This is a genomic window from Piscibacillus salipiscarius JCM 13188 (assembly GCF_001311865.1).
Taxonomy (GTDB): Bacteria; Bacillota; Bacilli; order Bacillales; family Alkalibacillaceae; genus Piscibacillus; species Piscibacillus salipiscarius.
The window spans coordinates 172339-230009 of record NZ_BBCD01000001.1 but is presented as its reverse complement, the minus strand read 5'-3'; the positions used below and the strand labels follow the sequence as shown (position 1 = coordinate 230009).

The window sequence follows — 57671 nt, the reverse complement described above, 5'->3', positions numbered from 1 at the left end:
GATGTTTTATGTCCAGTAGATGAAAAAGGTGTATTTACAGAAGAAGCTCCTGGTTTTAAGGGGCAGTTCTATGATAAAGCTAATAAGGAAATCACTCAGAAGTTAGAAGAAGTAGGTGCATTATTAAAACTTGAATTCATGACGCACTCTTACCCACATGATTGGCGTACGAAGAAGCCAACTATTTTCCGTGCAACGTCTCAGTGGTTTGCATCTGTTAAAGATTTCAGAGAGCAGCTTCTTCAAGCTGTTAAAGATGTAAATTGGCACCCTCACTGGGGTGAAATTCGTATGCATAACATGGTTAAAGACCGTGAAGATTGGTGTATTTCTCGTCAACGTGTATGGGGGGGTTCCAATACCAGTATTTTATGGTGAAAATGGAGAGCCAATTATTACTGAAGAAACCATTGACCATGTAAGCAGTTTATTTAATGAACACGGTTCAAAATGTTTGGTTTGAACGTGAGGCTAAAGATTTATTACCTGAAGGGTTTACACACCCATCAAGTCCAATGGTGAGTTCACGAAAGAAACAGATATTATGGATGTTTGGTTCGATTCAGGTTCTACCCATCAAGGGGTATTAGTTGAGCGTGACGATTTAGACCGTCCTGCAGACCTTTATTTAGAAGGTTCTGACCAATATCGTGGTTGGTTTAACTCATCTATAACAACGTCTGTTGCTGTGACAGGTAAAGCTCCTTATAAAGGAATTTTAAGCCACGGCTTTACGCTAGATGGCGAAGGCCGTAAGATGAGTAAATCACTTGGTAACGTCATGGTTCCATCTAAGATCATGAAACAGCTTGGTGCTGACATTCTTCGTTTATGGGTAGCCAGTACTGACTATTCCGGAGACGTACGAGTATCAGATAACATTTTAAAACAAGTTGCTGAAGTTTATCGTAAGATTCGTAATACGTTCCGTTTCTTACTTGGAAACTTACATGATTTTGAACCTGCGAAAGACAAAGTAGATGAAGCAAACCTAGAAGAAGTGGATCGCTACATGCTCATTCGTCTGCAGGAAACGATTCGTAAAGTTCGTAAAGCTTATGATGAGTATGAATATTCAACGATCTATCATACGATTAACAATTTCTGTACAGTAGATTTAAGTTCATTCTATCTAGACTTTGCGAAAGATATTTTATATATCGAAAATGCAGATAATCATCGTCGTCGCAGCATCCAAACAGTGTACTATGAAATGATCGTCTCATTAACTAAGTTAATGTCACCAATCTTATCTCACACAACTGAAGAGGCTTATCAGTACATTCCTGGGGTTGAAGAAGATAGTGTTCAACTAACAGATATGCCTGAACCTCGCGCAGTTGAACAAGAAGCAACTATTAAAGAAAAATGGGAACAATTCATGGAAGTACGTGAGGATGTTCTAAAAGCATTAGAAGAAGCACGTGCGGATAAAATTATCGGTAAATCATTAGAAGCTAAAGTAACGATTGTGCCAAAAGACGAGTCAACCATGGATTTGTTAGAGTCAATGCAATATTTACATCAGTATCTAATCGTTTCCGAAGTCAAACTAGCTCAAAGTAACGATTTAGCAAAATCTTATGATCGTGTGTCAGTTGCAGTTGAAAAACACGACGGAGAAAAATGTCAACGCTGCTGGGTGTCATCCCACACAGTTGGAAAAGATGTCCAACACCCAGATTTATGTGAACGCTGTGCAGGCATTGTAGGTTAAATTATAAGTTTAAAAGAAGGGTCTTAATAGTCATGAACTTGACTGTTAAGGCCCTTTTAATTAATTTTATAGGAACCTTGATGATTAATAATCAATCGTTAATTTTTCATTTTGTGGTAAAATGCAATAGGATAGCAATTTATGGAGGTAGCAACGTGAGATACTATGTCATTACACTACTAATTGTTTTATTTGATCAAGCAACAAAGTGGATGGTTGCATTAAACATGAATCTATATGATTCTTACGAAGTTATACCAGGTTTTTTCTGGATTACGTCACACCGAAATACCGGAGCGGCTTGGGGAATCTTAGAAGGACAAATGTGGTTATTTTATATTGTCACTGTCATTGTGATAGGTATTCTTATTTATTACATGCAACTATATAAAAACAGCTACCCATGGTTAATGATTGGATTTGCCTTTATATTAGGTGGTGCGATTGGTAACTTTATTGATCGTATTTTTCTTCAAGAAGTGATTGATTTTATTGATTTAAATATTTTTGGATATGATTTTCCAATCTTTAATTTAGCTGACTCAGCACTAACTGTAGGGGTTATTTTAGTGATTATCATGATGTTAATTGATGAAATGAAGAATAAAGGGAAGAAAGTAGATGAGTAAACAGAAGGTTATTGTAAATGAGACATACCAAAATAAGCGAATTGATAAGGTGTTAACTGATTTAAACAAGGGTGCATCAAGGAGTCAAATTCAATCCTGGATTAAAGATGGCTACGTTTTAGTTAACGGTGAGAAAGTTAAAAGCAATTACAAATGCCAATTAAATGACGAAATTGTATGGGAAGAGCCTGAAGTTCAAGAACTAGAAATTGAACCAGAAAATATCCCGCTTGATATTCATTATGAAGATGAACATCTTTTAGTCGTTAATAAAGCGAAAGGAATGGTTGTTCATCCGTCTCATGGTCACCGTACAGGAACTTTAGTTCATGCTCTTCTATATCATTGTCAAGATCTTTCGGGAATTAATGGTGTTTATAGACCGGGAATCGTGCATCGAATCGATAAGGATACAAGTGGTTTACTAGTCGTGGCCAAGCATGATCGAGCTCATGAGATTTTATCGTCACAGTTACAAGATAAAAAAGTAAAACGCTCCTATGAGGCCATCGTGCATGGTGTTATTGAACATGACAAAGCAACGATTGATGCACCTATCGGAAGAGATCCTGATGATCGTCAGAAAATGGCAGTTGTTGAAAGTGGAAAACCAGCTGTTACACATTTTTCAGTTGCCCGTCGTTTTGAAAACTTTTCACATGTTTATTGTGATTTAGAAACAGGCCGTACACATCAAATTAGAGTTCATTTCCAATATATCGATCATCCGTTAGTCGGTGACCCTAAATACGGAAGACGTAAAAACGTTAGACGTTCAAGGTCAGGCTTTACATGCAAGAAAGTTATCATTTACACATCCTATAACAGAGGAAGAATTAAGCTTCACCTGTGAAGCTCCAGATATTTTCAAGAAACGTTAGAAAAAGTTGCGAAAATGTATTGACTTTAAATCAGAATCGGTTAAAATAAACAATTAGAATATAAAACCTTTAAGCATAGTCCAGAGAGGCTATCAAGGTGACGGAACTTAAGTAGGGATTAGTGTAACTATAACCTCTTTTGTCACCTTGTGTGCCAAAAGAGGTTTTTATATAATGAAGAGGAGGGATGTCATGAAGGAAAAAACACAACTTCTAGACCAAGCAGCGATTGCAAGAGCTATTAAGCGGATATCCCATGAAATTATTGAACGTAACAAAGGAACAGATGATTTAATTTTAGTTGGGATTAAAACTAGAGGGTTGCCACTTGCTAAGCGAATTCAAAAGAACATCGAACAAATTGAAAACGTAACAGTGGAAACAGGGGAATTAGACATTTCGTTATATCGAGACGATTTATCAAATCGAGACGATGTTGATGAAGCAACCGTCAACCAGCGAAACATCCCGCAAGATATTATCGGTAAAACGATTATATTAGTCGATGATGTATTATACACTGGACGTACAGTTCGAGCTGCCATGGATGCAATAATGGATCTTGGAAGACCGAAAATTATCCAGTTGGCTGTACTAGTCGATCGAGGCCATCGTGAGCTCCCGATTCGAGCTGATTATGTCGGTAAAAACATCCCAACTTCTCAAGAAGAAGTTATAAAGGTTCAATTAGAAGAATCTGATGAAATGGATCAAGTAAGCATTTATGAATAATTAAATACAAACCTTTAAATGTAGTCCAGAGAGGCTAAAAAGGTTGTGAACGTAGACTTGTCATATCCTACTCGAGGAGTAGTATGTACAGGTATACCTCTTTTGCGACCTTCGCAAAGAGGTTTTTTTATGAAAAAGTTTTAAATTCATATCAATGAAGGTCAATCCTTCTAAGGAGGAAGAAAGATGAACGAAAATGAGAAAGTATTAGATATTAGAGACGTACCGAACTTAAGCAAATGGTTAATTTTAAGCCTTCAACATTTATTTGCCATGTTTGGGGCTACAATTTTAGTACCATTTTTAACAGAGATGTCACCAAGTGTTGCGTTAATTACAAGTGGACTTGGTACTTTGAGCTATTTAATGATTACTAGAGGACGTATACCTGCTTACTTAGGGTCGAGTTTTGCTTTTATTACACCTATTATAGTAGCAACCCAAGTGGAAAGCTTGGCAGGAGCTATGGTTGGGGCATTTTTAGTAGGTGTCGTTTATGGAATAGTTGCTTTATTGATTCGAATGGCTGGGGTGGATTGGTTACTAAACCTATTACCTCCAGTAGTTGTTGGGCCGGTCATTATGGTTATCGGATTAGGGCTAGCACCAACTGCAATCGACATGGCTATGAATGATGCGGACGGAAATTATAGCTTAACATTGATTGGAATTGCACTTGCGACGTTAACGATTACCATTATAGCCTCGATCTTCTTTAAAGGGTTTTGGAAAATCATCCCGATTTTATTAGGTATACTTGGCGGGTATTTGGTTGCCCTCTTTGCTGGAGTAGTCAATACACAAGAGATTAAATCTAGTTGGAGTGAGCTAACGAGCGCAGGTTCCATCACGGAATTCTTCTCAGCTGTTTTTACAAAACCTGAGTTTCTAATTCCGTTTGTTGATTTCTCACCTTTCGATGTCATTAGTTGGTCCATTGTAGGAATCATGGTTCCAATCGCGCTTGTCACAATCACAGAGCACATTGGTGATCAGATGGTGTTATCAAAAGTGACAGGGCAAAATTTCATAAAAAACCAGGACTTCATCGTTCAATCTTAGGAGATGGGTTGGCAACAGTCATTGCTTCAATGTTAGGTGGACCGCCAAACACGACGTATGGCGAAAATATTGGAGTATTAGCGATTACTAGAGTATTTAGTGTGTTCGTCATAGGGGGAGCAGCAGTACTTGCGATTTTCTTCGGGTTTATCGATATCATCGCAGTATTAATTGAATCGATTCCTACAGCAGTTATGGGCGGAGTTTCGATTCTATTATTCGGGATTATCGCTTCTAGTGGACTTAGAATGCTGATTGATAACAATGTAGATTTAGGACAGAACAGAAACTTAATTATCGCATCGGTAATCCTAGTGATAGGTATTGGAGGCCTGTATATTGAACTGCAGCTTCCGAATTTTGATCTACAAGTTTCAGGCATGGCACTTTCTGCGATCGTGGGTGTGATTTTAAACCTCATATTACCTGGAAGAGAAAAAGCATCCCGAAACCAAGATCAAATGTTTAAAGCAGATTCGAAAGAAAAGAAAGCAAGCTAACAAAGGGGTGTGTCGATTGAATCTACTTTCTATTCAAGATTTATCGAATGAACAGATTTATAGAATTTTAGATGATGCTCATGCTATACAACATAATCGAGAATTGGCTTTAAATGCAACTGGTGCCCTACTTTTCTATGAACCTTCCACCAGAACTAAAATGAGTTTCGAAATGGCTTGTATGAATTCAGGAGTAAATCTATTATCTTTCACTCCTGAGACATCAAGTGTTATAAAAGGTGAATCCCTCTACGACACAGTTAAAACAATGGAAGCACTTGGGGCTAATTTTGTTGTCATTAGACATAAGCAAGAGAAATATTTTGAGAAGTTAAGAAATCTCTCTATTCCGATTATCAATGCAGGTGATGGGACTGGGGAACACCCGACCCAGAGTTTGCTAGATTTACATACGATTAGACAAGAGTTTGGATCGTTTCATAATTTAAATGTTGTCATCAGCGGAGATATTATTCATAGCAGAGTCGCGCGGTCGAACGCGTATGCATTAGATCGCCTTGGGGCTAACGTATTATTAGTTTCAAAACCAGAATGGCGAGATTCAAGTTTACCATTTGACTACATAGAGATGGATGAAGCGTGTAAAGTAGCGGACGTCTTAATGTTATTAAGGGTACAGAAAGAAAGACATAGCTTAGGGAATCAAGATGAAAATTACTTAGAAAATTACGGTCTTACACTTCAAAGGGAAAAGCTTATGAAACCAAGCAGTATCATCATGCACCCTGCCCCTGTTAATCGAGGCGTTGAAATTGATTCATCACTTGTAGAATGTGAAAGGTCGAGGATTTTTAAACAGATGAAAAATGGTGTAGCGATTCGCCAAGCAGTTATACAAGTGTGTTTACAAAAAGGAGGCATAATTTATGACATTACTCATTAAAAACGCAAATGTCTTAGAACAAGGATTGGTTGATGTATTGATTGAGGAAGACAAGATCAAAGCTATTGGAACAGAATTAGATTCAACAAATATGGAAGTGGTTGATGCAAAGGGCCAATTCTTATTTCCAGGTTTGTTGATATTCATGTTCATTTACGTGAACCAGGTGGTGAATCAAAGGAGACAATTGAGTCTGGTTCAATAGCTGCAGCTAAAGGCGGGTTTACAACTGTATGTTCCATGCCTAATACAAACCCAGTACCAGATTCAATGGAACAGCTTCAGAATGTATTAGATCGAATAAATAAAACTTCACACGTTCGAGTGTTACCTTATGCATCAATTACTAAAGAACAAGAAGGGCAAGAACTAGTAGATATTAATATATTAAAAGCTCAAGGTGCTTTTGCCTTTACAGATGATGGAGTCGGCGTTCAGTCAGCACATATGATGTATGAAGCAATGAAAAAGGCTAAACAAGCAAATGCATCCATTGTTGCGCATTGTGAAGAGAACACTTTAGTTTATGGTGGAGTCATGCAAAGTGGAGAGAAAAGCTTAGAGCTTGACTTACCCGGCATCCCTTCGATTAGTGAATCGACTCAAATTGCAAGGGACGTATTGTTATCAGAAGCAACAGGTTGCCATTATCATGTTTGTCATGTTAGCACGAAAGAATCTGTTAGAGTAATTCGTGATGCCAAACGAGCAGGTATCCCTGTAACTGCAGAAGTCTCACCTCATCACATAATTCTAACTGAAGATGATATTCCTTCTAATGATGCGAATTATAAGATGAACCCTCCGCTAAGATCAAAGGCTGATCGACAAGCATTAATTGATGGCTTGAAAGACGGTACGATTGATTGTATCGCTACCGATCATGCTCCTCATACCGAACAAGAAAAATCGAATGGATTCCTCAATTCGCCATTCGGAATCGTCGGTTTAGAAACCGCATTTCCATTACTATATACACATACTGTAAAAAGAATATGTTTTCATTGAAACAATTAGTTGATTGGATAACGATTAAACCTTCACGCATTTTCGGACTACCTTACGGTCAATTAAACATCGGTTCTACAGCTGATCTTGTGTTAGTTAATTTAGAAGAATCGCAAACTATTGAACCGGATCAATTTGCATCAAAAGGTCGGAATACCCCGTTTGTTAATTGGGAGGTTCAAGGTATTCCAGTTATGACGATCTTAGAAGGTGAAATTGTATGGAGAAAGGATGAACTATATGTCTAATCGTTACTTAATATTAGAAGATGGCTCTGTGTTTCAAGGTAAAGCTTTTGGTGCACCAGTTCAAGAGAAGTTTGGTGAAGTTGTCTTTAATACAGGTATGACTGGGTATCAGGAAACACTTTCAGACCCATCCTACTGCGATCAATTTGTAGTGATGACCTATCCTTTAATAGGAAATTACGGTATAAATCGTGATGATTTTGAAACCATTACGCCATCAATATCTGGCCTTATCGTGAAACAGGCTACGGAATATCCTTCTAACTTCAGAAAGGAATGGTCATTGAATGATTATTTTAAACAAAAGAACATTCCTGGATTGTCAGACATTGATACAAGACGATTGGTCAAAACAATTCGAGAAAGAGGAACGATGAAAGGTGTTATGGTTGATTCAATTGAGAATTTATCTGAGATCGAGTCCAATCTAAACGATTTCACCTATCGAAACGATCAAGTTAAACGAGTTTCTACGGTCAAACCATATGTGGTCCCGGGTAAAGGCGAACGAATCGTGTTAGTAGATTTCGGCATGAAGCATGGCATATTAAAAGAATTTACTGAGCGTCATTGTCATGTCACAGTGGTTCCGTATAATACCTCTTCTGATGAAATTCTGCAGCTCAAGCCTGATGGAGTCATGTTATCAAATGGACCTGGAAACCCTAAAGATGTTCAAGAAGGTATTGATCTAGTAAAAGGTCTCATGGGTAAAGTACCGGTTTTTGGAATCTGCTTGGGTCATCAATTAATTGCTCTTGCTTGTGGAGCCGATACACATAAGATGAAATTCGGTCACAGAGGCGGCAATCATCCAGTTAAAGATTTACGAACAAAGGAGGTATGGATGACATCTCAAAATCATGGATATGCCGTGACACCGGAATCATTAGGTCAAACTAGCCTAACAATTACGCAAACAGCGCTAAACGATGGCACGATTGAAGGTTTAGAACATGAACAATATGACATGTTTTCAGTTCAGTATCACCCAGAAGCATCACCTGGACCACAAGATTCCAATCAATTATTCGATCTTTTCTTATCAAGAATAAATGGAGGGATTATCCATGCCTAAACGTACAGATATTAACAAAATATTAGTGATCGGTTCCGGGCCAATTATTATCGGGCAAGCAGCCGAATTTGATTATGCAGGAACGCAAGCTTGTCAAGCTCTTAAGGAAGAAGGTTATCAAGTCGTACTGGCGAATTCTAACCCTGCGACGATTATGACAGATGAAACGATGGCAGATGAAATTTATATGGAGCCATTAACCCCTGAATTTTTAACAAAAATTATACGTAAAGAACAACCTGATGCTATTTTACCTACACTGGGAGGTCAAACAGGGCTTAATATGGCCATGGAATTAGATCGCAGGGGTATTTTAGAAGAGTATCAAGTTGAAATACTAGGTACAAAGCTAAGCGCAATTGAGCAAGCAGAAGACCGTGATTCATTCAGAAGCTTGATGTATGAACTTAACGAACCTGTTCCAGAAAGCGAAATTGTTCAATCTATTGATGAAGCGTTAGATTTTGCAAATTCCATTGGCTATCCAGTCATTATACGACCAGCTTATACGATGGGCGGAACTGGGGGAGGTATTTGTGAAACGGAACAAGAATTAATTGAAATTGTACGTAATGGACTCGATGCTTCCCCAGTCAATCAATGTTTAATTGAAAAAAGTATCGCAGGTTTCAAAGAAATCGAATATGAAGTGATGCGCGATGGTGAGGATCATGCGATAGTTGTTTGTAATATGGAAAATATTGATCCAGTTGGCATACATACAGGTGACTCAATCGTTGTAGCACCTTCGCAGACGTTAAGCGATCGTGAATACCAAATGCTTCGAAATGTGTCACTTAGAATTATTAAAGCTCTTCAAATAGAAGGTGGATGTAACGTTCAGTTAGCTCTCGACCCATATAGCTTTGATTATTATGTCATTGAAGTTAACCCGCGAGTAAGCAGATCATCTGCATTAGCTTCAAAAGCAACGGGTTACCCGATTGCAAGAATTGCTGCAAAAATAGCTGTTGGGTTAACACTTGATGAAATGATTAACCCAGTGACTGGTTCTACTTATTCGCATTTTGAACCTGCACTTGATTATGTGGTCACGAAAATCCCGCGTTGGCCATTTGATAAGTTTCATGCTGCCAATCGTAAGTTGGGCACACAAATGAAAGCGACTGGTGAAGTAATGGGGATTGGACGTACGTTTGAAGAATCACTGCTCAAATCAGTACGTTCTTTGGAGATTTGTACAAATGATCTCTATTTACCTAATGTTGAAAGCATTTCAATGGAAACTTTGATGATACGGTTAAAAACAGCTGACGATGAAAGGTTATTCCTAATTGCCGAGGCATTTAGACGAGGGTTTACGTTGGAAGATGTTCATCAATACACTGAAATTGACTTATTCTTTTGTATAAATTAAAAGGACTATTAGATTTAGAGAAACAATTACAAAAGAGTGCGTGGAATCTTATTCTACTAAAAGAAGCGAAAGAAAAAGGTTTTATGGATGAGACAATTGCTAGATTATGGGGAGTTTCAGAAGAAGAGGTTCGCTCGTTTAGACTAACGAATGAGCTAGCACCAGTCTATAAAATGGTTGATACCTGCGCAGCTGAATTCACTTCAGAAACGCCGTACTTTTATAGCTCTTATGAAGAAGAGAATGAATCGTTTGTGACGGACCGTAAGAAGGTTTTAGTCATAGGGTCAGGTCCAATTCGAATTGGGCAAGGAATAGAGTTCGATTATGCAACGGTACACTCGGTATTAGCTCTTAAAGATGCTGGTTATGAGGCGATTATTATGAACAATAATCCTGAAACCGTATCAACTGACTTTCAAATTTCCGATAAATTATATTTTGAGCCATTAACTTTAGAAGATGTGTTAAATGTCATTGATTTAGAAAAACCTGACGGTGTCATCGTTCAATTTGGTGGTCAAACGGCCATTTCCTTAGTCGATGGTTTAGAACAATATGGTGTACCGATTTTAGGTACATCTAAGCAATCAATCGATCAGGCTGAAGATCGTGATCAATTTGAACAATTGCTAGAAAGTTTATCCGTTCCAAGACCTGATGCAAGAATTGCTACTAGTGAAGAGCAAGCGATTGACCAAGCTAAACAACTAGGTTTCCCAGTATTAGTGAGACCATCATACGTTCTTGGCGGGAGAGCAATGGAAATTGTTTATGACGAAAGTGATTTAAAACACTACATGAAATATGCAGTTGAAGTCCATCAAGATAAACCTGTATTAATCGACCGTTATTTAACAGGGGTTGAACTAGAAGTAGATGCCATATGTGATGGGGAAACAGTTGTGATTCCAGGATTAATGGAGCATATTGAACGCGCAGGAGTTCACTCGGGTGACTCGATTGCTGTTTATCCTACACAGAACATTTCAAAAGATATTAAAGAACGCTGCGTTGACATTACTAAGAAAATTGCTAATGAACTGCAGGTTATTGGTCTTATCAACATTCAATTTGTTTACCACGAAGGTGAAATTTATGTGCTTGAGGTGAATCCGAGATCAAGCAGAACGGTTCCGTTTTTAAGTAAAATTACTGGGGTGACGATGGCTAACATAGCTACCCAAGTTATGTTAGGAAAAAGTCTAACAGAACTAGGATATGCTGATGGCGTCATTCCAGAGAAAGATTTAATCTCTGTAAAGGTACCTGTTTTTTCTTTTGAAAAATTAAGAAGTGTCGACATCACCCTAGGACCTGAGATGAAGTCGACAGGAGAAGTCATTGGAAGGGATTATCAACTAGAGAAAGCTTTATATAAAGGTATTACTGCTTCCGGTCTTAATATTCCGACTGAAGGAGCCGTTTTATTAACGGTTGCAGACCCTGACAAATTAGAAATGCAGGCTATTGCAAATCGATTTCATGCTATTGGTTTTGAACTTTATGCAACAGATGGATCGGCAAGAGCGATCGAATCGATGGGGTTACCTGTCCAAACGGTTAATAAAATTGGTGCGAATAATAACCTGTTAGATTTAATTGAGTCCGGGAAAGTTCAGTTTGTCATCAACACATTATCTAGAGGAAAACAGCCTCACACAGATGGATTTAGGATACGACGTGAAGCCGTTGAACATGGTGTGGCGTGCTTAACATCATTAGATACAGCTAGGGCAATTTTAAGTGTGATTGAATCAATGACTTTTACTGCTCAGCCTATGCCAAAACAAGAAGTGGCGGTGCTGACTTAATGTTTCGTAAGGAGATGAAAATAGAGTCTAATAGATTAATTGCCTTAGACACTTATGAGATGGTACTTGAAGGAGACCTAGTTCAGTATATTAAAACCCGGGACATTTCATTCATATACAAATTGGAGAAGGAACAGCGCATATGCTGCGTCGTCCAATCTCCATTGCAGACTACGACAAACAAATAAATCAATTAACGATCATCTATAAAGTATTTGGAGAAGGAACGGATTGGTTAGCTCGGCAATTACCTGGGGGACAAATCAATGTATTAGGTCCCCTTGGAAATGGTTTTGATTTGAGTGGTATCCAGGGTCAGACAGTCATAGTTATTGGCGGAGGAGTAGGAGTTCCGCCCTTATATAATCTAGTCAAACAGTTGAACAGTCAGTTTAACGACGTTACAGCCATTTTAGGTTATCAGTCAAAGGTATCAATCTTTTATGAAAAAGAATTTAAAGATTTAACTCAAACTTACATAGCAACTGATGATGGTACTTACGGTTATGATGGACTCGTCACGGATGTTATTAGAGAGTTAAGATTTTCATACGACCATTATTTCAGCTGTGGACCGACGGGGATGTTAAAAGCTGTGCAGCACCAATTATCAGATATTGATGGCTATATATCTATTGAAGAACGGATGGGCTGCGGGGTAGGGGCGTGTTTTGCATGCGTCTGTCAAGCAGATAATGACAAAGGTTACGTTAAAATCTGTCAGGACGGTCCTGTGTTTCATGCTAAAGAGGTGACATTATGAATCTATCAGTACAATTAGGAGGATTAACATTAAAAAATCCAGTAATGCCAGCTTCAGGATGCTTTGGTTTTGGCCAAGAATTTAGTCAATTTTATGATCTAAACACTCTTGGTGCCATCGTGATTAAAGCTGCAACAGGGGAAGCCCGGTTTGGAAATCCGACTCCTCGCGTAGCGGAAACGTCTTCAGGAATGCTAAATGCGATTGGTTTGCAAAATCCAGGTGTTGATCAAATTATCAAACAAGAATTACCATTCTTAGAGCAATTTGATACACCAGTCATCGCAAACGTAGCTGGTAGTTCAGAGGAGGAGTACGTGATAGTTGCAGAGAAACTATCGAAGGCAAGTACGGTTAAAGCTCTTGAATTAAATATTTCATGTCCAAATGTTAAAGAAGGCGGTATACAATTCGGTACAGATCCTGAACTAGCCTATCAGTTAACGAATAAGGTGAAAAATGTATCGAGTAAACCGTTATTCGTTAAGCTTTCTCCTAATGTCACGAATATCGTATCGATGGCAAAAGCAGTAGAAGAAGCGGGGGCAGATGGACTATCGATGATTAACACATTAACTGGCATGAAGATCGATTTAAAGACAAGAAAGCCACTCATCGCCAATGAAACGGGTGGTCTATCGGGACCAGCTATTAAACCAATTGCCATAAGAATGATTCACCAGGTCCGTCAAGTATCTAATATTCCCATTATCGGGATGGGAGGTATAACCACTTCAGAAGATGTGCTTGAATTTTATTGGCAGGGGCCGACGCAGTAGCAGTTGGGACAGCCAATTTTCAAAATCCATATGCTTGTAAGGACATCATAGATGAACTGCCACGTGCTTTCGAAAAATTTGGTTATAATTCTTTAAATGAGCTTAAGGGAGTTGTATCCACATGAAATCTTCCATCTATATCGCGTTAGATTTTCACACTAAAAAAGAGGCATTAGATTTCCTCGATGTGCATCAATTAAATGAAGCTCCTGTTAAAGTTGGTATGCAGCTATTCTATCGTGAGGGGCCACTACTTATACAAGAATTAAAGAAGCGTGGTCATTCTATTTTTCTAGACTTAAAATTACACGATATACCGAATACAGTTTATCATGCCATGAAAAGTTTAGCTCACCTTGATGTTGATATAGTTAATATACACGCATCAGGCGGATTAGACATGATGAAAGCAGCTAAAAAGGTCTGGAGAAAGGGAGCGCGACGAAAATTCCATTGTTATTGGCAGTCACGCAACTAACCTCGACGGATGATCTCATGTTGTCTAACGAACTATTAATTAAAGAGCCTATGGAACAGGTCGTTCTTTCTTATGCAGAATTAGCTAAGCGTGCTGGCGTAAATGGAGTCGTATGCTCCGTAGCGGAATCTAAGTTTATTAAACAGTTGTGCGGGACTGAATTTGTAACGGTTACCCCTGGTATTCGCCTTAAACATGATCACGCAGATGATCAGAAGCGAATCGCAACCCCATCTCAAGCTAGGTTTTCAGATCATCTCGTTATGGGCAGGAGTATTACACAATCAAAGAACCCAAAAGCTGCGTATAAGCGGGCATTAAAGGAGTGGAATCATGAGTATAGCGAAACAACTAATTAATATTGGTGCCATAAAGTTAGACCCAGAGAATTATTTTACTTGGACATCCGGAATCAAGTCACCGATCTATTGTGATAATCGAATAATTATTTCATTCCCAAAAGTCAGGAAATCTGTTATAGAAGCCATGTTACAAGAGATTAAGACAAATTTTAAAGAGGTTGAAGTCATCGCCGGTTGTGCAACAGCAGGAATTCCACACGCAGCTTGGATTGCTGATCAGTTAGATCTTCCAATGGTCTATGTTCGCGACAAAGCTAAAAGCCACGGGTTAAACAACCAGATTGAAGGTCAAATAGGCAATGGTGAGCGAGTACTTGTTATTGAAGATTTAATCTCAACTGGAGGAAGTTCCATTAAAGCAGCTAATGCGGTTGAAGAAGCCGGAGGAGAGGTATTAGGTATTTTATCTATTTTTCATATAACTTGATGAAGAGTCAAAAAAATATGAAAGAACATGGATATGAATCTTATAGTTTATTAACATTTGATACGTTACTCCATGAGCTTGTAGAGAGCGGCGATTTTGATACAAACCAGATGAACACCTTAATAGAATGGCGTAATAATCTTTAAGTGTTTTAGGTAGTTCAAGTTTCTAGTTTGAACTACTTTTTTAATTAACATACCGATCACACAATCTTTATTTAGGGCAATTTCAAGAATTATATTATTTTCATAATCAATATAGCCCATGATAAAACTCCCGGATTCTGTTTTTTTATAATAATTGTTACCATAAATGTCAATAACATGTTCTTTAGAATCTCCAACCTTAATTCCATGCTGAGTAGTATAATTATCGGTAATAATATAACGAAATACCTGTTGGTTATTGATACCTATTTCCAACCCGGCATACTTATAATAACTAGAGATTGGATTCTTTGTTTTATGGATTTTTTCGGGCTTGCCAAAAATCCTCAGCACATCACTCTCGGTCGAATATAGTGTAATAGATTCAACGTTTTCACTAGAAAGGACAGTAGTACTAACCTCTTGTAGGTAATCGTTTTGAGTAATACTCGGAAATAATAAGAAACCAAGTAATGTTGAAATTAATATTATATTTCGTTTCCTAACCTTCATCTTTAACCTCTAAGTTAATTTCTTTTGATTGATTAAAGTTTATATTGTAATTTCGCTGATCTACTATTTGTTTATCATTATAAAGTGTTAACTCAATTTTTGTTTCAGCGTTAAATTTAATTGGGTCTTCTTCAAAATATTCAAACCTTAATGTATCACCGTTACTGATAATAGAACCATCCGCATACATACCATTTTGACCAGCTACAAAGTGATCTTCTTGATACAGTTTCATTTCGACTCGGTTAAATTGTAATGTAGAATCATTTTGCACTTGAATAGTGGCCTCAGGTTCAGGTAATGACTCAGCTTGGTTAGAGCATCCTTGTGTAATTAAAAGTAGAGTGATGATCGTCATTATGGATAAGCATTTCATTTAATTATCCCCCTTTTTTATATTTTACTATAAATTTATTGTTTTTCAATAAAAATAATTGTTTTGCAGTATTAATTGCTGCTGTTGACGCTTTTCTTGGAAACAGTCTCAACTTTCTTAAACTACTTCTATTCGCTAGGCGTGATTTTCATCAAGCGCTAATCCTATAGGAGTGGCCATCTTTCGCAAAATTTTTAATATAGGTATATAATCTGATCTTCTATGGGCGTAAGTTTGATTTCTATAGGTGTAAATTTAAATAAATAAGCGTAAAAAAGAACCTGAACACCGCGTTCAGGTTCCTAATCTAATCTTTCTTTAATTGTTTAACAAACTGCTCATCTGGCGTAACGTATATGGTTTGCTGATTGTCATAAATAACATAGCCAGGTTTAGCACCGTTTGGTTTTTTAACGTGTTTAACTAGGGTATAATCAACTGGTACTGAGGATGATAGTTTGGCTTTACTGTAAAAGGCGGCTATATTAGCTGCTTCCATAATCGTTTCTTCACTTGGGTCATTTGAACGAATGATGACATGGGAGCCTGGAATATCTTTGGTGTGTAACCAAAGATCATTTTATTCGCCAGTCTGTTTGTTACATACTCGTTTTGTTTGTTATTACGCCCAACAACAATGTCAGTACCATCATTTGCATGATAATAATCAGGTTGTAACATCTTTTTCTTCTTCTTTTTAGAAGATGATTTTCGTTTCAGGTAGCCTTGCTCCTGAAGCTCTTCACGAATGTCTTCGATATCCTCTTCTCGTGCTTGTTCTAACTGCTGAATAAGGCGTGAAAAATAATCAATTTCTTCTTTGGCTTTTTCTATTTCAACTAATACAATTTCTTTTGATTTTTTTAAGCTTTTGATAGTTTTTAAAATAATGCTGAGCATTTTGACTCGGTGTTTTATTTGGATTAAGTTCGATCGTCATTTCATTTTGTTCAGGGTCATAATAATCAACAACGGTAACTGATTCATCACCCGGTTTCACCATGTGCATGTGAGCCGTTAAAAGCTCACCTTTCTTTTGGTAGTCATCAGCTTTCTCAGCTTTCTTCAATGTTTTTTCGTGTTTTTTGATTTTACGTTCATTTTTATCGCGCTCATTTTTTATAAAACGCATAAGGTCATGCGTCATTCCTTTTACGCGGTCACGCTCAGCTTTCCCTTTATAAAACTCATTAAGCATGTCGCTAGTACGTTCAAAATATGTTTTAAATTTTGATGAACCAATTAAATCGAGAACATGAAAATCATCCTTTGGGCCGTTTAAGATAAACGGTTGATATTCATGATCCTCAAGGTTTGTTTTGAAATCATTAAAGATCTGTTCATACTGTTCATTGCGTCCTAAATAAGTCTTTTCCTCTAAAGCCTTAGAAACTGCTGGAGATAAGCCCATAAGTAAATTAAGTATTTGTCTGTCCATACGGCCTTGGTTAAAGTCTAATTTTCTTACAAATGCATTACTATCTAAATCAAGAGGATTTAACTTCCCTTGTTCAGGAGGCGCAACATATGTCTGTCCAGGTAATATTGAACGGTGTCGATTTTGAAGTGAACTAATATGTTTAAAGCTATCTAAAATCATGTTTCTTTCTGGATCTATTAGAATCACGTTCGAATGCTTACCCATTATTTCAATAATTAATTTCTTTTTCTTTTCATCACCGATTTCATCCTTACTTCGAACAGTAATATGAATAATTCTCTCAAGTTCAACCTGTTCTATGGATTCAATAAAGCCAGCACCTAGATGTTTTCTAAGCACCATACAATACATTGGGGGTTCTTTAGGGTTATTAAATTTTTCATCAGTCAAATGGACTCTTGCATAATTCGGATGTATGGATATTAATAGTTGCTTATTCTGTCCGTTTTGACGTATGGTAAGAATTAATTCTGTATCTGTAGGCTGATAAATTTTTGTAATTCGTCCGCTCGACAGTTCTTGGTTTAATTCATGGGAGACTGCTCGAGTAACAATTCCGTCAAATGCCATAATAATCACCTCTATACGAAGAATAGTATAGCACGAAACAGATTTAAATCGTTAGGCATTACGGAAAACTATTGAAAAATCCTTTCATTTCATGAAACAATAATGATGTAGCTGATTTGCTAATATCGTGAAGTAGGTGAAGAAATTGGTTAATAGTATGACTGGTTTTGGACAGGTTCAAGAAAAAATAGACCAAACAACCATTTCTATGGAAGTAAAGACAGTTAACCATCGCTTTTTAGATTGTGCATTTAAAATGCTCGTGATTTTTAGTGCTTGAAGATGAAATGAAGAAAAAGGTACGCCAATATCTTAGCCGAGGTCGGGCTGAAATTTTTATTAATATGACAGGTGAAGGAATTAGTTCCAAGTCTATTCAAGTTAATTGGGAATTACTTGATCAATATTTAAACGCTTTAGATTGCATTAAAAAGAATCGACCTGTTTCGGGTGATATTGAAATTGAGGAACTCTTGCAGTTAGAAGGAATTTTTATAGAAAATGAAGAAGTGGATCTAGATGAAAACTTAAAAGAAAAAGTTCTTTCTGTGTTAGAAAAATGTTTTACAAAAAGTACATTTAATGAGACAAGAAGAAGGAAAAACTCTAAAAAAAAGACGTATTAAATAGAATAGATGAAGTTAAACGCCTTACGTTACAGTTAAAAGAGCAAATTAATACGATTCAAAATGAATATCGAGTTAAAATAAAGGAAAGAATTGAAGAACACTTAACTGATGTACATTTCGACGAATCAAGAATTGTTCAAGAAGTGGCTATTTTAGCCGATAAAGCTGATATAACTGAAGAAATAACACGTTTATTATCACATATTGAACAAGTTGAAGATGCCATGAGACTCTCTCAACCTATTGGTAGAAGACTCGATTTTATTGCACAAGAATTACTGAGAGAAACGAACACTATCGGATCAAAATCTAACAATGTACAAATTAGTAAGATTGTCGTAGCATTGAAAAGTGAAATAGAGAAAATTAAAGAACAAGTACAAAATATTGAATAATATTTGAGATTTTCATGATATTTAGACTATAATAGTAATTATGGAAATAACATAAGAATAAAAACATGGTAAAATTTATAGTTAGGGGAGTAGAGGAATGAATTTAAAATTAATTAATATCGGGTTCGGAAATGTCGTATCAGCCAATCGTATTATTTCGATTGTATCACCCGAGTCAGCCCCGATAAAACGTATTATTACAGTTGCAAGAGATAATAATAAGTTAGTTGATGCTACATATGGAAGACGTACAAGAGCTGTCATTATTACTGATAGCGATCACGTTATTTTATCTGCTGTACAACCTGAGACAGTTGGACAACGTGTGGTAAATGAAGATATGAACATTGACAACTAGGAGGACTAGTTTTGAAAGACGAGCAAGGTATTCTATTTATTTTATCGGGCCCTTCTGGAGTCGGAAAAGGGACTGTCAGAAAGCGTTTGTTTGAAGAAGACTCCGATCTTCAATATTCCATTTCCGTTACAACGCGCAATCCACGTGATGGAGAGGAAAATGGTGTAGATTATTTCTTTAAATCACGAGAACAGTTTGAACAAATGATTGAACAAGACGAGTTAATCGAATACGCTGAATACGTAGGTAATTATTATGGGACACCTAACAATACGTTGAAGATACCCTTAAACAAGGTAAAGATGTTTTTCTAGAAATTGAAGTACAGGGTGCGATGAAAGTTAGAGAAAGTTTTCCTCAAGGTGTATATATTTTCTTATTCCCACCTAGTTTAGATGAGCTGAAAAACCGGATTATTAACCGCGGGACGGAATCAGAAGATTTAATTCGAAATCGATTATTAGAAGCGAAGAAAGAAATTGACATGATGGATGCTTATGATTATGTTGTTGTAAATGATGAAATTGAAAATGCCGTCCATCGTATCCAATCGATTGTTATTAGTGAGCACTGTAAACGTGAACGCGTTTCTAAACAGTATAAAAAAGCGTTAGGGAGTGAAGCGTAGTGATTTTAGAACCTTCAGTTGATAACTTATTAACGAAGATTAATTCTAAATATGCCTTAGTCATTGTCTCGGCAAAACGAGCAAGAGAACTGCAAGAAGACGGTGGTCATGCGTTAGTAGAAGATACTAAATCTTCAAAAATGTTGGTGTAGCACTTGAAGAGATTATGGATGAAAAATTAACGCTTGATGAAGAAGTTGTCTAAATTAAAATAAGGTAAGATGAACAACCTGATTGACTCAGGTTGTTTTTCTTTTTTATAACGGTTCATGTTAAAATGTAATTAATATTACCGTATTATTGGAGGACCATATTATGTTAAACGGGAAAAAAGTATTGCTAGGAGTTTCAGGAGGGATTGCTGCATATAAAGCTTGTGCATTGACGAGTAAACTTGTACAAAGTGGAGCAGATGTCAGAGTGATCATGACAGAAGGCGCAACCGAATTTGTACAGCCTTTAACATTCCAAGCGCTATCTCGAAACCCAGTCTATACCGATGCTTTTGATGAAAAAGAACCCTGAAAAAATAGCCCATATTGATTTAGCAGACTGGGCAGATTTTGTCATTTTAGCACCAGCAACAGCCCATTTACTTGGTCGCCTAGCAAATGGACTAGCAGATGATATGCTCACCACGACTCTTTTAGCAACAACTGCACCAGTATATATTGCACCAGCAATGAATGTACATATGTATGCACACCCAGCTGTTAAAAATAACTTGTTAACGCTAGAAAAGTACGGTTACCGTTTTATAGAACCTGGAGACGGTTACTTAGCATGCGGTTATGTTGGAAAAGGCCGTCTAGAAGAACCTGAGAAAATTATTGAAGTGATTGAACGAAATGAGACAAGAGCGCAACCTTTAAAAGGTAAAACGTCTTAATTACAGGAGGACCTACTCAGGAAACGATTGATCCTGTTCGTTTTTTTACTAACCATTCTTCCGGGAAATGGGGTATGCTCTTGCTGAAGTGGCAAAAGAATTAGGAGCTAATGTTACGCTTGTTTCAGGACCTGTACAATTGGATACGACTTCGGGAATTGAGCTTATTGAAGTGACGACATCTGAAGAAATGTTCGAGGCGGTGACAACTAGATTTCAGAATCAAGACATCGTGATTAAGTCAGCAGCTGTTGCAGATTATCGCCCAAAACATGTATCTAAACAAAAACTTAAAAAACAAGATGGACCACTTGTTTTAGAGCTTGAAAGAACGAAAGATATCCTAAAATATTTAGGTGAACATAAAGAACAACAGTATTTAGTTGGATTCGCCGCTGAGACGGAGAATCTAAAAGAGTATGGTAAGCAAAAATTAAATAAAAGAATCTAGATGCCATCGTCATTAATGATGTTGGCAATAAAATATAGGATTTAAATCTGATCAAAATGAAGTACATGTTATGACTAAAAATGGTTTAGAAAAAGACATTCCTTTGGATTCTAAAGTAGAAGTTGCAAGAAATTTATTTGAAATCTTTATAAAAGATATGGCGGGGGGAAACACATTGAAAATCGCTAAAGTTGTAGTGGATGTAGCTGCATCACCAATCGATTCTGCATTAGATTACGAAATTCCAGAACATTTTCAAGATATTGTACAAGCAGGTATCCGCGTGATCGTACCTCTGGGACCTAGAAAGGTCATGGGATTTGTAGTAGGTTTAACAAATCACAGTGAATTTGATCAATTAAAACCCATTCAAGAGGTCATGGATTACACGCCTATTTTAACTAAGGAATTAATAACTTATCTTCTTGGCTAAGACAGGAAACGTTATGCTTTAGAATTTCTGCACTTCAAGCTATGCTTCCTGCTGTTTTCAAAGCGTCGTATGATAAAGAAGTATGGCTGTTGGACGAGATGGATTCCCTGCCAGCTTCTTTGCAGAAAGCAGCCGGGGGTAGAGAAGTATTCCCTTTTAATGATTTATCAGAAGCAGGCCTTACGGATTCACAAGTAAAACAATACATAAAGGGTCAACTTATAGATATTAAGTACGTTGTTAAAGGGAAAAATCGTGTTAAAACGTATACAGCAGTCAAAAAAGCAGTTGATGATGTAAACATATTAGAGGAACTTGAACATTTGAGTTTAAACGCTAAAAAACAGCGGGAAGTCTTAACCTATATGCTTCACCAAGATGAACCTATTTTGTTAAAAGAATTAACAGAGGAGCTTAATACCACAAAAGGTCCAATAGATTCACTAGTGAAAAAAGGGTTACTGACAATGGTGAAGCAGGAGGTATACCGGGATCCTTTTGAGACAAAAGAGCATCAATCGACTAAGCCATTATCATTAACCGAGTTACAACAAAAGGCTATTGAACCTATATTAGATTCGATAAACGAAACATATTATCAGACCTTCTTACTTCATGGAGTAACAGGTAGTGGTAAAACAGAGATTTACCTGCAGTCCATTCAGCGTGTTTTAGATCTAGGTAAAGAAGCCATTGTTTTAGTTCCAGAAATTGCTCTTACCCCACAAATGGTATCAAGGTTTAAAGCTAGATTTGGATCTGATGTTGCCGTATTACATAGTGGGTTATCTCAAGGTGAAAAATATGATGAATGGAGAAAGATTCACCGAAAAGAAGTACGCGTAGTTGTTGGTGCAAGGTCTGCGATCTTTGCACCTTTTGAACACTTAGGTATTATCATTATAGATGAAGAGCATGAACAAACCTATAAACAAGAAGATTACCCAAAATATCACGCTCGTGAAGTAGCTAAAAAAACGTGCTTCAGATCACCATTGTCCAGTCGTTTTAGGTAGTGCAACACCTACTTTGGAGTCGTATGCTAGGGCATTAAAGGGTGTCTATCACTTGCTTGAGCTAACTGAACGAGTAAATGAGCAGGCTATGCCAGAAGTTGAAATTGTAGATATGAGACAAGAGCTATTGCAAGGTAATCGGTCAATGTTTTCAGAAACATTAACTGATAAAATCAATGAACGAATAGAACGTAAAGAACAAGTAGTATTAATGTTAAACAGACGTGGGTATTCAACGTTTGTTATGTGCCGTGAGTGTGGAGAAACAATATCATGTGATCACTGTGATATTTCTATGACCTATCATAGTAAACAGCATAAGCTTAAGTGCCACTATTGTAATGATGAAAGACCGATGCCACAGATTTGTCCAAACTGCGAAAGTGATGCCATTCGCTTTTTTGGAACGGGAACTCAAAAGGTTGAAGAAGCTTTAAATTTACATTTTCCTAATGCCGGCATTATTCGGATGGATGTGGATACGACAAGCCGAAAAGGTGCTCATGAAAAATTACTCGAGAAGTTTGGTAATGGTGAGGCCGACATCTTACTTGGGACTCAAATGATTGCTAAAGGGTTAGACTTTGAAAATGTCACCTTAGTTGGTGTTATTGCAGCTGATTCTATGCTCCACTTACCAGATTTTAGAGCATCTGAAAAATCTTTTCAGCTACTTACTCAAGTAAGTGGAAGAGCAGGAAGGCATCAACTGCCTGGGGAAGTTGTCATTCAAACCTATACACCAGAACACTACAGCGTTGAGCTTGCAAGTCAATATGATTATGAAGCGTTTTTTTAATAAAGAAATGCAAGTTCGCAGACAATTTCAGTATCCACCATATTATTATTTAGCACTTATTAATATTTCACATGATAATCATGTAGAAGCTGTAAAAGTGGCGAATGAAGCGGCTAATATTATCGCAACCCATACCACTGGTAACTGTCAGTTAATGGGTCCAACGCCTTCGCCTATGCTGCGTATTAAAGATCGTTACAGGTATCAATGCATGTTAAAATATAAAAGGCGTGAAGATGTTGATCAGGCCTTAGAATCTGTATTAAATCATTTTCAAAAACAAATAAATAAAAGTCAATTACAATTAACGATTGATTTAGAACCATATCATTTTATGTAAGAAGAAGGGATTAAGATGACAAAACGAATTGTATTTATGGGGACGCCTGATTTTAGTGTTCCTGTTCTAGAAGCACTTATTAAATCAGAATATGAAGTTGTGGCGGTTGTCACTCAACCAGACCGTCCAAAAGGTAGAAAAAGAAAACTAACACCGCCTCCTGTGAAGGAAACGGCATTAATGTATCACCTACCTGTTTTACAGCCAGAAAAGATACGAAAAATTATGATGACATTTTAGAATATGAACCAGATTTAATTGTTACTGCTGCATACGGGCAAATACTTCCGAAAGAAATATTAGACACCAAAATATGGCTGTATCAATGTTCACGCTTCGTTATTACCAGAGTTAAGAGGCGGAGCCCCGATTCATTACGCTATTATGCAAGGAAAGAAAGAAACTGGAATTACTATTATGTATATGGCAGAAGCTCTAGATGCAGGTGATATTATATCGACGGCGAAGCTTGAAATCGATGATGAAGATCATGTTGGTTCATTACATGATAAACTCTCTGCTTTAGGTTCTGAACTATTGATGGATACTCTTCCCGATTTATTTAACAATCGTATTACACCTCAAAAACAAAATGATGAAGAAGCAACCTATGCATATAATATTAAACGAGAACAAGAAAAATAGACTGGAATCAAAACGCACAAGAGATTTATAACCACGTTAGAGGATTACATCCTTGGCCAGTTGCTTACACTGTTTATGAAGATCAAAATATAAAGGTTTGGTGGGCTAAAAAGGTAGACAAGTCTACTGACCAGCCTGCCGGGACGATTATTGGATTAGATCAAGATGGTATATTAGTTTCTACTGGGGATTTAAAGGTTTTAAAAATTACAGAATTACAAGTGCCAGGTAAGAAACGTGTGAAGGCTGAGGATTTCTTGCGCGGTTCAAGTGACTATTTTCAAACGGGCTCACAGTTAGGATGATCTCATGTCAAACAAAAGCGTCAGAGAAATAGCATTAAAATTACTAAATCAAGTTGGAGAAAGTGGCGGATTTAGCCATATATTAATCAATCAAGCAATCAATAATAATAATTTATCAAATCAAGATAAGGGACTTTTAACTGAGATAGTTTATGGAACCTTACAGAGGAAGTTAACGTTAGAATACTACGTTAAACATTTTGTTAATAAGAAGACGGATACATGGGTTAAATGGCTACTTTATATGTCAGTTTATCAAATGGCATTTCTAGAAAGAGTTCCTGACCATGCCGTCATTAATGAAGCCGTCACTATAGCTAAGAAGAGGGGACATAAAGGAATTAGTGGTTTTATTAATGGAGTGCTTCGGAATGTACAACGTCAAGGTGTTCCTGATACGAGTCAAATAAAGGACCCTATTGAGAAAATTTCAGTTGAAACTAGCCATCCATATTGGTTAGTTAAACGTTGGATTGATCAATATGGCCGGGCCACAACAAAAGCAATGTGTGAATCTAACTTAGAAACAAAAAAATTGTCTGTACGTGTTCAGCCTCTTAAAAATACGGTTGAACATGTTCAGAATTTGTTAAATAAAGAAGGAATAGAGACTAAACATTCCGAATTAAGCCAACAAGGCTTAAATATTATTAAAGGGAACCCGCTTAACAGTAAATTATTTCCTAAAGAGATAACTATACAAGATGAAACATCGATGCTTGTTTCTGAAATGTTAGATGTTGAGCCTGGCATGAAGGTATTAGATGCTTGTAGTGCACCAGGAGGAAAAACGACACATATTGCTGAGAAGATGAATAATGAAGGAACTGTTATTGCATATGATTTACATGACAAGAAGGTTAAACTGGTAAAGGACAAAGCAGAAACGTTAGATTTAGATATTATTCATACGTCTGCTCAAGATAGTCGAATGCTAAACGAAATACACCAAGAAGAATCTTTTGACAGAATTTTATTAGACGCACCATGCTCTGGCCTTGGAGTTTTAAGAAGTAAGCCAGACATTAAATATCATAAAACAGAACAAGACATCTATGATTTAACTAAAATTCAAAGAGAGTTACTAGAATCAGTTTTTCCTCTACTCAAATCTAATGGTAGTTTAATTTACAGTACGTGCACGGTTGATCAAAACGAAAATGAAGATCAGATCAAAGCGTTTTTAGATGATCACCCAGATGTACAAGTGGATCCAAACTTTTTTCAAGGAATTACCTAAACGATGTCAATCATTAGGTGGAATTTCTGATTACGGGATTCAAATATTTCCGCAAGATTTTAATGCAGACGGATTTTTCTTAACTAGATTAATTAAGAAATCGTTCGTCTGAAATGAGGTGAACTTTGAATGAATGTTTGTTTTGTATCTGATGTTGGGAAGGTAAGGAAAGTGAATGAAGACGCTGGTGGAGTGTTTTATAATCGTGCTAACCAAATGTTAACGATTATTGCCGATGGAATGGGCGGACATAAAGCCGGAGATATTGCGAGCGACCTCACTTCTAATCACCTAAAAGATTCATGGGAAGAAACAGATGCATTTGAATCAACTGATGAAGCTGAAAAATGGTTAATAGATTCAATACAGCAAACAAACCAGCATGTTTACGAATATGCTCAGGGTAACCAAGAATGTGTTGGAATGGGTACCACCGTTGTTGCGACGGTGTATTTTGATGATAATGTCGTTGTTGCCCATGTGGGGGATAGCCGTTTATACCATGTGAAAAAAGATGAGGTTATCCAAATTACTGAAGACCATTCGTTTGTTCAGCAGTTAGTTAATAATGGTGAATTAACAGAAGAGGAAGCTGAGGCGCATCCAAAGAAAAATGTTTTATTACAAGCTATAGGAACAGATCAAAATATACGTATTGACGTCAATAAATTCGAATGGTCTAATTCAGATTATGTTTTGTCTTGCTCTGATGGGTTGTCTAATAAACTTTCAACACAAGATATTTTAGATGTGTTAAATATGGATATCTCTGTTGAGGAAAAAGTGTCAAATTTGGTGTCAATTGCGAATGAGAACGGGGGGAGAGGACAATATTTCTGTCGTACTTGTTCAACGTAAAGCAGGTGAATCAAAATGATGGTAGGTCGTATCATCAACGAACGTTATAAATTAATTCGCCCCATAGGCGGGGGTGGAATGGCGAGAGTCTATCTCGCTCGAGATCTCATACTTCAGCGAAATGTAGCTATGAAGATTTTAAGACTAGAATATTCTAATGATCGTGAGTTTATCGAACGCTTTAGACGAGAAGCGGAATCGACTATTAGTTTATCACATAATCATATCGTTAACTTATATGATGTTGGGCAAGAAGAAGATGTTTATTATATTGTCATGGAATATGTTGAAGGAATGACATTAAAGCAGAAAATACAGCAAAATGGCCCTGTTTCGGTGGATGAGGCTGTACATATTATGAATCAATTAACGTCAGCAATTGCTCATGCGCATGAAAATGGAATTATTCATAGAGATATTAAACCACAAAACATATTGGTTAACCAAGATGGTCAAGTTAAGATTACGGATTTTGGAATAGCAATGGCTTTAAGTTCGACCTCACTGACACAAACAAATAATGTACTAGGTTCAGTTCATTACCTTTCACCTGAACAAGCTAGAGGTGGAACGGCAACGAAAAAGTCGGATATTTATTCACTTGGTATTGTCTTGTACGAGTTATTAACAGGACAACTGCCTTTTTCGGGTGAGTCAGCTGTCTCCATTGCTTTAAAACATATGCAAGAGAGCACGCCATCTATAAAAACTTTTAATACATTAGTGCCTCAAAGTGTTGAAAATGTTGTGTTAAAGGCAACAGCAAAAGATCCATTACAAAGGTATCAAACAATTGAGGAAATGCAGCATGATTTAGAAACGGTGCTAAACCCTGAACGAGAAAATGAGGAACCTTTCGTTGTTCCTTTTGAAGATGGTGAAGAGACAAAAGCTATACCAGCCATCAAAGATGATCAAGCTTCTCCAGTAAATTCAACTAGTCATGACGAAACAAAGGTCATGTCCACAACAGAGCCAGAGAAAAAGCCTAAAAAGAAGAAGTGGATTGCCATTATATTAACCTCTGTAGCTGTTTTGCTAGCAGCAGTTGTTATTACATTGTTCTTTTTACCTAAATGGTTGGCACCTGAGGATGTGGTTATTCCTGAAGTGTCCGAACAACGATATGATGAAGCATTAAAACAGTTAACAGAATTAGGTTTAGAAGTGGAACGTGAGTCCATTTATTCTGATGAAATAGAAGAAGATTATGTTATACGTTCTACACCAAGTGGTGGTTCCACAGTTAAAGAAGGCTCTAGTGTAACTTTATATACGAGTATGGGGAAAGAACAGATAGAATTTGATGACTATGTAGGAAAATCTTTTGAACAAACGAAGCGATACTTAGAATCACACGGATATCAGGAGGTCATCGCCTATCATGAGGAATCCGAACTACCTGAGGGCGAAATCACTGCACAAGTACAGCCTGAACCAGGTGAAAAGGTAATACCAGAAGATACCAAAGTCATCTTTAACGTAAGTTCCGGCCCTCCAACAGTTGCACTGTCATCCTTAAGTGGTTGGACACTTGAGGAAGTAGAGCAATATATAAAAGATCAAGAGCTCACTCTTACTACAGAAGAGGAGCATTCAGAAACCGTTCCAGAAGGTCAGGTAACTAGACAGGAGCCGGGAGCTAATACTGAACTTGAAAAAGGTGATGAGGTTAAAGTTTTCATTTCTAAAGGGCCTGAGCCAAAACCTGTGACATATGACGAACAAGTTGAGGTTAAATATGAGCCTCAGAATAACGGAAATGGTAATGGAAACGGGAACGGAAATGGCAATGGAAACGGTAATAAACAAGAACAAAAAGTTGAAATTTTTGTGAGTGATGCTAACTTTGACGACGAATTATATGCCGAATCTAATATAACAAGTGATGAAATCTTTAATATTAGGTTAACAATTGAGCCTAATGGGGAAGGATCTTATAAAATATATAGGGATGGAGAATTATATGATGAAAGAGTGATTACTTATGAAGAAGCAGGAGAGAATCAATAAATGATTCAAGGAATAATAATTAAAGCGCTTAGTGGATTCTATGATGTATTGGCAGATGACCAAATATACACCTGTAAAGGGAGAGGTCTATTCAGAAAGAAAAAAGTGACCCCTCTTGTCGGAGATTATGTCGAGGTTGAGCCTCAATCTGATTCAACAGGAACGATAGTATCTATAGAAGATAGGCGGAATGCTTTAATTCGTCCACCTATAGCAAATATTGACCAGGCTATCATAGTAAGTTCAGTTGTTGAACCAGATTTTAATCCTTTATTGTTAGACAGGTTTTTGGTTTTAATAGAATATAAAGATATTGAACCACTAATCGTTCTAACAAAAGAAGATCTAACAACTGAACAGCAACTAGAACAATTGAATGATTACGCTAATATTTATCGGGGTATTGGTTATCAAGTTTTAATAGTTTCAAAAATAATGGATGATTTAGATGAGAAAATCTATCCACATTTAGCCAATAAGCTGTCTGTGATTGCTGGACAATCAGGAGTTGGAAAATCAACATTGTTAAATAAATTAGACGATGATTTAGATATTGAAACTGCCAATATTTCTAAGAGCTTAGGCAGGGGTAAACATACAACAAGACATGTGGAATTATATGAAATTGGTAATGGCTATGTTGCTGATACTCCTGGCTTTAGTTCACTTGATTTTAATGAAATCGAATTAGAGGATTTACGATTTTGTTTTAGGGAATTTTTAGAATATCAGGATATGTGCAAATTTAGAGGGTGTCTTCACATAAATGAGCCTAAATGCGCTGTGAAAGAAGCAGTTCAAAATGAAGAGATCGCAAGTTTTAGATATGAACACTACGAAAACTTTTATGAAGAAATTAAACAAAGAAAGCCGAGGTATTAGAGTATGATTAAAATTGCACCATCCATTTTATCCGCTGACTTTTCAAAATTAGCAGATGAGATTAAAGATGTAGAAGCAGATTCAGACTATATACATGTTGATGTGATGGATGGCCATTTTGTACCCAACATTACAATAGGTCCTTTAATTGTCGAATCAATTAGACCTATTACAACATTGCCGCTAGATGTTCATTTAATGATTGAAAATCCGGACAATTATATTGGTCAATTTGCTAAGGCTGGAGCAAATCTAATTTCAGTACATCAAGAGGCTTGTCCACATTTACATCGTGTCATTCAGCAGATTAAAAGCGAAGGAATTAAGGCTGGGGTCGTTGTTAATCCTGCTACCCCAGTTGAATCGATCAAACCAGTGTTACAGGATGTTGACTTAGTACTTGTGATGACGGTTAATCCAGGATTTGGAGGACAATCTTTTATTGATTCTGCCTTATCTAAGATAAAAGAATTAAAAACACTAAAAGAAAATCACAACTATCATTTCGAAATTGAAGTTGATGGTGGCGTGAAGCCTGAAACTGCAAAGAAATGCGTAGAAGCAGGAGCTGAAGTGTTGGTTGCTGGAAGTGCTATTTATAACCAAGAAGACCGTTCTAATGCGATAAAAGCCATTAGAGATTCAGTGAAATAGGTGATATGATGACCAAAGTAGGGATCGTTGCAGCGGGCCCTGTTGCAGAAATACCAGATTTAACTGCCTATCCCCATATTGATTATTGGATCGGTGTCGATGAAGGTGCAAAACATTTTATACGATCTTGGAATAAAAACAGACTTGGTAATGGGAGATTTTGATTCATTAGATTCTAATCTTATTGAAAAATTAAATCTAATGCACGAAACGTAATTGAGTTTCCGGCAATTAAAGATGAAACAGATCTTGAGCTTGCCTTTATAGAAGCTATCAATGAAAAGCCTGAGCAAGTATTAGTATTTGGAGCTACAGGTGGTAGATTAGATCATGCATGGATAAATGTTCAACTGATGAAGCTATTTTCAGAACATCATATTGACGCATGGTTAATTAACAAACAAAATGAAATGTCGTTAAAATTACCTGGAACATACGATATGATACAAGACTCATTATTCCCTTACGTATCCTTTCTAGCTTACTCTGAAAAAGTAGAAAATCTATCATTAAAAGGTTTTAAGTATCCCCTTAATGAAACAACAATTGTTCAAGGGTCTTCTTTAACCATTTCAAATGAATGGTCAGAAAAAAGGTACTTATTTTTTACCTCAGGCATACTATTAGTTATAAAGAGTCGTGATTAATCTTATAACACCGTAAGCAGTAGTATAGGAGGGGGAAGATGAGATTTTATACAGTTAAGCTTCCTAGATTTATAGGTGGGCTAATCCGTGGCATTATGAATCTTTTTAAAAAATAACAAAAAAGCTACCTGAACATCATCAGGTAGCTTTTTTGTATATATAACTTTTATTAAACACGCTCTACTTTACCAGATTTAAGTGCGCGAGCTGATACGTAAACTTTTTTTAGGTTTTCCGTCAACCATAATGCGTACTTTCTGAACGTTTGATTTCCATTTACGCTTTGAAGCGTTCATAGCGTGAGAACGGTGGTTACCAGTTCTAGTTTTACGACCAGTTACTTGACATTTACGTGCCACAATAATTCCCTCCTAGCTAAAACAAAATCTCAATAATCATTACTTAACTAATTTACCATATGGATAAAATGTTTTCAATAATTCTTCTTATTCTTATCAAGTTTTTTAACTTGACAGGGCTGTATACCTTTTCATTTTAGCACGCTTATAGTAAAATAACCGTAGTCATGAACCGAGGAGGATGGATATGTCGATTGAAGTACGTAATGAATATGGAACGGTTTCGATCTCGAAGGAAGTCATTACGACCATCGCAGGTGGTGCTGCTGTAGAATGTTATGGTATTGTAGGTATGGCATCACGCAAACAATTAAAAGATGGATTATCTGAAATACTAGGTAAAGAAAACTTCTCGAAAGGTGTTGTCGTTCGAGGTGAAGATGGCGACATCGATATTGATATGTACATTATAGTTGGGTACGGAACAAAGGTTTCAGAAGTTGCACATAACGTGCAAAACCAAGTGAAGTATTCATTAAAGAAAATGATTGGACTAGATGTTAATACAATCAATATTTACATTCATGGAGTGCGAGTTACTTCTTAGGGGAACATCGTTTTTGTTGAAGGAGGAAAAAGAGAGTGTCTAATCGAACGTTAAATGGTGAACAATTTGCGCAGATGATTTTATTAGGTGCGCACCATTTGTCAAATCAGGCAAATATGATTGATTCTTTAAATGTATTTCCGGTTCCTGATGGTGATACCGGTACGAATATGAATTTAACCATGACTTCAGGTGCAAAAGAAGTTGAACAATTAAATTCAAAGCACGTTGGAGAAATTTCGAATGCATTTGCTAAAGGATTATTAATGGGAGCTAGAGGTAACTCTGGAGTCATTTTATCTCAACTTTTTAGAGGTTTTTCAAAAAGTGTCCAAGATAAAGAAACATTAGAACTGCAGGATTTAGCAGATGCCCTTCAGTCTGGTGTTGACACGGCTTATAAAGCTGTCATGAAACCAGTAGAAGGTACAGTCCTAACCGTATCAAAAGATGCCGCTAAAGCAGGCGTTGAAGCAGTTAATTCGGTTGAAACAGTCATAGACTGGTTTGATATTGTATTAAAAGAGGCAAAAGCATCTCTAAATCGTACACCAGATTTACTTCCTGTACTAAAGGAAGTAGGTGTTGTTGATAGTGGTGGACAAGGTCTAGTAACCGTTTATGAAGGTTTTCTGGCTTCATTGAAGGGTGAAGAATTACCTGAACATGCATCTCAGCCTTCACTAGATGAATTAGTCAATGCTGAACACCATAAAATGCACCAGGATTTCATGGAAACAGAAGAAATTGAGTTTGGTTATTGTACTGAATTTATGGTTAAATTCGAAGAGGAAAAATTAGCGAAAAATTCGTTTGATGAGCAGCAATACCGTGAAGAACTTAGTGAGCATGGCGATTCACTACTCGTTGTTGCCGATGATGAAGTTGTAAAAGTTCACATACACGCAGAGTATCCTGGTGAAGTGATGTCCATTGGGCAAAGATATGGAAGTTTAATCAATATTAAGATTGAAAACATGCGTGAACAGCATTCAGCGATCGTAGATGAAAAGCCTGTTAATACGAATGCTGAGCTTAAAAAGAAGAATCACGTTCAAAAATGGCTGTTGTAACCGTTGCAATGGGTGAAGGAATTAAAACAATGTTTGAAAGCCTTAATGCGAGCATCGTGATTGAAGGTGGCCAAACGATGAACCCAAGTACACAAGACATTGTTGAAGCAATTAACCAGGCTAACGCTGATTATGTACTGGTGCTACCAAATAATAAAAATATCATAATGGCTGCTGAGCAAGCTCACGATTTAGTTGATTGTGAGGTTAAAGTTGTGCCAACTAAAACCGTTCCTCAAGGATGGCAGCTATGCTTTCATATAATCCAGAAGCAGATTTAAATGAAAACCATGAAGCTATGAGTGAAGCCATTGAGTTTGTTAAAACCGGTCAAATTACGTATGCCGTTAGAGATACGCAAATAGATGGCAAAACGATTGAAGAAGGAAACTTCATGGGAATTCTAGAAGGCAGCATAGAATCTGTTCATACAGATAAAATGAAAACCATCTTTGAATTATTAAAGCAAATGATTGATGATGATGAAGATGAGATTATTACCATTCTTCAAGGAGAAGATGGTACAAATGATGAAGTTGAACAAATAGAACAGTTTATAGATGAAAATTTTGAAGACATTGAAGTTGAAGTGGTAGAGGGAAAACAGCCGATTTACTCATTTATCTTTTCTGTGGAATAATACATGCTTAATATACTTTATGCCGTTTAAGTGAATATCGCTTAAACGGTTTTTTATATATTTTGTAAAACTATTAGGATAATTATGGTAAAATTAAAGGGAATTTTCATTGTAGGTGATTTTAATGGAGTTTATAACAAGCGATGGTGAGAAAGTCTTCTATGAAGTTAGTGGCAGTGGGGTTCCAGCTGTTTATATACATGGTGGACCTGGATACTGGAGTAAGTCATTTCAGTATTCCATGCATAATCTGTTGGAGAATCAACTTAGAATGATTTATGTAGACCAACGAGGTTGTGGACGGTCTGAAGAATGTTCTAATACTGATTTCTCTTTAAATAGAATAACTGATGATTTTGAAGAATTAAGAGATCATTTGGGGTTGCAAGACTGGTATTTAATAGCACACTCTTTTGGTGGAATTTTGGCACTAAATTATGCGAAAAAATACCCAAACAGAGTAAAAGGGATCATATTATCTAATGCGACACTAAATATGGTTAATTCTTTTGAATATCAAATCAGATACTCTAGAAAGCTGTTAGGCTTAAAAAAGCAACAATTACATACAGGTAATAAAGAATCTCTATTGAATACTTATTATACAACTATTTCAAAACTAGCTGAACATAATTTGCATAATCAATTACAGTTTAAAGATCCTTGTAATAAACAAATCTTAGATGAAATAGATAAGGATTTATTTTTGGAAAATCTTTTCAACAATACGTGTTTAACACAGGTGAATATTTTACGACTTTACTACCAACACAAGATCAATTGAGCAACCAGTACTAGTAATATCTGGTGGACATGATTATGCTGTTGACCCAAATCATCATGAACAGTTCAAATTTTGTAATGCCGCGTTAAAAGTTTTAGATAGTGGTCATCATCCATACGTAGAAAAACAAAGAGAATTTAGTGAAATCATTTTAGATTTTGTGAGTGAATCATAATTGAAAACAGGGGGAATGTGAATGAAAGATTGGTGGAAAAGAAGAAAAGCAAGATGAGAAAAAATAACAAATCGAAAGAAGCATATAATTTCGGGGATTTCATGTTAGATATGCTTTTGTGGTTGCCTGAGTTAATCGTTTTTCCAATCCGAGTCATCTATTGGGTACTTAGAGCACTATCAAAGAACATTTTTGATACATTTTAATAAGTTTTCAGGGAGATAAAAACATTGAGCTTAAAACGTATCGAATTATGAGGGAAACTTGGATTATCACAAGGTCGTTAATAGCCATAGCCTAGTTAACTTAAACTAAAGTCTAAAAAAAGCACCGCTTAAAATTGCGGTGCTTTAATCATATCTATAATAATGCTTTTATAATGAACTCAATTAAAAATAAACTTGATACTACAATTAATAATGGCGATAACTGATCTTTTTGTTTTGTAACAAGTTTAATAATTGGATAAGCAATAAATCCAAATGCCATTCCATCTGCAATGCTATATGTGAATGGGATCATAAACATAATTAGAAAAGTAGGAAACGCTTCAGTTATATCATCAATCTTAATATATTTGATATTTTGCATCATGAGCACACCGACAATAATTAAAATTGGACTAATGGCACTTGATGGAATCATGGATATATAAGGAATAAAGAAAAACGTCAGTAAGAATAAAACCCCTGTAACAATGCTTGCAATTCCAGTGCGACCTTTAGATGCAATGACTGCAGCTGTTTCAGCAGCTGGAATGGTTGGTGAAGTTCCAAAAAACCGCTTAATAGTGCTGAAACCGCACTACTGCGATTAGTACTCTTGAAGGCTTCTGAACGATTTAGCATATTAAGTTGCCCATGAATTAATCCCATACTTTCAAAAATTAATACTATTGAAAGGGGTAAAACTGCAATCCAAAAGGCTAATTCACCAATATGTCCGAAATCCGGTAATATGAAAAGGTCAGTTATACCATCTACACTTAGATGTTCCCCTTTTCCTTTTTCCAAAATGCCAAACATCGACGCAATCCATGTGCCAACAATCATCGTGATTAAAAAGTTGGCTGGGACATTTTTAACAAATAATACAATACCAACTGTTAATGATAATAAACTAACAATCACTGTTGGTGATGAAAAATCTCCAAGTGTGATAATCGAGTAATCACCACTTACAATTAGTCCGCCATTTTCTAAGCCAATCAACACCAAAAACAATCCCAAACCAATTGTAATGCCGTGTTTGAGTGAATCTGGTACAGCTTGTTTAAAACTTTCACCTAATGGTGTAATGGCCGTTATAAGAAATATTAAACTGGATACAACGACAATTCCTAAGCCTTCAGCATAAGTGAATTCATACTGCTGAACTATGGAGAAGGTAAATAAGACATTAACTCCCATACCAGGAATATGATAATTGGTACTTTTGCCCACATTCCTACTAAAACACTACCAATAAAACTTGCTAAAATCGTTGCTATCATCGCTTGTTCGCGGTCTATACCAGCCTCTGCAAGAATTGAGCTGTTAACAGCAACAATATACACAGTCGTTAAATATCCAATGATACCTGCAATGACCTCTATTGGCCACTGCTTATTATTCAGTTGTTTCATGTGAACTCCTTCTTTTGTTGTTAGCCCTCACCCGCCCAGGTTTAATACCCAAAACGTATTATAACGATAAATAGGTGTTACTTTCAAATAACTGGTTGGCTTTTACTCTATTTCCCTTTAAAATAGAATTAGAAAGAAAATAAGGTGGTGTAGTCTATGAAATTCAGATCGGTGTTTGATATTATTGGTCCAGTCATGATCGGACCGTCTAGTTCTCACACAGCTGGTGCTGCTAGAATTGGAAAAATGGCTAGACAACTATTTGGACGTCAACCTAAATGGGCTAAAATATATCTATATGGTTCCTTTGCGAAAACGTATAAAGGTCATGGAACTGATGTAGCGATCATAGGTGGTTTACTAGATTATGATACGTATGATGACCGAATTAAGGATGCTTTCCGTTTTGCACAAGAAGCCGGTATGGATGTTGAATTTATAGAAGAAGAAGGCTCGTCAGATCATCCTAATACAGCACGAATTAAAATAGGAGATGATAACGGTGATTTTGAATTAGTCGGTATATCCATTGGTGGGGGTAAAGCTGAAATTACTGAATTAAACGGTTTTGAACTAAGACTATCAGGTGGCTCACCTGCGATTTTAGTCATGCATAATGATCGCTATGGTGCGATCGCTTCTGTTACTAAGGTTTTAGCAGAAAGAGAGATTAATATCGGTCATATGGAAGTGTTCGTAAAGAGCAAGGTAAAGACGCCATGATGGTCATTGAAACAGACCAACCTATTCCAGATGAAGTAATGAAGCAACTTGGAACATGTGATCATATTTTACAGGTCGTAACGATTGCTGACTAAGAAGGGACGTGAGAAACATGTTTAGAAGCGTAAGTGATTTAATACAAATAACAAAAGAGCGTAACATACCTATATCTGAAGTAATGATTGAGCAAGAAATTGAAGAAAGCGGGAAATCAAGAGAAGATATTTTTGCTGAAATGGAACGTAATTTAGATGTTATGGAAAAAGCAGTAGAAGATGGTCTTAAAGGTGTTAAATCTCGCTCAGGTTTAACGGGTGGTGATGCCGTTTTAATTAACCAATATCGCGAAGAAAAGCAACCGCTTTCAGGGGATTTAATCTTAGATGTTGTGAGTAAAGCAGTCTCTACAAATGAAGTCAACGCTGCGATGGGAACAATCTGTGCAACACCGACAGCCGGAAGTGCAGGGTGCGTCCCAGGTGTTTTATTTGGATTAAAAGATCGGTTAAATCCTACTCGTGAAGAAATGGTAAGATTTCTGTTTACAGCTGGTGCTTTTGGTCAAGTTATTGCCAATAATGCATCTATTTCAGGTGCAGCTGGTGGTTGTCAGGCAGAGGTAGGTTCTGCAGCTGGTATGGCAAGTGCAGCAGCAGTTGAAATGGCTGGAGGTACGCCTGAACAGTCTTCTGAAGCAATGGCTATTACGCTTAAAAATATGCTAGGTCTAGTGTGTGATCCTGTAGCTGGACTCGTTGAAGTGCCATGCGTTAAGCGTAATGCAATGGGTTCATCACAAGCCATTGTATCGGCTGACTTGGCCTTAGCGGGTGTAACAAGCCGAATTCCTTGTGATGAGGTAATTGGAGCCATGTATCAAATCGGTCAAAAAATGTCATCAACTTTAAAGGAAACAGCTGAAGGAGGATTAGCGGCAACACCTACTGGTAAAGCGTTAGCGGCTAAAATTTTTGGTTCAGCTGCAGAGTAAAAAGAAATAAAGAAGAGAGTGATCATCTTGTTTTATGAACCGGTCGACGTCATTCCGAGTGTCGGTGAAAAACAAAAGAGCAGCTCGAGTTATTAGACATTACGAAAGTGGGAGATTTACTCTTCCACTTTCCTTTTCGTTATGACTATTTTGAGCTGAAACCCATTAATGAAATTAATCATGATGAAACGGCAACCATACAAGGTCAAGTGGTGTCAGAGCCAAATGTTAGTTATTTTGGAAGGAAGAAATCACGATTAATATGTACCCTTCAAGTTGGCGTTGTTGCCATTAAAGCTGTGTTTTTAATCAAGCCTTCTTAAAAGAACGCATTAAAAAAGGAGAAATGATTACTGTCACAGGTAAATGGGACATGCATAGACTTCAAATTACAGTCAATCAGTTTCATTCAAATTCATTTAATGAAGAGCAAGATATTCAGCCGGTCTATCATACGAAGGGGAACTTATCAACTAAGCAATTAAAAAAGCTTATCACCTATGCATTAAAATCATCTTTACATGAAGTGGACGAGATGTTGCCAGACAAGTATTTAACAGATTATAAACTGCCTGGTCGTCAGCATGCAGTGAAGGACCTACACCAACCATCTTCAAAAACGGCTCTTAAACATGCTAAAAGACGTTATATTTGAAGAGCTATTTATTTTCCAACTTAAAATGCAATGGATCAAAGAGCATAATCGTCAAAAAACAAACGGTTTGCCTAAACAGTTTGATGAAAGTCTAGTTCAAAAATTTGTCCAACAACTCGGGTTTGATTTAACGAACAGTCAGGACAGGGTTCTTGATGAAATTTTAACTGACTTAAAACAACCATACCGAATGAACCGTCTGCTTCAAGGGGATGTTGGTTCTGGTAAAACGGTTGTTGCTGCGATAGCATTGTATGCTACATATTTATCGGGACAACAAGGTGCATTAATGGTTCCAACAGAGATTTTAGCTGAACAGCACGAAGAATCACTAACCGAATTATTTGGCGATCTATTAACAGTAGAGTTGTTAACTGGTTCAATTAAAGGTAAAAAGCGAAAAGAGCGTCTTGAACGAATTCAAAAAGGAGAAGTTGATATCGTTGTAGGTACTCATGCGTTAATTCAAGACGACACCATTTTTAATGACTTAGGGCTTGTTATTGTCGATGAACAGCACCGCTTTGGCGTACAGCAAAGAAAACGTTGAGGGATAAAGGACTTCATCCTGATGTGTTATTTATGACAGCAACACCGATCCCCCGCACTTTATCGATTACCACTTTTGGAGATATGGATGTATCCATAATTGATGAGCTCCCTAAGGGTAGACAGCCTATCGAAACTTATTGGGTTAAGGAAAACATGATGGATCGAGTTAGACAGTTCATGGTAAGTGAAGTTTATAATGGCCGGCAGGCGTATGTAATCTGCCCATTAATAGAAGAATCAGATCAACTTGATATCCAAAATGCAGTTGATATTTTTGAAGAGCTACAAGATGATCTTCCTAATGACATTAATGTGGGACTCATGCATGGGAGGCTTAACGCTCAAGAAAAAGAAGATGTGATGAGGCGTTTTGCAGATAATGAAATTAACATTCTAGTCTCAACCACCGTCGTTGAAGTTGGAGTGAACGTTCCTAATGCTACCCTAATGGTGATTTATGATGCTGAACGTTTTGGGTTAGCTCAACTACATCAACTTAGAGGTAGGGTAGGTAGAGGTTCTCATCAAAGCTACTGTATTTTATTAGCCGACCCTAAAGGGGATACAGGTAAAGAACGGATGAGAGTGATGACAGAAACGAATGATGGCTTCACCTTATCTGAGCACGACTTACAAATTAGAGGACCAGGTGATTTCTTTGGTAAAAAACAAAGCGGATTACCAGAGTTTAAAGTAGCAGATTTGGTAGAAGACTATAGAGCCTTAGAGGTAGCGAGACGAGATGCTGTTCATGTCATGAAACATCAATTATTGTGGAACAATCCAGAATATGAGCGATTAAAATCGATGATTGAATCTGATCCAAAAATTCAAGAGCGAATTTTGATTAAAGGATTGCAAGAAACCCTAAGGTATTATATATTACTATTAGGACCTAGTCATAATAGTGGACGGTGTAAAATATGAAGTATAAAAAGAAGGAAAGACAAGAAAAACTGGTTGAAATGATAGAAGAAACTCCATTTATAACAGATGAAGAATTAGCTAATAAATTTGGAGTCAGTATCCAAACCATTCGTCTAGACCGGCTAGAACTTTCTATTCCAGAATTAAGAGAGCGTATTAAAAATGTAGCTAATAAAAACTGGAATGAAACAGTCAAAGCTTTGCCAATTGACGAAGTTATTGGTGAAATTGTTAATTTGGAGTTAGATAATTTAGCCATTTCAATTCTAGATATTAAAGAGGAACATGTATTCTCACGTAACCAAATAGCAAGAGGCCATCACTTGTTCGCGCAAGCCAATTCTTTAGCTGTTGCGATTATAAATGATGACTTAGCATTGACGGCGAATGCAGAAATTAACTTTACTCGCCCGGTTAAATTGGGAGAACGAGTTGTCGCTAAAGCTTCAGTGACAAACCGTAATCAAAAGCGAACTAAAATAAATGTCAGAAGTTATGTTCAAGATGAATTAGTTTTTGAAGGTATATTTAAGATGTATAGAAGTACTGAAAAATAAAAGGGGTACTAATTATGAGAATAGCAATCGATGCCATGGGGGGCGATCATGCCCCTGAAGCGGCTGTAAAAGGTGCTTTATTGGCAGTTGAACATTATAGTGATTTGGAAATTACGCTTTATGGTGATGAGGAGCAAATCAAACCTTATCTTGATCCTAAACATTCTAAAATTCATATACATCATACAATGGAAAAAGTTGAGAACACGGATGAACCAGCACGTGTGGTTAGAAAGAAGAAAAATGCTTCAATGGTTTTAATGGCAGAGGCTGTTAAAAATAATGAGGCTGACGCATGTATTTCAGCAGGAAACACGGGAGCCCTTATGAGCACGGGATTATTTAAAGTAGGCCGAATTAAAGGGATAGACCGACCAGCGCTCAGTCCTACACTGCCAACAATAGACGGAAAAGGCTTTTTACTATTAGATGTTGGTGCAAATGTAGAAGCAAAACCTAATCATCTTATGCAATATGCGATTATGGGTTCTATTTATGTTGAAAAAGTTAGAGGCATTAAAAACCCTAAGGTCGGACTTCTAAATGTTGGAACAGAAGACCAAAAAGGTTCTGAATTGGTTAAGGAAGCATTCCAACTCATGCAAAGTGCACCTGTTAATTTGTTGGAAACGTAGAGGCACGTGATTTATTAGAAGGAGTAGCTGATGTGGTCGTAACTGATGGGTTTTCAGGAAATATTGCACTGAAATCGATCGAAGGAACAGCACTTAATATGTTTTCCATGATTAAAGATACGTTTATGAAAAACGCAAAAACGAAACTAGCTGCAGCATTAGTTAAATCTGATTTAAAAGGAATAAAAGATCAATTAGATTATTCCGAGTATGGTGGTGCAGGATTATTTGGATTAGCAGCTCCAGTTATTAAAGCACACGGTTCGTCAAATGATAGAGCCATATTTAATGCCATCAAACAGACCTATCATTTAGTGGAAGCTAATGTAGTTGGGTTAATTGGTGAGGAAGTACGTCAATTACAACAACGGGAGGGTTCTTAATGAAGAAGGTTGCATTTCTATTTCCTGGTCAAGGCTCCCAGAGCGTTGGTATGGGACAAGATTTTTACGAGGCTTTTGATTCTGTAAAACAACTATACCATCAAGCTGATGACATTTTAGGTTATTCATTAACAGATCTGATGTTAAATGGACCTAATGATGAATTAACGAAAACTGAAAATGCTCAGCCAGCGTTACTGTTAAATAGCATAGCCATTTTTAATTTATTAAAAGACGAAGGGATTAAGCCCTCTATGGTAGCAGGCCATAGTCTGGGTGAGTATAGCGCTCTTTACGCTGCAGGTTCATTATCCTTTGAAGATGCCATTCAGCTCGTACATAAAAGAGGGAAATACATGGAGAAGGCCGTTCCAACTGGCCAAGGTACTATGGCTGCGGTACTTGGGGTTGATTCAGAAATAATAGATGAAGTAACAGAAGAAGTGACTAATCAAGGTGATACTGTAAATGTTGCAAACTATAACTGTCCTGGTCAAATTGTGATCTCAGGCACCGTAGCAGGAGTCGAAAAAGCTTCTGAAAAACTGAAAGAACGAGGCGCAAAAAGAGTCTTACCGTTAAATGTGAGTGGTCCATTCCATTCAGAGCTTATGAAACCTGCAAGTGAGGATTTTAAAGAAGAATTAAAACAAGTAAACATTAAAAAAGCTGAGGTTCCTGTCTATGCTAATGTCACAGCAAGTGCAGTGCAGGATTCAAATGATATTGAGACGTTACTAGTTAAACAACTTTATTCACCAGTCCAATTCACTCAAACAATTGAAAATATGTTGGAAGCTGAAGTGGATGCTTTCGTTGAAATTGGAAATGGTAAAGTCTTATCTGGTTTAGTCAAGAAAGTCCATAGACGTGCTAAAATCTTCACATTAAATGAAGTCGAGGCTTTAGAAGGTTTTAAAAGCTGGTTAAAGGAGGAATAATGTTATGTTAGATGGGAAAGTAGCTTTAGTAACAGGTGCTTCACGAGGAATTGGCAAAGCGATTGCGTTAGAATTAGCTAGTAAAGGAGCTAATGTTGTTGTAATTATGCGGGTAGTCAAGAACGCGCTGAAGCTGTTGCTCAAGAGATTAAACAATTAGGCCAAGAAGCGGTAGCTGTTCAAGCCAATGTCGCAAGCCCTGATGAGGTTAAACAACTTGTTAAGACAACAACGGATGAATTTGGTTCAATAGATATCCTAGTGAATAACGCAGGAATTACTCGTGATAATCTTCTAATGAGAATGAAAGAGGACGAGTTTGACGATGTTATTGACACAAATTTAAAAGGTGTTTTTAACTGCGTTAAAGCAGTCACAAGGCCAATGATGAAACAACGTGGTGGTAAAATCGTAAATGTAGCATCAGTAGTTGGTGTTACGGGAAATCCTGGTCAGACCAATTATGTTGCAGCCAAAGCTGGGGTAATTGGAATGACTAAGTCTGTGGCTAAAGAATTAGCAGCAAGAAACATCAATGTAAATGCTGTTGCTCCAGGATTTATTACTACAGATATGACGGACGCATTATCAGATGAAGCGAAACAAGGCATGCATGACATGATTCCATTAAACCGCTTAGGTGAACCTGAAGATGTTGCTAGAGTCGTGCGTTTTCTAGCTTCAGAGGATTCAGATTATATTACAGGTCAAACCATTCATGTTGATGGTGGAATGGTTATGTAACATTTATAGTTTTGTTAATAACTTTGAAGGGAGGTGAGATCGATGGCAGATGTATTTGATAAAGTTAAAGAAATTATCGTTGAACGTTTAGATGTTGATGAGGCTAAAGTTACTATGGAAGCTTCATTTAAAGATGACTTAGAAGCGGACTCATTAGATGTTGTAGAATTAGTAATGGAATTAGAGGATGAATTCGACATGGAAATCTCTGATGAGGATGCTGAAAAAATTCAAACAGTTGGTGATGCTGTTAATTACATAAACAGCAACCAATAAATAAATTTATAGGGGATGGCACTCGCCATCCTCATCTTCTTTAAACGGGTGGAAAAATATGAACTTTAAACAATTACAAAAAGACATTAACATTCAATTCAAAATGAAGATTTACTAAAACAAGCCTTCATGCATACATCGTATGTGAATGAGCACCGTGAACAGCAGTTAGAAGACAATGAGCGCTTAGAGTTTTTGGGTGATGCGGTGCTTGAATTAGCAGTGTCTCAATACCTGTATCGTGAGTATAAACATATGAGTGAAGGAGAATTAACAAAATTTAGAGCCAATATAGTATGTGAGCCTTCACTTGAAAAATTTGCAAAAGATCTTAATCTTAACGAATTTCTTCTACTTGGTAAAGGGGAGGAAAAATCAGGAGGTCGTGAAAGGCCTTCTTTACTCGCTGACGCTTATGAGGCATTAATTGGTGCTATTTATTTAGACCAAGGATTTGATCAAGTCATTACGTTCTTAAGTGACTTTATGTATCCAAAAATTGAACCAGGTGCTTTTTCACATGCGATGGATTACAAGACACAATTGCAGGAATTAGTTCAACAAGACGGTAAGCAGGTTCAGTATAAAATTGTAGATGAAATTGGCCCTGCTCATAACAGAAGTTTGTAGCTGATGTATTTGTGGGTAGTGAGAAGAAAGGCAAAGGAACTGGACGCACTAAAAAGAAGCTGAACAAGAGGCTGCTCAAAAAGCATTAAAAGGCATGTAACTAATGCAAAATCCGTACAATGATTAAATTTAATCTTGTACGGATTTTTGTGTGCTTTAATTATTGTCTGAGCCTTTTTAATTCATCAATAATCGCATGAATTTCAGGCACACTCACTTGATCTTTGCTTTTAACCATATCATACAATTGTTTGATCTCATCGTAATCCTTCAAGCTAAAGTTATCAGAATCCATGATCGTTGGATTTAATACTTGAAGCTTTTTAGAAAGATCTTCAATGATATATTTCAAATTTTCCTCAGTTGCTTCGTTTAAATTCATTTCATTCACTCCTTAGATTTTATCGCTACCTTCTGAAACCACTTATTTTATGATAAAATAAAAAAGTTCAGTTGTTAAGGTTAGAACGCAAAATTGAGTAGGTGTTTACATATGTTTTTGAAAAAATTAGAATCAGTTGGCTTTAAGTCATTTGCTGAACGTATAACGGTTGACTTTGTTCCGGGCGTTACAGCAGTGGTTGGGCCAAATGGAAGCGGAAAATCAAATGTTACAGATGCTATACGCTGGGTGTTAGGTGAACAATCGGCGAAATCACTACGCGGGGCAAAAATGGAAGACATTATTTTGCCGGTAGTGACACTAGACGAGCGTTAAATGTAGCTGAAGTAACGTTAACTTTAGATAATAAAGATCAAAGACTCCCAATCGATTATGAAGAAGTAGCCGTTACAAGACGAGTATATCGTTCTGGGGAAAGCGAATATTTAATTAATAAACAGCCATGCAGGCTTAAAGATATCGTAGAGCTCTTTATGGACTCAGGCCTAGGTAAAGAAGCCTTTTCAATTATTAGCCAAGGTAAAGTTGAAGAGATTTTAAGTTCAAAGTCTGAAGAGCGACGTTCTATATTTGAAGAAGCTGCAGGTGTGCTTAAATATAAACAGCGTAAAAATAAAGCAGTTAAGAAATTAACTGAAACCGAAGATAATTTAGATCGTGTTGAAGATATTATTCATGAGATTGAAGGGCAATTAGAGCCGCTCAAAGAACAAGCAGCCGTTGCAAAAGAATATTTAGAGAAAAAAGATGAGTTAGAACAGCACGAAGTCAGCCTAATTGTAACAGAGATTGAAAATATTCACTCTGAATGGGGTCATTTACTTCAAGAAATTGATACGCTAAAAGAACAGTTGATGGAAGAGAAGACTTCTATTCAAGCAGATGAGTCTAAAGTTGAAGAAATTGGACAACAGATTCAAGAGTTAGATCAAAAATAGAAGGACTTCAAGATCAAAAACTAACATTGACTCAGCAAATCGAACAACTAGATGGTCAGAAAAACTTACTTGTTGAACGTCTAAAACATTATGATGAAAGTAAAGAAAAACTTGAACAAGATATTAAGGAAAGCCAAGATCAAATTGATCAATTTGAACTCGACTACGAAGATCAAGATATGAAACTAAAATCATTAAAGTCTCAGCGTGATGAAACTAAGAAAACAATTAGTGAAATAAATAATGAAATTGCGAACTCAGGCGTCGATATTGAAGATCAAATTGAATCAATGAAAGCTGAATACATTGAATTGCTTAACGAACAAGCTGCAAATCGTAATGAAAAAGCCTCAATCGAAAAACAAATTGAACAATCTAAAGCTCGTAAACAACGTTAGATGAACGTTTTGAGAAACTTATAGAAGAACGTAATTCTTTAGATGATGATCAATCAGCTCAAGCTAAGGAAAAGGTAGCCCTTGAAGAACAATTAAATGTCTTAAATCAAAAGTTAAATGAATGCCAAGACCTGAACCAAAACTTATCAGAAGAGATAAGACAAGATGAAGAAAAGCTTTATAAGGGTTACCGCATTATTGAACAATTACGTTCTAAGAAAGACATGCTAGAGGATATGAAAGAGTCTTATAGTGGTTTTTTCATGGAGTTAAATCAATTTTACAAGCTAAGGAAAAAGGGAATCTAAATGGCATTCATGGCGCAGTTGCTCAGCTAATAGATATACCCAATGAGTATGTCACTGCAATGGAAACGGCTTTAGGTGGACAGGCACAGCATATTGTGGTTGGAAAAGACCATGAAGCAAGGGAAGCCATTAAGTGGCTTAAGAAAACAAATAGTGGGCGTGCGACATTATTACCAATTTCAACGATTAGACCACGTCATATTGATCCAAGACTAGTTGATCAAATTCAAAATCATAGTGGTTTTGTTGGAGTTGGTAGTGAGCTTGTTGAATACGATTCAACCTATGAACCAATCATTAAAAATTTAATAGGAAATGTTCTCATTTCTAATACTCTTAAAGACGCAAATGAACTGGCTAGCGCAACCAACCATCGTTACAGGATTGTGACGTTAGAGGGTGACGTTGTTAATCCAGGTGGTTCCATGAGTGGTGGGGCTAAGAAGCGGTCAAATCAAACTTCTTTATTCACACGTGACCGAGAGTTAGAAGAAGTTCAGACAAAGCTTAAAGACTTTGAAAATAAAAGTTTAGATTTTGAACGTCAATTAAGTGATAAGAAGAAGCGTTTGAAACAAGTTCAAGAAGATTTACAACAACATCAATTAGATAAAGATGAGTTATATAATCAATATCAGATGGTGAAAGAAGGCTATCAAGCACTCCAAGCAAGGCTTTCCAATATCAATGATCAACTGTCTGTTTATGATCAGGAAAATAGTCAGCATGAAGAAGAGATGAATACTTTAGGAAAAGAGTTATCTAATATTAAAGATAAGCTACAATCTCAAGAAGAGCAATCTGAGTCATTACGTGGTGACATTGACCATTTATCATCCAATCAATCCGATTTTAAAGCAAAATGTTGAGAAACATAAAGAAAGATTAAATCATATGCAAATCCGTTTAGCGGAACAAGAAAGTGAAGTTAGAAATCAAAAAGAACGTCTTAACCAAATTCAAGAGCAATTAAATGAAGCTCGTAAGGTAAACAAACAATATCAAGAGGAACTAAAAGGCTTAGAAGAGTCACATCAAAATGCTCAGACAGTTGATGGGTTGACTGATCAAGTAAAAGAAGCTAGAACTCAATTAGTTCAAATCAACGACCAACTAGAACAGTCACGAGGTGAACGTCAAAATTTAACTCATTCTAGGGATGATTTAGAAAGAGAACTAAAAGAGCGGAACAGACAATATCAGCAACGAAATAGTCATATGCAGCAGCTTGAAGTAAAAGCAAACAGACTAGATGTGGATTTAGAAAATCGTTTGAATCATTTAAGAGAAGAATATATGTTGACGTTTGAGAAAGCCAAAAAAGACTTTGGACTTACAGAAGAGATTGATGAAACAAGAGAAAAAGTTAAACTCATTAAACGCTCAATTGATGAACTTGGGACTGTCAATCTAGGTTCTATTGACGAATATGAACGTATTCAAGAACGTTATGAATTTTTAACTGAACAGCAACAAGATCTTTTAGAAGCAAAAGATACGCTACACTCAATCATTCAAGAGATGGATGAAGAGATGATTCGCAAGTTCAGTACTACCTTTGGTCAAATTCAAGATCAATTCTCAATTGTATTTAAAGAGCTATTTGGCGGAGGTCATGCTGAATTAAAGCTTACCAATCCAGATGATTTACTTGAAACAGGTGTCGATATAATTGCACAACCACCTGGTAAAAAGCTTCAGAATTTAAGCCTTCTTTCAGGTGGAGAGAGAGCCTTAACAGCAATCGCTTTATTGTTTGCGATCTTAAGAGTTAGACCTGTACCATTTTGTGTGCTTGATGAAGTTGAAGCAGCCCTTGACGAAGCAAATGTCATGCGTTTTGGAAAATATTTAAAAGAGTTTTCTAAGCAAACACAATTTATTGTCATTACTCATAGAAAAGGTACGATGGAAAAACGCTGATGTTCTATATGGAATCACGATGCAAGAATCAGGCGTATCGAAGCTTGTATCTGTTAAATTAGAAGAAACAGAGGAAATGGTGTTAAACTAAGGAAACGAAAGGAAGACGAGTATGGGATTTTTTAAGAAACTCAAGGACAAAATCAACAACCAAACAGAACAAGTCACAGATAAATTTAAAGATGGAATGTCTAAAACAAGAGATTCGTTCACATCTAAAGTGAATGACTTAGTTGCACGCTATCGTAAAGTTGATGAAGAATTTTTCGAAGAGCTAGAAGAGATTTTAATATCAGCTGACGTTGGTGTAACTACAGTAATGGAATTGATTGAAGAACTTGAGATGGAAGTTAAGCGCCGTAACATCCAAGATACAGAAGAAGTAAAAGAGGTCATCTCTGAAAAGCTAGTTGAAATATATTATGATGGTGAGGATTCATCCATTGAAGAGCTGAATTTAAACGAAGATGGTCTTTCGGTGATTCTACCGTTGGTGTAAATGGTGTTGGTAAAACGACTACCATTGGCAAATTAGCTCATCAATTGAAAGAAGAAGGCAAATCGGTTTTATTAGCAGCTGGTGATACATTTAGAGCAGGCGCGATTGATCAGCTTGATGTGTGGGGCGAACGAACAGGTGTTGACGTTATTAAACACAGTGAAGGTAGTGATCCTGCTGCTGTTATTTATGACGGTATTCAGGCAGCTAAGTCTCGCGGTGCTGACGTCCTAATCTGTGATACAGCTGGGCGCCTTCAAAATAAAGTTAACCTTATGAACGAGCTTGCTAAAGTTAAAAAAGTTATATCTAGAGAAATTGATGGAGCACCACATGAAACACTTTTAGTATTAGATGCTACTACAGGGCAAAACGCATTAAGTCAGGCTAAAACATTTAAAGAAGCAACCGATGTATCAGGCATTGTATTAACAAAGCTAGATGGTACTGCTCGAGGTGGGATTGTTTTGGCCATTCGGAAGGAACTGGATATTCCGGTTAAATACGTTGGTTTAGGAGAAAGAATGGAAGATTTACAACCATTTGATGCGCACCAATTTGTATATGGGTTATTTGGCGATTTAATCACTGATGAATCCGAAAAATAGATGAGGAGGCTGCTTGTGTTAGAAAAGACAACTCGCGTAAACTATTTGTTTGATTTCTACCAAGAATTATTAACTCCCAAACAGAAGAGTTATATGGAATTATACTATCTGGAAGATTATTCCCTTGGAGAAATTTCGGAGACTTATGATGTTAGTAGACAAGCAGTTTATGATAATATTAAACGTACAGAGGCAATGCTTGAAGAATATGAAGAAAAGCTAGGCCTGTATAAACGATTTGAACAGCGAAATCGATTGTTAATTGAGATGAAAGAGTCTTTATCTCAACAAAATCTAGATCAAGTTAAATCGTTGATAGAGGAATTGGAAAACCTAGATTAGGAGGACGGTCAAATGGCATTTGAAGGATTAGCCGACCGATTACAAGGTACGATTAAGAAAATTACCGGTAAAGGTAAAGTAACCGAACAAGATGTCAAAGAAATGACACGTGAAGTTCGACTAGCTTTACTAGAAGCCGATGTTAACTTTAAGGTCGTTAAAGATCTAATTAAACGAATTAAAGAACGTGCAATAGGTCAAGACGTATTAGAAGGATTAAACCCTGGACAACAAGTTATTAAAGTTGTTAAAGAAGAATTAACTGACTTGATGGGCGGAGAACAAAGTAAAATTGCCGTAGCTAACAAGCCGCCAACTGTTATTATGATGGTTGGTCTTCAAGGTGCAGGTAAGACGACAACAACCGGTAAGCTAGCCAATCATTTAAGAAAAAAATATAACCGTAATCCAATGTTAGTAGCTGCTGATATTTATAGACCAGCAGCCATCAACCAGTTAGAAACGTTAGGTAAGCAGCTTGATATGCCAGTATTCTCAAAAGGTACAGAGGCAGATCCTGTTGATATTGCAAAAGAAGCTATTGAAGAAGCTAAAGAACAACATAAAGATTATGTATTAATCGATACGGCTGGTCGTTTGCATGTGGATGAAGGACTAATGGATGAACTCCATAATATTAAAGATGCCGTCAAGCCAGATGAAATTTTCCTAGTAGTTGATTCGATGACAGGTCAAGATGCTGTTAATGTTGCTGAAAGTTTTGATGAACAACTAGACATTTCTGGAGTTGTTTTAACAAAGCTTGATGGTGATACTCGTGGTGGTGCAGCACTTTCTATTAGAGCTGTGACAGGTAAACCAATTAAGTTTGCTGGTATGGGTGAAAAATTAGATCAATTAGAAGCCTTCCACCCTGACCGAATGGCATCAAGAATTCTTGGAATGGGGGACGTTCTAAGTTTAATTGAAAAAGCCGAAACAGAAGTTGATGAAAAGAAAGCCAAAGAGATGGAAAAGAAAATGAAGGATATGTCCTTCACGTTTGAAGATTTCCTTGAACAAATGGCGCAAGTGCGTAACATGGGACCATTAGATGAACTCATCAATATGATGCCTGGAGCTAATAAAATGAAAGGCATGAAAAACATGCAACTGGATGAAAAACAAATCGACCACGTCGAAGCAATCATCCAGTCTATGACGAAAGAAGAAAGAGTCGATCCTAACGTCATTAATGCTAGCCGTAAAAAACGTATAGCAAAAGGGTCTGGTACGTCGGTTTCTCAAGTGAACCGTCTATTAAAACAATTTGATGAAATGAAGAAAATGATGAAGCAAATGATGGGCGGTAAGAAGGGTAAGAAAAAAGGTGGAATGAATTTTCCTTTTATGTAATGGAAAAATACTTTACACACTTTTGGACATCTGATACAATTTATTCTTGTGAGAAGGAAATTTGATGGAGGTGTAAATAATGGCAGTAAAAATCCGTATGAAAAGAATGGGTTCTAAAAGAAAACCATACTATCGTTTAGTAGTTGCTGATTCACGTTCTCCACGTGACGGTCGCATTATTGAACAGATTGGCACATATAATCCTTTAAGTGAAACTCTAGCAGTTTCAATTGATGAAGATAAAGCGTTAGATTGGTTATCTAAAGGTGCTAAGCCTAGTGATACAGTTCGTAACCTATTCTCTAAAGAAGGCATCATGACGAAGTTTCACGAATCAAAAGCTAAATAGTAAAGGTTAGTGATATCATGAAAGCCTTAATTGAAACGATTGTCCAACCACTTGTTGATTATCCTGAGGAAGTTCAGGTAACCGTTGAAGAAACGGATGAAAAGATTCGTTATCATTTAACGGTTAATGAGAATGATGTGGGCAAAGTAATCGGTAAGAACGGTCGAATTGCCAAAGCAATTCGTACAGTCGTTCATGCCGCAAGCTCAGATATTAATAAAAATATTTGTTGATATTATGTAATGGGAGAGGTCTAACCTTTCCCATTTTTACAATCAATATTTTGCAGTTGAAATACACGTTGACTGATTTAAAGACAAAATGTATTTCAACTGCATAATGATGTTGAACAGCTCTGTCCTCCAGCAGTGTATTTATAGATTAGAAGGTGATTTATTGTGAAGATTTTAAGAAAAACAACTGTTAAACAAGTCATCACTGATCAAAGTCGAGAATTAATAAAAGAGAAATTTAATCAAAAAATAGGACAGGCTAAAAAAGAGTTAGAACAACTTCAATTTGAGAAGAAAAAATTAACCTATCAAAAACGATTCAATTCCTCAAAAGTTGAGGAACGATTTTCAGTCGAAGAAAACAAACGAAAACAATCAATTGAATGGTTAGAACAACAGATTGGACAACTCGATCATATACCAAATGGAAGTGAGTTAATCGAGGGAGAAGTTGATGAGTTGATTGAGGTTGAGGTTGGAGACCAATGGGAGGCCGTTGCTGGAAATAGAACGATTACCATTAAAGATGGGCAAATTATAGATATTAATTAGGGTGAACATATATGGAACGTTATTTTAATGTAGGTAAGATTGTGAATACACACGGAGTTAAAGGTGAAGTCAGAGTCATAGCCATTACGGATTTTGATGAACGTTTCACTCCAGGCAATCAATTATATTTCTTTAAAGAGAATGATGACCAACCTGAAGAGTTAACCATTAAAACACATAGAAAACATAAACAATTTGACCTTCTATCGTTCGAGTCTATGGAAAATATTAACGATGTTGAGCGATTAAAAGGTGGAAACTTAAAAATTCCTGAGTCAAGCATGCATGAATTAGAAGAAAATGAGTTTTATTTTCATGAAATCATTGGCTGTGAAGTATATAATGTCGATGGTGAACTGATTGGTAAGGTTAAAGAAATTTTACAGCCAGGTGCAAATGATGTTTGGGTAGTCCAAAGGCAAGGCAAAAAGGATGCACTGATCCCGTATATAGAGTCAGTTGTGAAAAGTGTAGATGTTCAAAACGGAAGTGTAATGATCGAGGAGATGGAAGGGTTATTAGAATGAAGATTGATATTTTAACCCTATTTCCAGACATGTTTAGAGGTGTTTTTGAAGCTTCCATTCTAAAGAGAGCTCAAGATATGGGAGCTTTCAGTTATCGTTTAATTGATTTTAGGGAATATACAGATGATAAACATAATAAAGTAGATGACTACCCATACGGTGGTGGTGCTGGAATGGTGTTAAAGCCACAGCCCATTTTTGATGCGGTTGAAGATATAATTAACGGAGAAGAAAAGAAACCTCGAATAGTACTTTTATGTCCACAAGGCGAATCTTATACTCAGCAAAAAGCAGAGGAACTAGCTAAAGAGGATCATTTAATCATGATCTGTGGACATTATGAAGGATATGATGAACGAATTCGAGAACATTTAGTAACAGACGAAATCTCTATCGGTGACTACGTTTTAACCGGCGGTGAACTCGGAGCTATGGTAATAACCGATAGTGTCATTCGACTTCAACCAGAAGTTCTCGGAAACGATGAATCAGCTGTAAAGGATTCTTTCTCGACTCAATTATTAGAGCATCCACATTATACTAGACCGAATGATTTTAGAGGATTGAAGGTTCCTGATGTATTAACTTCAGGTCATCATGGAAAGATAGAAGAGTGGCGAACTTATGAGTCTCTTAAAAGAACTTATCATAGGAGACCCGATTTACTTGAACGGGCTAAATTAAGTGATCAGGAACTTAAAATGCTTGATAAAATCAAGTCAGAAGATGTTGCAAGAGACTCATGATTATGATATATTAATCTAGTGCTTAAGTGTTGTTTAAGCTTAAAACGATGTTCCGCTGCGGATTAAGCATGAGCATTAGTGAGAAGGAGTGAAAGAGAATGCAAGAACTTCTAAACAAAGTAGCTCAAGATCAGTTACGTACAGATCTTCCTGAATTCCGTGCTGGTGATACAGTAAAAGTTCACGTTAAAGTTGTTGAGGGTAACCGTGAACGTATTCAGGTATTCCAAGGTGTTGTTATTAAGCGTCGCGGTGGCGGCATTAGTGAAACATTCACTGTACGTAAGGTATCATACGGTGTAGGAGTTGAACGTACGTTCCCAGTACATTCTCCACGTCTTGACAAGATTGAAGTTTCTCGTCGTGGTAAAGTACGTCGTGCGAAACTTTATTACTTACGTAACCTACGTGGTAAAGCTGCAAGAATTAAAGAAATTCGCTAATGAATATCAAAAGGGGGGGCTTGGCCATTGGTCAGGTCCCTTTTTCTTTACTGAGGTTTAATTTTACAGGTTATGCTCTCGCTTTTTAAGGGCGTTTCGTGAGGATGAAAAACAAACATTTTGTATTAATTATTAAAACAATTCTAGTTTGAAGTTAAGAGTAAAGCGAACGGTGACGACGCCTGCGGGAACAGCACGAGTTGAAAATCCCCTAAAACGAACGGAGTAAGTTTTAGGAAGTTGAAGCCGTGCCCGCGGCAAGCGTTCACCGTGAGCTATAAACTATTTAAACTATAACAAGAGAGGTGACATGGATGACAATCCAATGGTTTCCCGGTCACATGGCAAAAGCCAAACGTGAAGTTCAAGAAAAACTAAAATTAGTTGACTACGTCATTGAACTAGTCGATGCACGTGCACCACAATCTTCCCAAAACCCCATGCTACACGAAGTTTTAGGTGATAAACAAAACTAATCGTTCTGATGAAAAAGGACTTAGCTGATCCCAAACGAACAAACGAATGGATCGATCATTTTAAAACTCAAGGTCATGAAGCCTTAGCTGTTGATGTTAGCCAAAAAATGATATTCAATCGTTAATTAAAGCATCTAAACAAATGGGTCAATCTATCAATGATAAACGCAAAGAAAAAGGTATTAATCCTCGATCCATTCGCGCAATGATTCTAGGGATACCAAATGTCGGAAAATCCACATTAATCAATCGCTTAGCTAATAAAAAGAGAGCTCAAACAGGTGACAAACCTGGTGTGACAAAAAAACAACAATGGATAAAAATTCAAGGTGAATTCGAGCTTTTAGATACTCCAGGAATCCTTTGGCCAAAATTTGAAGATCAAGAAGTAGGTTATAAACTAGCTGCCATTGGGTCAATCAAAGATCAAATCTTACATTTAGATGATATTGCGGTTTATGTTTTAAAATTCATGAAAGAACATTATCCAGCGTTTTTAGAAGATCGTTACCAATTAGATATAGAGGAAGAAGATATTGTTGTTTGGTTTGATACTATTGGTAAGAAAAGAGGCTGTCTTGCTTCTGGTGGTGTAGTGGATTACGATAAAACTTCTGATGTCATTCTTCAAGATTTGAGAAATGGGAAACTTGGAAATGTCACATTTGACCATATAGATTCGCTTTAATTTTTTCATCTGTAACCGATATTTAGAATAGTGGGGGAACTTTATAGTGAAAGAGAACGAAACCATTGCGGTGATTAAAGAAAAATTATCGAGTCACTCATTCTCACAAGAATGGCTTGAAAAAGTAAAACAAGATGAACGAAAAGGTGTTAAAAAACTGTTGGATCGCTTCTACAAAGAAAAAGAGAAAGAAGCTAATCTAAACGAACACTTTATCAAGATGTCGGAAAACGAAAATCGTCTATATCAAGAAGGTTATCAATTAATCGCTGGAGTTGATGAAGTTGGCAGAGGCCCTTTAGCTGGTCCTGTTTTAACAGCCGCGGTCATTCTACCTAATGACTTCTATTTACCAGGAATTAATGATTCAAAAGCTCTTTCCGAACAAAAGCGTGAAGAATATTATCATATCATTAAAGAACAGGCTTTAGCAGTGAGTGTGGGCCAGGCTAATGCTAAAGAGATCGACTATTATAATATATATCAAGCGACAAAATAGCTATGCAGCGTGCAGTAGAAGGACTTCATATGGAGCCCGATTACTTGCTTTTAGATGCCATGAGACTCGAAGTTATAAAAGTTCCACAAGAATCGATCGTAAAGGGAGATTCTAAGAGCATTTCGATCGCAGCAGCAAGCATTATTGCCAAAGTTGAGCGAGATCAAATTATGAAAAATTGGGCGAAGATTATCCTATGTATCAATTTGATCGCAATGCAGGGTATGGAACTACGGCTCACTTGAATGCACTTGAAGAGTATGGTGTCACGCCTTATCACCGGCGTTCATTCCAACCTGTTCGTCAATATACATAAGTAGGTGTTGATCATGAAATCAGTTAGTCAAACGATTTCTTCCATCAAACAAAATCAACGTATATCAAACATACTGACATTGAGAGAAGGGCAGCTCATTACTGGGAAAATTACTAAGTTTTTTCCTGGTAACAAGGCTGCTGTTTCTTTATCTGGTCATCAGGTAATCGCACAAATGGACGCCTCTTTAGAAGCAAATAAGCATTATCTCATGCAAGTTAAAGGGACCAAGCCGGCCATTCAATTAAAAGTGGTTAACCAACAAGAGGTGCATTCATATAAAGATGCAGCAAAACAACTCGTACAGGCCAACCACCAAAAGGCACCCAGAAGTGTACAATTGCAGTTGGCTCAACTTTTAAAACAGCAACTGCCAATCAAACCAAATCAAATATCAGATTTAATACATCTTATGAAGCAAAATCAAGTACCGAATCAGAATAATGTACTGTCATCTATGATTAAACAAAATTTACCATTAAATCAAGAGGTGTTTCAGGGGGTTCACCAGAGAATTAATCAGCCAATTTCAATATCACAAACCTTTAATACCATACAAAATCAGTTGACTAATCTACCAATTACTGAAGAGACGTTTCAATTAAGTCAAAGGTTGTCTATCTTGCAATCTAAACCCATTAGTTCTCAGCAATTTCAAGAATCAATCGCCTATCAAGCTTTAAAAGAAATAAGAAATGGTTCCCAAACATTATTTCAATTATTTAAACAGGCTGGCGTTATATCGAATCAACTAACATTTGATCAATGGTCAAGCCAGTGGAAAAACTGGAGTCAACAAGGTCGAGCAACGCTAAACTTTCAAAATCCAACTAATCAAACACCTATGCCATTTAATTTAAGTAATATTGATATTGCTCAATTAAGTAAACAATTGACAAATATAAGCCAAAGCGAGCTGTCAATTCAAGAAAATAAAGCATTGGTATTCTGGAGAGCTCTATCTGCTATGGTTTTAGGGGACAAACATGAACAAATAGGACAACAAATAAAAGCCTTTTTCCAATTGACGCAAAGTGAACGAATGCCTCATCAAGACTACCCTAGTATTCAATCATTACTGAAAACTGTTCAGTCTCAGGTCGGTCAATCTACTTTTACCGACTCGACACAACAATTCAATCAAGTTATGAATGCGATGCACTTATCCAATCAAGACTTAACAAGGGAGTTTATGTCATTTACAGCTCAGTTGCCTAAAGAAACTTTAGGTTTAAATCAAGATTTATTTATGGATTTCGAAGGGCAAAAACAAGAAAACGGAAAGCTATCACCTAGCCATTGCCGGGTTATCTTTTACTTAGATTTACCAAAACTAAATCAAACGGTTATGGATTTAAGAGTTCAACAAGATCATTTAGATTTAATGATTTTTCATGAACAACCTAAACTGTTAAATACATCACTCAACCTTTAGTACCTGAAGTTGTTAAGAGGTTAGAGAATCAGGGATTTAAAACTGTTAATGTTTCATTTAAAGATCTTTTTGAGCAAGAGATAAAGTCACATAAATCAATAGATCTACCGATTGAATCAGGAGTTGATTACAGGGTATGAATAAAAGACAAAAAGCATTGGCTTTAAAGTATGATGATCACGAAGACGTAGCCCCAAAAGTTGTAGCTAAAGGCCATGGTCTTGTAGCAGAAGAAATCCTTGAAAGAGCTTCTGAACATGAGGTACCAGTTTATGAGGATGAAACATTAATTAATCTATTAGATGAGTTAAATATAAATGAAACTATCCCGGAGGATTTATACGAGATTGTAGCTGAAGTTTTCGCGTTTATCTATCAAACGGATAAAAAATATGATTAAATTCGACTTTATATGTCTAGTTTCTTTT

43 protein-coding genes and 24 pseudogenes (1 of these 67 running past the window's edge) are annotated in these 57671 nt (G+C 36.7%); 59 read left to right on the top strand and 8 right to left on the bottom strand.

All coding sequences use genetic code 11. The features are described from left to right. From ileS to pyrE, 13 genes and pseudogenes are all read left to right on the top strand, one after another. A pseudogene (gene ileS, locus JCM13188_RS01310) lies at positions 1-1717 on the top strand (isoleucine--tRNA ligase); it begins 1027 nt to the left of the window's first position. Positions 1718-1872: 155 nt separating this feature from the next. Beyond that, complete coding sequence (gene lspA / locus JCM13188_RS01305) at positions 1873-2346, top strand: signal peptidase II (RefSeq protein WP_054751582.1); 474 nt, start codon at positions 1873-1875, stop codon at positions 2344-2346. Continuing rightward, positions 2339-3250: pseudogene (locus tag JCM13188_RS01300) on the top strand (RluA family pseudouridine synthase). The gene lspA and the pseudogene JCM13188_RS01300 overlap by 8 nt, the downstream one beginning before the upstream one ends. A 169-nt stretch (positions 3251-3419) precedes the next feature. Next, positions 3420-3959, top strand: a complete 540-nt coding sequence (gene pyrR, locus JCM13188_RS01295; protein ID WP_054751580.1) for a bifunctional pyr operon transcriptional regulator/uracil phosphoribosyltransferase PyrR — start codon at positions 3420-3422, stop codon at positions 3957-3959. Between the two features lie 186 nt (positions 3960-4145). Then, a pseudogene (locus JCM13188_RS01290) lies at positions 4146-5521 on the top strand (uracil-xanthine permease family protein). A gap of 16 nt (positions 5522-5537) precedes the next feature. After that, positions 5538-6425, top strand: a complete 888-nt coding sequence (locus JCM13188_RS01285; RefSeq protein ID WP_054751578.1) for an aspartate carbamoyltransferase catalytic subunit — start codon at positions 5538-5540, stop codon at positions 6423-6425. Then, a pseudogene (gene pyrC / locus JCM13188_RS01280) lies at positions 6409-7681 on the top strand (dihydroorotase). The gene JCM13188_RS01285 and the pseudogene pyrC overlap by 17 nt, the downstream one beginning before the upstream one ends. After that, entirely contained in the window at positions 7674-8759 is a 1086-nt protein-coding gene (locus JCM13188_RS01275; RefSeq protein WP_054751576.1) for a carbamoyl phosphate synthase small subunit, read from the top strand. Before pyrC ends, JCM13188_RS01275 begins: the two are co-directional and overlap by 8 nt. Beyond that, positions 8752-11951 (top strand): annotated as a pseudogene (gene carB, locus JCM13188_RS01270) (carbamoyl-phosphate synthase large subunit). The gene JCM13188_RS01275 and the pseudogene carB overlap by 8 nt, the downstream one beginning before the upstream one ends. Positions 11952-12093: 142 nt before the next feature. Next, entirely contained in the window at positions 12094-12714 is a 621-nt protein-coding gene (locus JCM13188_RS01265) for a dihydroorotate dehydrogenase electron transfer subunit (RefSeq protein WP_279401210.1), read from the top strand. Beyond that, positions 12711-13618 (top strand): annotated as a pseudogene (locus tag JCM13188_RS01260) (dihydroorotate dehydrogenase). The gene JCM13188_RS01265 and the pseudogene JCM13188_RS01260 overlap by 4 nt, the downstream one beginning before the upstream one ends. After that, positions 13615-14330, top strand: a pseudogene (gene pyrF / locus JCM13188_RS01255) (orotidine-5'-phosphate decarboxylase). Before JCM13188_RS01260 ends, pyrF begins: the two co-directional pseudogenes overlap by 4 nt. Then, positions 14305-14906, top strand: a pseudogene (gene pyrE / locus JCM13188_RS01250) (orotate phosphoribosyltransferase). Before pyrF ends, pyrE begins: the two co-directional pseudogenes overlap by 26 nt. Here pyrE and JCM13188_RS01245 read toward each other — a convergent pair. The 3 genes and pseudogenes from JCM13188_RS01245 to JCM13188_RS01235 form a co-directional block, all read right to left on the bottom strand. Further along, on the bottom strand, positions 14880-15419 hold the full coding sequence (locus JCM13188_RS01245) for a hypothetical protein (RefSeq protein ID WP_054751574.1): 540 nt from the start codon (positions 15417-15419) through the stop codon (positions 14880-14882). The pseudogene pyrE and the gene JCM13188_RS01245 sit on opposite strands and share 27 nt — an antisense overlap. After that, the gene (locus JCM13188_RS01240) at positions 15409-15795 is read right to left on the bottom strand and encodes a hypothetical protein (protein ID WP_054751572.1); all 387 of its coding nucleotides are present in this window, start codon (positions 15793-15795) and stop codon (positions 15409-15411) included. Before JCM13188_RS01240 ends, JCM13188_RS01245 begins: the two co-directional genes overlap by 11 nt. 307 nt (positions 15796-16102) lie before the next feature. Then, positions 16103-17806: pseudogene (locus JCM13188_RS01235) on the bottom strand (Rqc2 family fibronectin-binding protein). 145 nt (positions 17807-17951) lie between these two features. Here JCM13188_RS01235 and JCM13188_RS17435 point away from each other — a divergent pair. The 19 genes and pseudogenes from JCM13188_RS17435 to spoVM all read left to right on the top strand — a co-directional run bounded on the left by JCM13188_RS17435 (position 17952) and on the right by spoVM (position 31104). Continuing rightward, positions 17952-18086 (top strand): YicC/YloC family endoribonuclease, encoded by a 135-nt coding sequence (locus tag JCM13188_RS17435; protein ID WP_279401209.1) that lies wholly within the window; start codon positions 17952-17954, stop codon positions 18084-18086. Next, complete coding sequence (locus JCM13188_RS01230; RefSeq protein ID WP_054751570.1) at positions 18079-18432, top strand: YicC/YloC family endoribonuclease; 354 nt, start codon at positions 18079-18081, stop codon at positions 18430-18432. The genes JCM13188_RS17435 and JCM13188_RS01230 overlap by 8 nt, the downstream gene beginning before the upstream one ends. Before the next feature lie 5 nt (positions 18433-18437). Then, positions 18438-18830, top strand: a complete 393-nt coding sequence (locus JCM13188_RS21625; RefSeq protein WP_439646601.1) for an endoribonuclease YicC domain-containing protein — start codon at positions 18438-18440, stop codon at positions 18828-18830. 97 nt (positions 18831-18927) lie between these two features. Beyond that, the gene (gene remA, locus JCM13188_RS01220; protein WP_054751566.1) at positions 18928-19188 is read left to right on the top strand and encodes an extracellular matrix/biofilm regulator RemA; all 261 of its coding nucleotides are present in this window, start codon (positions 18928-18930) and stop codon (positions 19186-19188) included. An 11-nt stretch (positions 19189-19199) separates the two neighbouring features. After that, a pseudogene (gene gmk, locus JCM13188_RS01215) lies at positions 19200-19816 on the top strand (guanylate kinase). Next, positions 19816-19968, top strand: a complete 153-nt coding sequence (rpoZ, locus tag JCM13188_RS01210) for a DNA-directed RNA polymerase subunit omega (RefSeq protein WP_369404737.1) — start codon at positions 19816-19818, stop codon at positions 19966-19968. The pseudogene gmk and the gene rpoZ overlap by 1 nt, the downstream one beginning before the upstream one ends. Before the next feature lie 163 nt (positions 19969-20131). Beyond that, positions 20132-20341 (top strand): flavoprotein, encoded by a 210-nt coding sequence (locus JCM13188_RS20155; RefSeq protein WP_369404736.1) that lies wholly within the window; start codon positions 20132-20134, stop codon positions 20339-20341. Then, a complete protein-coding gene (locus JCM13188_RS20150) occupies positions 20325-20705 on the top strand; it encodes a flavoprotein (protein ID WP_369404735.1) in 381 nt (126 codons plus the stop codon). The genes JCM13188_RS20155 and JCM13188_RS20150 overlap by 17 nt, the downstream gene beginning before the upstream one ends. After that, positions 20705-21156: pseudogene (locus JCM13188_RS20145) on the top strand (phosphopantothenoylcysteine decarboxylase domain-containing protein). The gene JCM13188_RS20150 and the pseudogene JCM13188_RS20145 overlap by 1 nt, the downstream one beginning before the upstream one ends. Positions 21157-21331: 175 nt before the next feature. Continuing rightward, positions 21332-23744: pseudogene (priA, locus tag JCM13188_RS01200) on the top strand (primosomal protein N'). 15 nt (positions 23745-23759) lie between these two features. Continuing rightward, a pseudogene (fmt, locus tag JCM13188_RS01195) lies at positions 23760-24694 on the top strand (methionyl-tRNA formyltransferase). Positions 24695-24698: 4 nt separating this feature from the next. Next, the gene (gene rsmB / locus JCM13188_RS01190) at positions 24699-25934 is read left to right on the top strand and encodes a 16S rRNA (cytosine(967)-C(5))-methyltransferase RsmB (protein ID WP_369404734.1); all 1236 of its coding nucleotides are present in this window, start codon (positions 24699-24701) and stop codon (positions 25932-25934) included. 129 nt (positions 25935-26063) lie between these two features. Continuing rightward, on the top strand, positions 26064-26792 hold the full coding sequence (locus tag JCM13188_RS01185) for a Stp1/IreP family PP2C-type Ser/Thr phosphatase (RefSeq protein ID WP_054751564.1): 729 nt from the start codon (positions 26064-26066) through the stop codon (positions 26790-26792). A 15-nt stretch (positions 26793-26807) separates the two neighbouring features. Continuing rightward, entirely contained in the window at positions 26808-28805 is a 1998-nt protein-coding gene (gene pknB / locus JCM13188_RS01180) for a Stk1 family PASTA domain-containing Ser/Thr kinase (protein WP_054751562.1), read from the top strand. Beyond that, positions 28806-29687 (top strand): ribosome small subunit-dependent GTPase A, encoded by an 882-nt coding sequence (rsgA, locus tag JCM13188_RS01175; RefSeq protein WP_054751560.1) that lies wholly within the window; start codon positions 28806-28808, stop codon positions 29685-29687. It begins immediately after the preceding gene. A gap of 3 nt (positions 29688-29690) precedes the next feature. Next, entirely contained in the window at positions 29691-30341 is a 651-nt protein-coding gene (rpe, locus tag JCM13188_RS01170; RefSeq protein ID WP_054751558.1) for a ribulose-phosphate 3-epimerase, read from the top strand. 8 nt (positions 30342-30349) lie between these two features. Further along, the gene (locus JCM13188_RS17430; RefSeq protein ID WP_279401208.1) at positions 30350-30505 is read left to right on the top strand and encodes a hypothetical protein; all 156 of its coding nucleotides are present in this window, start codon (positions 30350-30352) and stop codon (positions 30503-30505) included. A 27-nt stretch (positions 30506-30532) separates the two neighbouring features. Next, on the top strand, positions 30533-30988 hold the full coding sequence (locus tag JCM13188_RS17425) for a thiamine diphosphokinase (protein ID WP_279401228.1): 456 nt from the start codon (positions 30533-30535) through the stop codon (positions 30986-30988). Positions 30989-31026: 38 nt separating this feature from the next. Beyond that, positions 31027-31104 carry a stage V sporulation protein SpoVM gene (gene spoVM, locus JCM13188_RS20140; protein ID WP_369404760.1) on the top strand — a complete coding sequence of 26 codons (78 nt, stop codon included), beginning with the start codon at positions 31027-31029 and terminating at the stop codon, positions 31102-31104. 53 nt (positions 31105-31157) lie between these two features. Here spoVM and rpmB read toward each other — a convergent pair. Further along, positions 31158-31347: pseudogene (gene rpmB / locus JCM13188_RS01160) on the bottom strand (50S ribosomal protein L28). Positions 31348-31534: 187 nt separating this feature from the next. Between rpmB and JCM13188_RS01155 the strand changes: the two are divergent. From JCM13188_RS01155 to JCM13188_RS01145, 4 genes and pseudogenes are all read left to right on the top strand, one after another. Next, on the top strand, positions 31535-31894 hold the full coding sequence (locus tag JCM13188_RS01155) for an Asp23/Gls24 family envelope stress response protein (RefSeq protein ID WP_054751554.1): 360 nt from the start codon (positions 31535-31537) through the stop codon (positions 31892-31894). Positions 31895-31929: 35 nt separating this feature from the next. Further along, positions 31930-32967 (top strand): DAK2 domain-containing protein, encoded by a 1038-nt coding sequence (locus JCM13188_RS20135; RefSeq protein WP_369404733.1) that lies wholly within the window; start codon positions 31930-31932, stop codon positions 32965-32967. Beyond that, positions 32955-33607: pseudogene (locus tag JCM13188_RS20130) on the top strand (DAK2 domain-containing protein). The gene JCM13188_RS20135 and the pseudogene JCM13188_RS20130 overlap by 13 nt, the downstream one beginning before the upstream one ends. Positions 33608-33731: 124 nt before the next feature. Beyond that, positions 33732-34391: an alpha/beta fold hydrolase gene (locus tag JCM13188_RS01145; protein WP_279401207.1), complete on the top strand. Its 660-nt coding sequence runs from the start codon at positions 33732-33734 to the stop codon at positions 34389-34391. A 535-nt stretch (positions 34392-34926) separates the two neighbouring features. On the opposite strand, the gene JCM13188_RS20125 is transcribed toward JCM13188_RS01145, so the two are convergent. Genes JCM13188_RS20125 through JCM13188_RS20115 form a run of 3 tightly spaced genes read right to left on the bottom strand, consistent with a single transcriptional unit; the run spans position 34927 to position 36190 of the window. After that, entirely contained in the window at positions 34927-35298 is a 372-nt protein-coding gene (locus tag JCM13188_RS20125) for a hypothetical protein (protein ID WP_369404759.1), read from the bottom strand. Beyond that, positions 35238-35975 (bottom strand): solute carrier family 23 protein, encoded by a 738-nt coding sequence (locus JCM13188_RS20120; protein WP_369404732.1) that lies wholly within the window; start codon positions 35973-35975, stop codon positions 35238-35240. The genes JCM13188_RS20125 and JCM13188_RS20120 overlap by 61 nt, the downstream gene beginning before the upstream one ends. Next, positions 35942-36190 carry a hypothetical protein gene (locus JCM13188_RS20115; RefSeq protein ID WP_369404731.1) on the bottom strand — a complete coding sequence of 83 codons (249 nt, stop codon included), beginning with the start codon at positions 36188-36190 and terminating at the stop codon, positions 35942-35944. Before JCM13188_RS20115 ends, JCM13188_RS20120 begins: the two co-directional genes overlap by 34 nt. A 156-nt stretch (positions 36191-36346) precedes the next feature. On the opposite strand from JCM13188_RS20115, the pseudogene sdaAB reads away from it, so the two are divergent. From sdaAB to rnc, 9 genes and pseudogenes are all read left to right on the top strand, one after another. Then, positions 36347-37008, top strand: a pseudogene (sdaAB, locus tag JCM13188_RS01130) (L-serine ammonia-lyase, iron-sulfur-dependent subunit beta). Positions 37009-37025: 17 nt separating this feature from the next. After that, entirely contained in the window at positions 37026-37904 is an 879-nt protein-coding gene (sdaAA, locus tag JCM13188_RS01125; RefSeq protein ID WP_054751550.1) for an L-serine ammonia-lyase, iron-sulfur-dependent, subunit alpha, read from the top strand. 27 nt (positions 37905-37931) lie between these two features. Next, a pseudogene (recG, locus tag JCM13188_RS01120) lies at positions 37932-39927 on the top strand (ATP-dependent DNA helicase RecG); the annotation flags it as partial. Between the two features lie 107 nt (positions 39928-40034). Continuing rightward, positions 40035-40595 carry a transcription factor FapR gene (gene fapR / locus JCM13188_RS01115; RefSeq protein WP_054751549.1) on the top strand — a complete coding sequence of 187 codons (561 nt, stop codon included), beginning with the start codon at positions 40035-40037 and terminating at the stop codon, positions 40593-40595. A gap of 14 nt (positions 40596-40609) precedes the next feature. After that, a pseudogene (gene plsX / locus JCM13188_RS01110) lies at positions 40610-41613 on the top strand (phosphate acyltransferase PlsX). Next, a complete protein-coding gene (fabD, locus tag JCM13188_RS01105) occupies positions 41613-42554 on the top strand; it encodes an ACP S-malonyltransferase (RefSeq protein ID WP_054751547.1) in 942 nt (313 codons plus the stop codon). The pseudogene plsX and the gene fabD overlap by 1 nt, the downstream one beginning before the upstream one ends. A 4-nt stretch (positions 42555-42558) precedes the next feature. Continuing rightward, positions 42559-43298, top strand: a pseudogene (gene fabG, locus JCM13188_RS01100) (3-oxoacyl-[acyl-carrier-protein] reductase). A gap of 42 nt (positions 43299-43340) precedes the next feature. Next, positions 43341-43574: an acyl carrier protein gene (gene acpP / locus JCM13188_RS01095; protein WP_054751545.1), complete on the top strand. Its 234-nt coding sequence runs from the start codon at positions 43341-43343 to the stop codon at positions 43572-43574. 58 nt (positions 43575-43632) lie between these two features. Next, positions 43633-44293 (top strand): annotated as a pseudogene (rnc, locus tag JCM13188_RS01090) (ribonuclease III). Between the two features lie 71 nt (positions 44294-44364). Here the strand turns inward: rnc and JCM13188_RS01085 are convergent. Beyond that, positions 44365-44586: a DUF1128 domain-containing protein gene (locus JCM13188_RS01085; protein ID WP_054751543.1), complete on the bottom strand. Its 222-nt coding sequence runs from the start codon at positions 44584-44586 to the stop codon at positions 44365-44367. Positions 44587-44697: 111 nt separating this feature from the next. Here JCM13188_RS01085 and smc point away from each other — a divergent pair. The 14 genes and pseudogenes from smc (at position 44698) to JCM13188_RS01015 (ending at position 57643) form a co-directional block, all read left to right on the top strand. Then, positions 44698-48265, top strand: a pseudogene (smc, locus tag JCM13188_RS01080) (chromosome segregation protein SMC). Positions 48266-48286: 21 nt separating this feature from the next. After that, positions 48287-49281: pseudogene (gene ftsY / locus JCM13188_RS01075) on the top strand (signal recognition particle-docking protein FtsY). Beyond that, the gene (locus JCM13188_RS01070; RefSeq protein ID WP_279401206.1) at positions 49282-49623 is read left to right on the top strand and encodes a putative DNA-binding protein; all 342 of its coding nucleotides are present in this window, start codon (positions 49282-49284) and stop codon (positions 49621-49623) included. Between the two features lie 12 nt (positions 49624-49635). Next, complete coding sequence (ffh, locus tag JCM13188_RS01065) at positions 49636-50979, top strand: signal recognition particle protein (RefSeq protein ID WP_054751539.1); 1344 nt, start codon at positions 49636-49638, stop codon at positions 50977-50979. Positions 50980-51058: 79 nt separating this feature from the next. Next, positions 51059-51328 carry a 30S ribosomal protein S16 gene (rpsP, locus tag JCM13188_RS01060; RefSeq protein WP_054751537.1) on the top strand — a complete coding sequence of 90 codons (270 nt, stop codon included), beginning with the start codon at positions 51059-51061 and terminating at the stop codon, positions 51326-51328. A 17-nt stretch (positions 51329-51345) separates the two neighbouring features. Then, positions 51346-51561: a KH domain-containing protein gene (locus JCM13188_RS01055; protein ID WP_054751535.1), complete on the top strand. Its 216-nt coding sequence runs from the start codon at positions 51346-51348 to the stop codon at positions 51559-51561. A gap of 165 nt (positions 51562-51726) precedes the next feature. Then, positions 51727-52113 (top strand): YlqD family protein, encoded by a 387-nt coding sequence (locus tag JCM13188_RS01050; protein ID WP_054751533.1) that lies wholly within the window; start codon positions 51727-51729, stop codon positions 52111-52113. 11 nt (positions 52114-52124) lie between these two features. Continuing rightward, the gene (gene rimM / locus JCM13188_RS01045) at positions 52125-52640 is read left to right on the top strand and encodes a ribosome maturation factor RimM (RefSeq protein WP_054751531.1); all 516 of its coding nucleotides are present in this window, start codon (positions 52125-52127) and stop codon (positions 52638-52640) included. After that, a complete protein-coding gene (gene trmD, locus JCM13188_RS01040; RefSeq protein WP_054751529.1) occupies positions 52637-53386 on the top strand; it encodes a tRNA (guanosine(37)-N1)-methyltransferase TrmD in 750 nt (249 codons plus the stop codon). Before rimM ends, trmD begins: the two co-directional genes overlap by 4 nt. 98 nt (positions 53387-53484) lie before the next feature. Then, the gene (gene rplS / locus JCM13188_RS01035; protein ID WP_054751527.1) at positions 53485-53829 is read left to right on the top strand and encodes a 50S ribosomal protein L19; all 345 of its coding nucleotides are present in this window, start codon (positions 53485-53487) and stop codon (positions 53827-53829) included. 314 nt (positions 53830-54143) lie between these two features. Beyond that, positions 54144-54993, top strand: a pseudogene (ylqF, locus tag JCM13188_RS01030) (ribosome biogenesis GTPase YlqF). A 46-nt stretch (positions 54994-55039) separates the two neighbouring features. Next, a pseudogene (gene rnhB, locus JCM13188_RS01025) lies at positions 55040-55808 on the top strand (ribonuclease HII). Between the two features lie 13 nt (positions 55809-55821). Beyond that, positions 55822-57243, top strand: a complete 1422-nt coding sequence (locus JCM13188_RS01020; protein WP_054751525.1) for a TP0910 N-terminal domain-containing protein — start codon at positions 55822-55824, stop codon at positions 57241-57243. A gap of 136 nt (positions 57244-57379) precedes the next feature. Then, positions 57380-57643 (top strand): EscU/YscU/HrcU family type III secretion system export apparatus switch protein, encoded by a 264-nt coding sequence (locus tag JCM13188_RS01015; protein WP_054751523.1) that lies wholly within the window; start codon positions 57380-57382, stop codon positions 57641-57643. The last annotated feature ends 28 nt before the right edge of the window (positions 57644-57671 follow it).

What these genes read in the sequence shown, in the direction of transcription:
- JCM13188_RS20150 (WP_369404735.1), top strand. Translation starts at nt 20,325, where the DNA reads ATGAAAAAGAACCCTGAAAAAATAGCCCATATTGATTTAGCAGACTGG.
- sdaAA (WP_054751550.1), top strand. Translation starts at nt 37,026, where the DNA reads ATGTTTAGAAGCGTAAGTGATTTAATACAAATAACAAAAGAGCGTAAC.
- spoVM (WP_369404760.1), top strand. Translation starts at nt 31,027, where the DNA reads ATGAGATTTTATACAGTTAAGCTTCCTAGATTTATAGGTGGGCTAATC.
- pyrR (WP_054751580.1), top strand. Translation starts at nt 3,420, where the DNA reads ATGAAGGAAAAAACACAACTTCTAGACCAAGCAGCGATTGCAAGAGCT.
- JCM13188_RS01145 (WP_279401207.1), top strand. Translation starts at nt 33,732, where the DNA reads ATGGAGTTTATAACAAGCGATGGTGAGAAAGTCTTCTATGAAGTTAGT.
- JCM13188_RS01275 (WP_054751576.1), top strand. Translation starts at nt 7,674, where the DNA reads ATGTCTAATCGTTACTTAATATTAGAAGATGGCTCTGTGTTTCAAGGT.
- JCM13188_RS01185 (WP_054751564.1), top strand. Translation starts at nt 26,064, where the DNA reads ATGAATGTTTGTTTTGTATCTGATGTTGGGAAGGTAAGGAAAGTGAAT.
- JCM13188_RS01055 (WP_054751535.1), top strand. Translation starts at nt 51,346, where the DNA reads ATGAAAGCCTTAATTGAAACGATTGTCCAACCACTTGTTGATTATCCT.
- rsgA (WP_054751560.1), top strand. Translation starts at nt 28,806, where the DNA reads ATGATTCAAGGAATAATAATTAAAGCGCTTAGTGGATTCTATGATGTA.
- JCM13188_RS20115 (WP_369404731.1), bottom strand. Translation starts at nt 36,190, where the DNA reads ATGAAACAACTGAATAATAAGCAGTGGCCAATAGAGGTCATTGCAGGT.
- remA (WP_054751566.1), top strand. Translation starts at nt 18,928, where the DNA reads ATGAATTTAAAATTAATTAATATCGGGTTCGGAAATGTCGTATCAGCC.
- JCM13188_RS01020 (WP_054751525.1), top strand. Translation starts at nt 55,822, where the DNA reads ATGAAATCAGTTAGTCAAACGATTTCTTCCATCAAACAAAATCAACGT.
- rsmB (WP_369404734.1), top strand. Translation starts at nt 24,699, where the DNA reads ATGTCAAACAAAAGCGTCAGAGAAATAGCATTAAAATTACTAAATCAA.
- rplS (WP_054751527.1), top strand. Translation starts at nt 53,485, where the DNA reads ATGCAAGAACTTCTAAACAAAGTAGCTCAAGATCAGTTACGTACAGAT.
- rimM (WP_054751531.1), top strand. Translation starts at nt 52,125, where the DNA reads ATGGAACGTTATTTTAATGTAGGTAAGATTGTGAATACACACGGAGTT.
- JCM13188_RS17430 (WP_279401208.1), top strand. Translation starts at nt 30,350, where the DNA reads ATGACCAAAGTAGGGATCGTTGCAGCGGGCCCTGTTGCAGAAATACCA.
- fapR (WP_054751549.1), top strand. Translation starts at nt 40,035, where the DNA reads ATGAAGTATAAAAAGAAGGAAAGACAAGAAAAACTGGTTGAAATGATA.
- pknB (WP_054751562.1), top strand. Translation starts at nt 26,808, where the DNA reads ATGATGGTAGGTCGTATCATCAACGAACGTTATAAATTAATTCGCCCC.
- rpe (WP_054751558.1), top strand. Translation starts at nt 29,691, where the DNA reads ATGATTAAAATTGCACCATCCATTTTATCCGCTGACTTTTCAAAATTA.
- JCM13188_RS01070 (WP_279401206.1), top strand. Translation starts at nt 49,282, where the DNA reads ATGAGGAGGCTGCTTGTGTTAGAAAAGACAACTCGCGTAAACTATTTG.
- acpP (WP_054751545.1), top strand. Translation starts at nt 43,341, where the DNA reads ATGGCAGATGTATTTGATAAAGTTAAAGAAATTATCGTTGAACGTTTA.
- ffh (WP_054751539.1), top strand. Translation starts at nt 49,636, where the DNA reads ATGGCATTTGAAGGATTAGCCGACCGATTACAAGGTACGATTAAGAAA.
- fabD (WP_054751547.1), top strand. Translation starts at nt 41,613, where the DNA reads ATGAAGAAGGTTGCATTTCTATTTCCTGGTCAAGGCTCCCAGAGCGTT.
- rpsP (WP_054751537.1), top strand. Translation starts at nt 51,059, where the DNA reads ATGGCAGTAAAAATCCGTATGAAAAGAATGGGTTCTAAAAGAAAACCA.
- JCM13188_RS01015 (WP_054751523.1), top strand. Translation starts at nt 57,380, where the DNA reads ATGAATAAAAGACAAAAAGCATTGGCTTTAAAGTATGATGATCACGAA.
- trmD (WP_054751529.1), top strand. Translation starts at nt 52,637, where the DNA reads ATGAAGATTGATATTTTAACCCTATTTCCAGACATGTTTAGAGGTGTT.
- JCM13188_RS01245 (WP_054751574.1), bottom strand. Translation starts at nt 15,419, where the DNA reads ATGAAGGTTAGGAAACGAAATATAATATTAATTTCAACATTACTTGGT.
- JCM13188_RS01240 (WP_054751572.1), bottom strand. Translation starts at nt 15,795, where the DNA reads ATGAAATGCTTATCCATAATGACGATCATCACTCTACTTTTAATTACA.
- JCM13188_RS01085 (WP_054751543.1), bottom strand. Translation starts at nt 44,586, where the DNA reads ATGAATTTAAACGAAGCAACTGAGGAAAATTTGAAATATATCATTGAA.
- JCM13188_RS01155 (WP_054751554.1), top strand. Translation starts at nt 31,535, where the DNA reads ATGTCGATTGAAGTACGTAATGAATATGGAACGGTTTCGATCTCGAAG.
- JCM13188_RS20155 (WP_369404736.1), top strand. Translation starts at nt 20,132, where the DNA reads ATGTTAAACGGGAAAAAAGTATTGCTAGGAGTTTCAGGAGGGATTGCT.
- JCM13188_RS20120 (WP_369404732.1), bottom strand. Translation starts at nt 35,975, where the DNA reads ATGGGAGTTAATGTCTTATTTACCTTCTCCATAGTTCAGCAGTATGAA.
- JCM13188_RS01265 (WP_279401210.1), top strand. Translation starts at nt 12,094, where the DNA reads ATGCTGCGTCGTCCAATCTCCATTGCAGACTACGACAAACAAATAAAT.